Source organism: Roseibium algae, from assembly GCF_037783265.1.
GTDB lineage: Bacteria > Pseudomonadota > Alphaproteobacteria > Rhizobiales > Stappiaceae > Roseibium > Roseibium algae.
On the sequence record NZ_JBAKIA010000014.1, the window covers coordinates 114,032 to 158,230 of the forward strand.

38 protein-coding genes (1 of these 38 running past the window's edge) are annotated in these 44,199 nt (G+C 53.8%); 13 read left to right on the forward strand and 25 right to left on the reverse strand.

Features of this window, described 5'->3' with window-relative positions:
* The 11 genes from V6575_RS18030 to nagZ form a co-directional block, all read right to left on the reverse strand.
* Window positions 1-581, reverse strand: the 5' end (the start) of a protein-coding gene (locus V6575_RS18030; protein WP_340276294.1) for a peptidoglycan DD-metalloendopeptidase family protein. 970 nt of this gene lie to the left of the window's left edge; 581 of the gene's 1,551 nt are visible here — the first part of the coding sequence; its start codon is at window positions 579-581; its stop codon lies beyond the left edge, outside the window.
* A gap of 142 nt (window positions 582-723) precedes the next feature.
* Window positions 724-1,419 (reverse strand): protein-L-isoaspartate(D-aspartate) O-methyltransferase, encoded by a 696-nt coding sequence (locus V6575_RS18035; RefSeq protein WP_340276295.1) that lies wholly within the window; start codon window positions 1,417-1,419, stop codon window positions 724-726.
* A 22-nt stretch (window positions 1,420-1,441) separates the two neighbouring features.
* A complete protein-coding gene (gene surE, locus V6575_RS18040) occupies window positions 1,442-2,200 on the reverse strand; it encodes a 5'/3'-nucleotidase SurE (RefSeq protein ID WP_340276297.1) in 759 nt (252 codons plus the stop codon).
* On the reverse strand, window positions 2,200-3,480 hold the full coding sequence (serS, locus tag V6575_RS18045) for a serine--tRNA ligase (protein ID WP_340276299.1): 1,281 nt from the start codon (window positions 3,478-3,480) through the stop codon (window positions 2,200-2,202). The genes surE and serS overlap by 1 nt, the downstream gene beginning before the upstream one ends.
* Before the next feature lie 70 nt (window positions 3,481-3,550).
* Entirely contained in the window at window positions 3,551-4,345 is a 795-nt protein-coding gene (gene tatC, locus V6575_RS18050) for a twin-arginine translocase subunit TatC (RefSeq protein WP_340276300.1), read from the reverse strand.
* A complete protein-coding gene (gene tatB, locus V6575_RS18055) occupies window positions 4,342-4,998 on the reverse strand; it encodes a Sec-independent protein translocase protein TatB (RefSeq protein ID WP_340276301.1) in 657 nt (218 codons plus the stop codon). The genes tatC and tatB overlap by 4 nt, the downstream gene beginning before the upstream one ends.
* A gap of 57 nt (window positions 4,999-5,055) precedes the next feature.
* Window positions 5,056-5,292 (reverse strand): twin-arginine translocase TatA/TatE family subunit, encoded by a 237-nt coding sequence (locus tag V6575_RS18060; RefSeq protein ID WP_340276302.1) that lies wholly within the window; start codon window positions 5,290-5,292, stop codon window positions 5,056-5,058.
* 113 nt (window positions 5,293-5,405) lie between these two features.
* Window positions 5,406-6,539: an ABC transporter ATP-binding protein gene (locus V6575_RS18065; RefSeq protein ID WP_422785604.1), complete on the reverse strand. Its 1,134-nt coding sequence runs from the start codon at window positions 6,537-6,539 to the stop codon at window positions 5,406-5,408.
* Between the two features lie 14 nt (window positions 6,540-6,553).
* On the reverse strand, window positions 6,554-7,267 hold the full coding sequence (scpB, locus tag V6575_RS18070) for an SMC-Scp complex subunit ScpB (RefSeq protein ID WP_422785602.1): 714 nt from the start codon (window positions 7,265-7,267) through the stop codon (window positions 6,554-6,556).
* Window positions 7,254-8,063: a segregation and condensation protein A gene (locus V6575_RS18075; protein WP_340276304.1), complete on the reverse strand. Its 810-nt coding sequence runs from the start codon at window positions 8,061-8,063 to the stop codon at window positions 7,254-7,256. The genes scpB and V6575_RS18075 overlap by 14 nt, the downstream gene beginning before the upstream one ends.
* Before the next feature lie 51 nt (window positions 8,064-8,114).
* A complete protein-coding gene (gene nagZ, locus V6575_RS18080) occupies window positions 8,115-9,134 on the reverse strand; it encodes a beta-N-acetylhexosaminidase (RefSeq protein WP_340276305.1) in 1,020 nt (339 codons plus the stop codon).
* Between the two features lie 183 nt (window positions 9,135-9,317).
* Between nagZ and V6575_RS18085 the strand changes: the two genes are divergently transcribed.
* Entirely contained in the window at window positions 9,318-10,325 is a 1,008-nt protein-coding gene (locus V6575_RS18085; RefSeq protein ID WP_340276307.1) for an alpha/beta hydrolase, read from the forward strand.
* Between the two features lie 59 nt (window positions 10,326-10,384).
* On the opposite strand, the gene V6575_RS18090 is transcribed toward V6575_RS18085, so the two are convergent.
* From V6575_RS18090 to V6575_RS18100, 3 genes are all read right to left on the reverse strand, one after another.
* A complete protein-coding gene (locus tag V6575_RS18090; RefSeq protein WP_340276309.1) occupies window positions 10,385-12,727 on the reverse strand; it encodes an SPOR domain-containing protein in 2,343 nt (780 codons plus the stop codon).
* Between the two features lie 72 nt (window positions 12,728-12,799).
* Window positions 12,800-14,569, reverse strand: coding sequence for an arginine--tRNA ligase (gene argS / locus V6575_RS18095; protein ID WP_340276311.1), 1,770 nt, complete (start codon window positions 14,567-14,569; stop codon window positions 12,800-12,802).
* A 94-nt stretch (window positions 14,570-14,663) separates the two neighbouring features.
* The gene (locus V6575_RS18100) at window positions 14,664-15,881 is read right to left on the reverse strand and encodes a deoxyguanosinetriphosphate triphosphohydrolase (RefSeq protein ID WP_340276313.1); all 1,218 of its coding nucleotides are present in this window, start codon (window positions 15,879-15,881) and stop codon (window positions 14,664-14,666) included.
* A 176-nt stretch (window positions 15,882-16,057) separates the two neighbouring features.
* On the opposite strand from V6575_RS18100, the gene erpA reads away from it, so the two are divergent.
* Together erpA and xth are read left to right on the forward strand one after the other, a co-directional pair.
* Window positions 16,058-16,399, forward strand: coding sequence for an iron-sulfur cluster insertion protein ErpA (gene erpA / locus V6575_RS18105; RefSeq protein ID WP_340276315.1), 342 nt, complete (start codon window positions 16,058-16,060; stop codon window positions 16,397-16,399).
* Between the two features lie 164 nt (window positions 16,400-16,563).
* Window positions 16,564-17,346 (forward strand): exodeoxyribonuclease III, encoded by a 783-nt coding sequence (gene xth, locus V6575_RS18110; RefSeq protein WP_340276317.1) that lies wholly within the window; start codon window positions 16,564-16,566, stop codon window positions 17,344-17,346.
* 481 nt (window positions 17,347-17,827) lie between these two features.
* On the opposite strand, the gene V6575_RS18115 is transcribed toward xth, so the two are convergent.
* Window positions 17,828-18,679: a tetratricopeptide repeat protein gene (locus V6575_RS18115; RefSeq protein ID WP_340276319.1), complete on the reverse strand. Its 852-nt coding sequence runs from the start codon at window positions 18,677-18,679 to the stop codon at window positions 17,828-17,830.
* Window positions 18,680-19,385: 706 nt separating this feature from the next.
* On the opposite strand from V6575_RS18115, the gene parE reads away from it, so the two are divergent.
* The 4 genes from parE (at window position 19,386) to V6575_RS18135 (ending at window position 25,410) form a co-directional block, all read left to right on the forward strand.
* Window positions 19,386-21,455 (forward strand): DNA topoisomerase IV subunit B, encoded by a 2,070-nt coding sequence (parE, locus tag V6575_RS18120; RefSeq protein ID WP_340276321.1) that lies wholly within the window; start codon window positions 19,386-19,388, stop codon window positions 21,453-21,455.
* A gap of 122 nt (window positions 21,456-21,577) precedes the next feature.
* Window positions 21,578-22,384, forward strand: coding sequence for a sulfotransferase family 2 domain-containing protein (locus tag V6575_RS18125; RefSeq protein ID WP_340276322.1), 807 nt, complete (start codon window positions 21,578-21,580; stop codon window positions 22,382-22,384).
* 276 nt (window positions 22,385-22,660) lie between these two features.
* Entirely contained in the window at window positions 22,661-24,217 is a 1,557-nt protein-coding gene (locus V6575_RS18130) for a DEAD/DEAH box helicase (protein WP_340276323.1), read from the forward strand.
* A gap of 122 nt (window positions 24,218-24,339) precedes the next feature.
* Entirely contained in the window at window positions 24,340-25,410 is a 1,071-nt protein-coding gene (locus V6575_RS18135) for a GGDEF domain-containing protein (RefSeq protein ID WP_340276325.1), read from the forward strand.
* A gap of 95 nt (window positions 25,411-25,505) precedes the next feature.
* Here V6575_RS18135 and tenA read toward each other — a convergent pair whose 3' ends face one another.
* The 8 genes from tenA to V6575_RS18175 all read right to left on the reverse strand — a co-directional run bounded on the left by tenA (window position 25,506) and on the right by V6575_RS18175 (window position 33,271).
* On the reverse strand, window positions 25,506-26,165 hold the full coding sequence (gene tenA, locus V6575_RS18140; RefSeq protein ID WP_340276328.1) for a thiaminase II: 660 nt from the start codon (window positions 26,163-26,165) through the stop codon (window positions 25,506-25,508).
* Between the two features lie 5 nt (window positions 26,166-26,170).
* Entirely contained in the window at window positions 26,171-26,557 is a 387-nt protein-coding gene (gene sufA / locus V6575_RS18145) for a Fe-S cluster assembly scaffold SufA (protein ID WP_340276330.1), read from the reverse strand.
* Between the two features lie 91 nt (window positions 26,558-26,648).
* The gene (locus V6575_RS18150) at window positions 26,649-27,044 is read right to left on the reverse strand and encodes an SUF system Fe-S cluster assembly protein (protein WP_340276332.1); all 396 of its coding nucleotides are present in this window, start codon (window positions 27,042-27,044) and stop codon (window positions 26,649-26,651) included.
* Between the two features lie 13 nt (window positions 27,045-27,057).
* A complete protein-coding gene (locus V6575_RS18155) occupies window positions 27,058-28,314 on the reverse strand; it encodes a cysteine desulfurase (protein ID WP_340276334.1) in 1,257 nt (418 codons plus the stop codon).
* An 18-nt stretch (window positions 28,315-28,332) separates the two neighbouring features.
* A complete protein-coding gene (locus tag V6575_RS18160) occupies window positions 28,333-29,652 on the reverse strand; it encodes a SufB/SufD family protein (RefSeq protein WP_340276336.1) in 1,320 nt (439 codons plus the stop codon).
* Between the two features lie 17 nt (window positions 29,653-29,669).
* Window positions 29,670-30,425 carry a Fe-S cluster assembly ATPase SufC gene (sufC, locus tag V6575_RS18165; protein ID WP_340276337.1) on the reverse strand — a complete coding sequence of 252 codons (756 nt, stop codon included), beginning with the start codon at window positions 30,423-30,425 and terminating at the stop codon, window positions 29,670-29,672.
* A 78-nt stretch (window positions 30,426-30,503) separates the two neighbouring features.
* Window positions 30,504-31,976 carry a Fe-S cluster assembly protein SufB gene (gene sufB / locus V6575_RS18170; RefSeq protein ID WP_340276339.1) on the reverse strand — a complete coding sequence of 491 codons (1,473 nt, stop codon included), beginning with the start codon at window positions 31,974-31,976 and terminating at the stop codon, window positions 30,504-30,506.
* A 125-nt stretch (window positions 31,977-32,101) separates the two neighbouring features.
* Window positions 32,102-33,271: a cysteine desulfurase family protein gene (locus V6575_RS18175; RefSeq protein WP_340276340.1), complete on the reverse strand. Its 1,170-nt coding sequence runs from the start codon at window positions 33,269-33,271 to the stop codon at window positions 32,102-32,104.
* Window positions 33,272-33,573: 302 nt separating this feature from the next.
* Here V6575_RS18175 and V6575_RS18180 point away from each other — a divergent pair, with 302 nt between their 5' ends.
* The 3 genes from V6575_RS18180 (at window position 33,574) to V6575_RS18190 (ending at window position 35,781) form a co-directional block, all read left to right on the forward strand.
* Entirely contained in the window at window positions 33,574-34,251 is a 678-nt protein-coding gene (locus tag V6575_RS18180) for an alpha/beta hydrolase (protein WP_340276342.1), read from the forward strand.
* 100 nt (window positions 34,252-34,351) lie between these two features.
* Complete coding sequence (locus V6575_RS18185; protein WP_340276343.1) at window positions 34,352-34,834, forward strand: GNAT family N-acetyltransferase; 483 nt, start codon at window positions 34,352-34,354, stop codon at window positions 34,832-34,834.
* Window positions 34,835-34,971: 137 nt separating this feature from the next.
* Window positions 34,972-35,781, forward strand: a complete 810-nt coding sequence (locus V6575_RS18190) for a hypothetical protein (protein ID WP_340276345.1) — start codon at window positions 34,972-34,974, stop codon at window positions 35,779-35,781.
* Between the two features lie 122 nt (window positions 35,782-35,903).
* Here the strand turns inward: V6575_RS18190 and V6575_RS18195 are convergent, their stop codons facing one another.
* Together V6575_RS18195 and V6575_RS18200 are read right to left on the reverse strand one after the other, a co-directional pair.
* On the reverse strand, window positions 35,904-36,290 hold the full coding sequence (locus V6575_RS18195) for an NADH:ubiquinone oxidoreductase subunit NDUFA12 (RefSeq protein ID WP_340276347.1): 387 nt from the start codon (window positions 36,288-36,290) through the stop codon (window positions 35,904-35,906).
* A gap of 222 nt (window positions 36,291-36,512) precedes the next feature.
* The gene (locus V6575_RS18200) at window positions 36,513-37,220 is read right to left on the reverse strand and encodes a response regulator (RefSeq protein WP_340276349.1); all 708 of its coding nucleotides are present in this window, start codon (window positions 37,218-37,220) and stop codon (window positions 36,513-36,515) included.
* Window positions 37,221-37,867: 647 nt separating this feature from the next.
* On the opposite strand from V6575_RS18200, the gene V6575_RS18205 reads away from it, so the two are divergent.
* The 3 genes from V6575_RS18205 (at window position 37,868) to V6575_RS18215 (ending at window position 44,103) form a co-directional block, all read left to right on the forward strand.
* Window positions 37,868-41,539: a vitamin B12-dependent ribonucleotide reductase gene (locus tag V6575_RS18205; RefSeq protein ID WP_340276352.1), complete on the forward strand. Its 3,672-nt coding sequence runs from the start codon at window positions 37,868-37,870 to the stop codon at window positions 41,537-41,539.
* A 462-nt stretch (window positions 41,540-42,001) separates the two neighbouring features.
* The gene (locus V6575_RS18210; protein ID WP_340276353.1) at window positions 42,002-43,819 is read left to right on the forward strand and encodes an SIR2 family protein; all 1,818 of its coding nucleotides are present in this window, start codon (window positions 42,002-42,004) and stop codon (window positions 43,817-43,819) included.
* On the forward strand, window positions 43,819-44,103 hold the full coding sequence (locus tag V6575_RS18215; protein ID WP_340276354.1) for a hypothetical protein: 285 nt from the start codon (window positions 43,819-43,821) through the stop codon (window positions 44,101-44,103). Before V6575_RS18210 ends, V6575_RS18215 begins: the two co-directional genes overlap by 1 nt.
* Window positions 44,104-44,199 lie beyond the last annotated feature (96 nt).

Here is a 44,199-nt window from a genome sequence, read left to right on the forward strand (position 1 = left end):
ACCGTATCACCAGAGCGCACTGGAATGCGGGTACCACCGGTCGAAGACCAACCGCGCCAGCTGTTCGCACCAGCTGCTGAAACCGAAGGCGAGGAGATTGAAGGCGCCGTAATTCGCGGAGCTTGCACAGTCGGGGGCTGATAGACTGGAGCTTGAACCTTCGGAGCGACATACACCGGGGCCTTCACTTTTGGAGCAACATAGGTCGGCGCCGTGTAAGTGGGAGCAGTGTAAGTAGGTGCCGTGTATTGGGGAGCTGTGTAGGTCGGAGCACTGACAGATGGCGCAGACACACGGACAGGCACAGTGTTCGGCTGTGTAATTGATCCGGTTACAATCGGCTGAGACGATGCGGGTGGCAAGCCAGCAGTTGTTCCGCCGGTGCCATTTACAATATCCTGGAAGCTTGGCTGTGCAGCCCCATTCGAAAGAATGGCCCGCTGATTCTCAGTACTGCCAGTATAAACCGACCCCGACCCAAGACGTTCTGTACCAAGACTGCACCCAGCAAGGGATACTGCCGTCAGCGAAACAAGAGCAACCTGCGAAATTAGGTCACTGCGGAGAATACGCGTCCGCATGATCATCACCCTACTCAAACCAATACTACAGTTTTTATTATGGTTAAGAGTAGAACCCAGTAAGGTTTACAAACACCTAAGAGGGTGAACTTATTTGCACAACAATGCGTATTAACCGTTGATCAAGGCGCTGGTTTCAAAGTTAAAGCCGTTCGGAGCGGCCTTTAGTCAGACTAACCATACGGACGATTTCCAGCACTTGCTGCTCATCTTTATCATCGCCACGAATGATCCGAACAAGCCTTTGCGGCGCGGACGGCTCTCCGACTGGCGCAATTAAAATGCCGCGGGGGCCCAATTGGGACAAAAGGGCTTCAGGTATTTCTGTAACAGCACCGGTCAGAACAATCCTGTGAAACGGCGCATTTTGCTTCAGCCCCTCCAATCCGTCCCCTTTATGGATCCGGACATTCGACAGCTTCAATGCAGCAATTCTCTGACGCGCAAGGCTGGCGAGAGTGGAGTAACGGTCGATACTGTCAACTTCAGCACCCAGATGGGCCAACACGGCAGCCTGATAGCCGGAGCCTGTCCCCACTTCCAGAATGCGCTGGCCCGCCTCAATTTGAAGAGATTGCACGATACGCGCCACAAAAGAAGGTGCCAACACGGCTTGCCCGCATTCAATGGGAATCGAGGAATCCTCATAGGCCAAACCATGATGGGCCGCCGACAGGAACAAACGCCTCGGAACCCGCTCAATCGCGGACAATACAGCCCTGTCGCCAATCCCCAAACCACGCAGTGTGAGCACAAGCTTTGCCCGCGCCCGCGCCTCATCCGAATCAACTGATAACGGATCCGAAGGGAGGTTCAGCGATGTCAGATTACTCATCATTCAGCACCTCCCAGCGCCAGCCTCAAGCGAGTTCGCTTGCCAACGTCTCAACCATGTCATGGGCTGTCAGATCAATGCGAAGCGGCGTCACCGAAATAAAACCATCAGCCACCGCGTGTAGATCACTGTTTTCCAGCATCGAATTGCCACGATCCTGAAAGCCAAGCCAGTAATAAGGATAGCCGCGACCATCCTTACGCTCGTCCATGGTCAAACCAGACTGTTCATGATGGCCCTGAATGGTGACTTTCGTGCCTTTGACATCTTCAGCTGAACACGCCGGGAAGTTGACATTCAGCAGTGAATGGCGCGGCATGTCGAAGCTGATCAGCTTGCGGAACAGCTCAGGCGCATGGGCCTCTGCCGTTGCATAATTCGGCTCGCTGCCAACATCCCAGTCATAAGCTTGGGACACTGCGATGGAACGAATTCCAAGGATCGATCCTTCCATAGCCCCGGCGACGGTGCCCGAATAGGTCACATCCTCAGCCAAATTCTGGCCCCGGTTGATGCCCGACAGGATCAGGTCCGGCATTTCCGGCACAACCTTGCGAACGCCCATAATCACGCAGTCGGTCGGAGTGCCCTTGACTGCGAAATGCCGATCCGAGATCTGCCGCAGGCGCAAAGGTTCGCTCAACGTTAGCGAATGCGCCACGCCGCTCTGATCAGTCTCCGGTGCAATCACCCAAACATCATCGGACAAGGTCCGTGCAATGCGCTCCAGCGAGGCCAGACCAGCGGAGTGAATTCCATCGTCATTTGTGATCAAGATACGCATCAGCCGATTTTCTCCAAACCATTCATGTAAGGACGAAGCACATCCGGCACCGTGATGGATCCGTCTGCATTCTGGTAGTTCTCCAAAACCGCAATCAGGGCGCGGCCAGCGGCAACACCCGAGCCGTTCAACGTGTGAACATGGCTGAGCTGCTTGGAGTCCTCCGGGCGGTAGCGTGCATTCATGCGCCGAGCCTGGAAATCCCCGCAGACTGAACAGGATGAAATCTCGCGGAACATGTCCTGACCGGGCAACCACACTTCAATGTCGTAGGTCTTGCGAGCGCCAAAGCCCATATCACCAGTGCACAAAGTCATGACCCGGTAATGCAGGCCAAGCTCTTGCAGAACCTTTTCAGCACAGCCCAGCATCCGCTCGAGTTCAGCGACAGAATCATCCGGCTTGGTGACAGACACCAACTCGCATTTCATGAACTGGTGCTGACGCAGCATGCCCCTCGTATCACGACCGGCAGAGCCTGCCTCAGAGCGGAAACAATAAGTCAGAGCGGAAACACGAAGCGGCAAAGCATCTTCGCTCAGAATCTCGCCCGCAACCATGTTGGTCAGCGGCACCTCAGCCGTTGGGATCAGGTAGTGATCACCACTTGTTTTGAAGAGATCCTCCTCAAACTTCGGCAATTGCCCGGTGCCATAAAGTGCTGTGTTGTGTACCAAAAGCGGGGGAGACACCTCCATATAGCCGTGCTCTTGGGTGTGAAGGTCGATCATGAACTGACCAATGGCCCGCTCAAGACGTGCAATCTGACCTTTCAGCAGGACAAAACGGGAGCCCGATAGCTTTGCAGCCGTCTCGAAATCAAGGCTTGATTCGGCGCATTCCAGCTCGAAATGCTCTTTTGGCGGATGATTAAACGTAAAGACCGGCTTTTCGCCGACGACGCGCAGCTCAACATTGTCCGCCTCATCCTTGCCCTCAGGCACATCCTCAAAGGGCAGATTCGGAATGACCGCCATTGCAGTTTCCAGGTCGGCAGTCAGCTCTCGCTCTTTTTCTTCGCCGGACTGAATGAAGGATTTGATTTCAGCGACTTCATCAATCAGCGCCTGCGCCTTTTCATGGTCACCGGAGGCTTTGGCCTTGCCTATGTCTTTTGATGCAGCATTGCGCCGTTCCTGAGCTTCCTGAAGCTTAGTTACATGTGACCGGCGCGCGTCATCCAGCGCAATCAGTTTGTCTGCGGACGCTACATAACCACGGCGTGCGAGCCCCTTGTCAAAGGCTACGCCGTTATCCCTGATCCATTTGATATCGAACATCTTGCTTCCCGGGCAACACTTGAAACGGAAGCAAATCAAGCGGCACAGGATGCAAACCAAAAAGCAGAGATCAAGCCTCCTCGGCTTCCTCCGCTTCCTTTTGTGCAGCCCGCTTGCGCTCAATAAGCCGTACGGAAATGATGGAGACTTCGTAGAGAAGCAGCGTCGGCAGCGCAAGACCGATCTGAGAAATCGGATCCGGCGGCGTCAAGATTGCTGCTGCTGCAAACGCAGCAACAATGGCGTATTTGCGTTTTTCACGCAGTCCTTGCGACGTGACAATTCCCGTGCGGCCGAGCAAAGTCAGTACAACAGGAAGCTGGAAAACCAGCCCAAAAGCAAAAATCAGCACCATGATCAGGCCGAGATATTCGCTGACCTTTGCCAAATGTTGAATCGCAACCTGCCCCTGATGGGCCGTTTGCTCCTGCGACAGGAAAAAACCCATCGCCATCGGCATCACCAGGAAATAAACGAGGCAGGCCCCCGTCGCAAAAAGGATCGGCGTCGCCACTAAAAACGGCAGAAACGCGCCTTTTTCTTCTTTGTAGAGACCGGGAGCCACGAACATATAGATCTGACTGGCAACAACAGGAAACGCCAGAAACATTGCTCCGAACAGAGCAAGCTTCAACTGGGTAAAGAACCATTCCTGCGGCGCGGTAAAGATCATCTGAACAGAATCAGGATCCGGTGCAGCGCGCAGATAAGGCACGGTCAGAATGTTGTAAATATCAGTGGCAAAGTAAAAGCAGACGATGAACATCAAGATGATCGCGATCACCGACTTCATGAGCCGTTGACGCAGTTCAATCAAATGTTCGATCAGGGGCGCCTTGGACGCATCAATATCTTCGTCGCTCATGCTTTTGAATCTTCCGGTGCCGATGGGGTCGCTTTCGCGGACTTGTTCCCAGTCGATGCATTTGCAACAGGAGCGCTCACATCGGACTTGGCAGGCTTCTTAGGCGATGCGGCGGCGGTCGTGGGCTGCTTGACCGATTTTGCAGCTGGCTTTTTGGCAACCGCCTTCTTTGCAGCAGGTTTCTTAGTCGCTGGCTTCTTTGCCGCAGGTTCCTTAGGAACTGATTTCTCTAGCGGCACAGGGTCTGACGCCACAGGGTCCGGGGCTTTTGAAGCTGATACTTTAGGATCTGATGCCTTTGTATCAGTCTCCGCAGCATCAGATCCTGTTTTATCGGAGGCCATCGAATCTGATGTGGTCGATACTGGTTTGGCCGGTTTCGGCTTGTCATCCTCAATGGACTTTTTGAGATCTGCTAGAGGATTGAAATTGCCAGCTTCCTCGACTTGTTTTTTCATGTCCGAGACCCCGGCCTGCTTTTCAGCTTCCCGGATCGCATCGTTGAAGGTGGACTGAAATTCGCGCGACATGCGCCGAACCTTGCCAATGGTCTGGCCAAGGGTGCGCAGCATGCGTGGAAGATCTTTCGGACCCACAACGATGATCGCCACACAGGCGATCACCATGATTTCGGTCCATCCGATATCGAACATCTAGGGTCCAGACCCGATCATTGCGTTAAAGAAGCAGATCAAAATAGGCAGCTTTGATCAGCTGGCCTTGGTTTTGTCTTCGGCTTTTTCAGCAGCAACAGTGTCTGCCGCCTGATGATCGATCGTTTTTGCAGCTTCAGGATCGCTGGCAACGGTATCGTCTTCCGCCATGCCTTTTTTGAAGCTTTTGATCCCTTTGGCTACATCGCCCATAAGGTCGGAGATCTTGCCACGCCCAAATAGCAAAATAACAATCACCGCAATGATCAAGATCTGCCAAACACTAATGCCCATACGCCAAACTCCTGGTTCACAAAGCTTTACAGCTTAGCGCCACTATTACAAAAAACGATCAACACCCGCAATAAGATCCAGCATACGACCATCTGCGAATATCAAATCTGTCCTCAATGTGTGCCTTTTGCCTCGAAGATCAAGACATCCTGCGGATCTGTTGCAAGACCTACATCCATTCCGACCTCAAAGCCACTGCCGGCACGCACCCTTGACTGCAACGACTGGTCGTAACCTTCAACATTAATCGTCAACAGATCGACCTCACCGACGAATCGCTTGGCAGCAATGCGGCCTGTCACTTGCGTACTGCCCGCCACTTTCGGCAAGATGCCATGGGGCCTAATACAAACATCCACCCGTGTTCCAACGGGCCCACCATGTGCATCAATATGCCCAATCGGGGTTTCAACCCCCTGCTCTGTTGCTACGCCCCTCATTTCATTGACTTCAGAGAAGAACTTGGCAGCAAAGACGTCCTGCGGTGCGCTGTAAAGCTCATTTGAGGTTCCGTGCTGAACCAGACGTCCATGCCGCATCAGGCCGATCTTGTCGCCCATGCGCATCGCCTCTTCAGGATCGTGGGTCACCATGATGCAGGTCGCACGTGTTTCACGCAAAATGGTGAGGGTTTCCTCGCGCACACTGTCGCGCAGGCGCTTGTCCAAGCCCGAAAACGGTTCATCCATCAACAAAACGCCCGGGCGCGGCGCAATCGCTCTGGCAAGTGCCACGCGCTGCTGCTCTCCGCCGGACAGCGCATGAGGATAATCCTCCGCGTAGCCTTTCAGCCCGACGCGTTCAAGAGACGCCATACCCTCCTTAAAGGCCTCGTTGCGCGGCATTTCCTTTAGTCCGAACATCACATTGTCCAAGATGCTCATATGTGGAAACAGCGCATAATCCTGAAACATCAGCCCAACACCGCGCTTTTCTGGCGGCACAAACACACCCGGCCCTGATACGACCCGGCCATTGATCAAAATGCGGCCGGCCTCTTGTTGCTCAACTCCGGCGGCAATGCGCATCAATGTTGTCTTGCCGCAGCCCGAATGGCCCAGCAAACACAGCACTTCTCCAGGGGCAACGCCAAGCGAAAGGTCAACAACAGACGCATTGCCATCATAACTGTGGCTAATGTTCTCAAACACCAGACCGGCTGCAATGGTCGCACCTGCTGTGCCGCGAGCCCCCCAGCGCAGGTCAGTGCCATTTCTGCTGGCCTTGTTTGCTTTTTGCACGTCCATGTCAGTCATATTTCTCAAGGATCCAGATCTATGTCTTCATCGTCATCAAAAAGAGACCCATCTTCCAAAGGATCCTCATCCTCATCAAGATCTGCCGTATCATCTGGCGTTGGAACCAGAAAGGACGCAGGGATTGCGCTATCCAAAAGTCCGGCCCCTTTGAGTTCCTCAAGTCCGGGCAGATCCTTGATCGCTTCCAGCCCAAAATGGGCCAGGAACAACTCGGTCGTGCCATAAGTCACCGGTCGGCCAGGCGTCCTGCGACGTCCACGCATCCGGATCCAGGATGTCTCCAACAGAACATCCAACGTTCCTTTGGATGTCGAAACGCCTCGGATTTCTTCGATTTCAGCGCGTGTTACCGGTTGGTGATAGGCAATGATTGCAAGGGTTTCAAGCGCAGCGCGCGAGAGTTTCCGCTCGTCAGAGCGATTACGATGCATCAGATATGACAGATCTTCTGCAGTTCTGAACGCCCATTTACCCGCGACAAGCACAAGATTGACGCCGCGTGCGCCGTAGGTTGACTTAAGATCTGCCAGGATCTTCGGTATATCGCAGCCTTGCGGCAGACGCTCACATAATTCTTCTTCAGACAAGGGCTCTGCGGAGGCAAATAACAGCGCCTCGACCATACGCAGTCCTTCCCTGTCAATCACAGCGAAGCCCTCCACCTCCCCTTCATCACCAGCAAGATCCAGCTGCAAGTCGCCTTCAGCGTCCATCATTGTCTCCAGGTTCACGGGCCCTGATATAGAGCGGCGCGAAAGGTTCACTCTGGCGAATATCCACTTGACCTTCACGGACCATCTCAAGGCTCGCCGAGAACGTGCTGGCAATAATGGTCGCCCGATCAGCGTCGTCGTAGAGATAATCCTCAAGGTAAGCGTTGATCGGGGCCCATTCACCGATCCGCCCAACAAGCTTTATCAACAGTGTACGTGCTTCCTGCAGCGACCAGACAGTCCGCCTGAGGACACGCACCGACGTCACTGACTGGCGCTGACGCTGGGTCGCATAAGCAGACAAAAGCTCATAGATCGTCGCCGACCAGATGCTCTTGCGCTCAACGGATGTGGTTTCCGGCATGCCGCGCGCAAAGAAATCCCTGCCAAGGCGACTGCGGGCCATCAGCTTGGCCGAAACTTCGCGCATGGCCTCAAGCCGCTGCAACCGGAACGCCAGCGCTGCGGCGAGTTCTTCGCCCGTCGGTTCGTCTTCGTCTTTTTGCTCTGGCAATAACAAGCGGGACTTCAAATAAGCCAGCCAGGCGGCCATCACCAGATAGTCTGCCGCCAGCTCAAGGCGCATACGCCGGGCTTCATTGACAAATTTCAGATACTGCTCGACCAACGCGAGAATGGAAATTCCGGACAAGTCCACTTTCTGGCTGCGAGCAAGTGTCAGCAGCAGATCAAGCGGACCCTCAAAACCATCGACGTCCACCACAAGTTCAGGGTCTGAAGACGCGCGATCACTCTCCATTGCCGAACTCAGCAGGTCCTGATCGTCTCGGCTCGCCATTGGCTTGTTGTTGTCCCCCACCTCACGTTTGCTGATCTTTGCGCTCGTAGATCAGACGCTTGCTTCACCGATCAACATCTGAAACTCGGCCCTTGCCGCATCGACATCGAAATCCTCATCCGGTACCCGCAAAGCTGCCAGTGCTTTCGCACACCTGAGCTCGGCCAGCCCCGAAAGCACCGGTGCAACGTCGGCAACCGCTTCCATCTGATCCATTTCCCCGTTGCAATGAAGCACAAGATCGCAACCAGCGCCAAAGGTTGCAGAACACCTTTCCCGCATATCCCCACCAAGTGCTTTCATGGAGATGTCATCACTCATCAGGCAACCATCAAAGCCCATCTTGCCACGAATAACAGCCTCGATAATTTCCCGGCTTTGTGTTGCCGGTGCTGTCGGATCGATCTGCGAGAACAATATATGCGCCGTCATAGCCAGCGGATAAGTTGCCAAAGCCTTGAAAGGCATAAAATCCACGGAATCCAGATCAGCGCGTTCAGCAGTCACTTTCGGCAGCTCCAGATGACTGTCAACGACGGCACGGCCGTGACCAGGCAGATGTTTCAGGACCGGCAACACCCCGCCAGCCAGCAGACCTTTGCAGGTTTCGCGGCCAAGTTCAGCCACGGTCTTTGCATCCGTGCCGTAAGCGCGGTCGCCAATGGCATCAACGGTTTCCGCAAAGGCGACATCCAGCAAAGGCAGGCAATCCACATTGATACCCAGATTATAGAGATCATGGGCAATCAAACGCGCGCCAATCCGCGCAGCATTAAGGCCTCGAGCAGGATCAGCCCGAAACAAATCTCCAAACACCTTCTGAGGCGGATATTTGGGCCAATGGGGCGGGCGCAAACGCTGCACTCTGCCGCCCTCCTGATCAATCAGCACCGGCGCATTGCTGCGTCCTACAGCCTCGAGGAAAGACTGCACAAGCTCGCTAATCTGCTCAGGTGTCTCGCAATTGCGGCGAAACAGAATGAGCCCCCAGGGATCTTCCGAGGAGAAGAAATCGATTTCGGCTGGCGTCAGACTGAGCCCGGCACAACCGCTGATAAAAGCCTTGGTCATGACAAGGCCTTAGCTTTGCTGTCATGGCGGGTCAAGCTTCACCAGTGATCCGCGATCAAAACAGAGTGCCGGAACCTCATATCAATACGGAGCAAAGGTCTTGCACAGGGATTGAAACCGGCACCATATAGGAACTGAAAATACCCTTTCCTTTCCATAGCGTCCCCTGTTAGCGGAGTTCCCATGCGCGCCCATTCCGATATTCCAGCTGGCACACTGCACCGCTTGCCCGTGGCCTCAAAAATCCTCCAGAACAACATGCTGGGCGATACTGCCACACGTGAAATCGTGGTCTATATCCCCAATGGGCACACCGGAAAAGATCTGCCGCTGCTGGTCGACCTGGTCGGTTTCACCTCTGGTGGACCAGCCCATGTGAATTGGAAAAACTTCGGCGAGAATGTGCCTGAGCGGCTCGACAGATTGATCCATGAAGGCACATTGCGCCCTGTCGCCGTCGCATTTCCAGATTGTTTTACCAAACTGGGCGGCAATCAGTACATCGACAGCGCCGCCATGGGGCCCTGGGCGACGTTTTTGACAACAGAGATGTTGGATGCCGTCGAAAGTCGCTTTGACTGTGGTGGCGCTGGAAAACGGGCCTGCTTTGGCAAGTCATCCGGCGGCTATGGTTCCCTGGTTCATGCCATGCTCCATGCAGATGTCTGGTCGGCTGCAGCTTGTCACTCGGGCGACATGGCGTTTGAGCTTTGTTACCTGCCGGAAATGCCAAGCGCACTCAGGGCCATTAAGCGCAAGGGCTCAATTGGAGCCTTTATCGATGATTTTCACGCCGGACCGAAATACCCAGGCTCTTCCATGCATGATCTGATGACCTTCGCCATGGCCGCCACCTATGACCCTGACCCAAGCGCGCCTTATGGCGTTCGACTGCCCGTCGATCTTCAGACCTGTGAATTAGATGAGGCGCTTTGGGCAAATTGGCTGGCTTGGGACCCTGTGGTCATGGCGGACAAGCACACAGACGCGCTCAAGTCTCTCAAGGGCCTATGGATCGATTGCGGGACCATTGACCAATATAATCTGGTCTATGGTGCTCGCAGGATGACCCGAAAGCTCAACGAAGCTGGTGTTGATCATGTCTATGAAGAATTTGAGGACACCCATTCATCCGTCGATTACCGAATGGACAAGAGCCTGCCATTCCTTGCTAATGCCCTATTGAGCTAACAAAAAAAACCGACGAGATCCTCGTCGGCCTTTTTGATATCATAGACAATCTCGTGCCGTTAATTCCTGCGTACGAAGCAGTCGCCGCCAGCGCCCTGAAGGCTTTCGCACAGGTTCAAGGCGTCTGCTCGTGAGCCCATCGGAATACGTGCCCGATAGAAAGTACCACGATCTGGAAGGACCGCTGAAACGATCACTGCATTGCGGTTGCCCAAAACAGATGGGAACTTCCGCTGCAAGGTTGAGTAGGTTTCCCGCGCAGCACTTTCAGAGCGTTGCGACGTTACCTGAACAACGTAAGTCCCTGCCGCTATGGATCCACCAGCGGTCGAGACAACAGCAGGTGCTGCCTGCTGAACGGCTGCCGGGGCAATCTGAGATGCAGAGTTGTTCAGATCCAACGGACCGCTGGACGTTCCAGATTGTGTCACACGAGCCGTTCTGGTTGGAACCGCAGGCTTTTTCCTCGGAAGCACAGACGGGACAATACCTGCAGGGCTCGTCTGATCGACTGTTCCCACTGCTGTGGTCGCCGCGGAGACAATCGCAGGCGTAGAAAGCGACGGTGTCGTAGCTGGGGCTTCCACCTGCACAGGCGGAGCCGGGGTCGCAGTCACAGGCGTTGTCGAGACTGTTCTTGGCGTGTTCGGCAAAGGAGCTGACGGCTGTTGATCATCGACAATTGTTCCATCAGGCCGGACGACCAATGTGCGAACTTTCTTTGGAGCACCTGGAACCAACGGATCAGAGCTGACAACACCCTCAGGTGCAGGCGGCAACTGTGCCGGTTGTGTTTTTTCCGGAAGAACAAGACGCTCACGCGAATTATCCTGAACATTTCCAACCCGGTCGTAGATCAACTTGGAACTTTGATCATCCTGCTTTGGTTCTGCATCCGGATAGATCTTCAAAGGACCAGCCAGCCCTGCGATCACCGGCGGCGGTCCATCTGGTATCCGAATTGACGATCCATCTGAAAACAAGAATGCAACACCACCTAGAACGGCAACGGCAAGCACAGCAGCCGCCGCATAAAGTCCTTTGCGTGATGAAGCAGGCGCATGCGGTGCAGCGGCCTTCTCGGCCCGAGTATGCGGAGGCAAAACTCCAGCGTTTCCAAGGGTTGGATCCCCCTCATGCATCGCCTTTGCAACTGCATCCAGATCATAACCTTCCGGCGGTGGCGGTGGCAATTCATCATCGGAAACCACCGGAACAGCAGAAGCGGCTGCTGGCCAGGCCATATCATCGATGTCATTCGCCGTTTCAGCAACACTTTGAACGCCAGGCTTCGTATCCAGTTCAGCAAAAAGCGTGTCGAACTGATTTGCCGAAGATCCGGCGGCAGCAGAATTTATCGGATCGACGGTTGCCATCGACCCGAGTTCTGCAAACAGATCATCTTCAGGGCTTGGTTCTGGAGCTGTCTCAGAACGGGTCGAAACCGCGTGATCACGCTCGTAACCTTGAGCCTCGCGTGAAGAAGCACCTGTATCAACGGCATAGTCAGCCGTCTGAAGGGTGCTACGATAATCTTCGCGAGGGGCATAGGTTTCAACAGGTGCTTCCTCAACATAGCCCTGAGGCGCAACACTCAAAGAATCGTCTTTAGCTTGCTCGTATCCAGTCTGGCCAAGCGGTTCATAGCCTGAATTTTCATAACCAGAGCTTTCAGCTCTGGAATCTTGGAAAGCAGGCTCTGCATTCTCAGTGTATTGATAGCCAAGAACTTCTTGTGGCAGCGCTTCGTGTGATTCAGCCCGATAGGGAGCCTCATCAACCGCAGCCCCCACGGCTTCGATTGCGGCAATCTCAGGCACCGCTGCCGGTGCTGCATCGAACGTCTGGCGAAATGCGCCGATCAGCTCGTCTTCCAATTCGGCAGTCAGGCTTGTTTCAAGATCAAGGGACAAACCATGTTCGAGCTTGCTCTCTGGAATCTCAAGACCAAGATCCAGCAACGCATCTTCCGAATTCACTTGCGGATCTGTCTCCGGAAAAGCCGTCGTCGGAATTTCGGACTGCAAATCATCAATATGTAAATCCTGAGGCGCAAAGTCTCCAGTCTGAACCGAAGTCTCTTCAGAAACTGCGACTGGTTGTTCAGCAAAATGAGGCTCAGAGCCTTGGGACACAGGATAGGAAACAGGCGCAACTGTCGAAGCGTGATCTGAAGAAACAACAGGCTCTATGCGCACCTGTGGCGCTTTCGCAGCCGATACACCTGTAGAAGCCTCGTGGCTAATGTCTTCTAGACCTGCAAAATAGTCCGTACTTCCAACGCGATCGCTACTCACATCGTCCCCTGGCTGCCTATTGCGGTTCACAATGCGAGCCAGTTCAACCAACGGGTCTTCTACCGGCGGCGCATCGGAGGTCGGATAATTATCGTCTTTTGCCATGGGCGTGGTGCAATCCGGCCAAATCATCTGTGCTTGCCGGTTCACGATCCAGCAAACAACCTTGTTACAACGTCAGCGCATTTCCTCTGGTGCATCAACACCGAGAACCCCAAGCCCTGAAGCAAGTATCAAAGACACTGCACGCACCAAGGCAAGACGCGCCACGGTTAAATTGGTATTATCAGTGTTAATAAACCGTAATTGCGGCAATTCCTTGCCCCGATTCCAATGCCCATGCAAGGAACTCGCGAGCTCATAAAGGTAGAACGCAACCCTATGTGGTTCGTGTGTTTCTGCGGCTGCATCAACAATCTTGGGCCACTCGGCCATCTTCGAAATCAATTCCAGTTCTCCACTGTCATCTAGCAAAGAAAAGTCTGCATCAGCGAAAGTAGAATCAGTCAGATCAAGATCTGGCGCTTCTGAAGCAGCCTGACGCAACACAGAACGACAGCGAGCATGGCCATACTGAACGTAGAAAACCGGGTTGTCTTTTGACTGCTCGGTCACCTTCTGGAAGTCAAAATCAAGCGGCGCATCATTCTTACGATACAGCATCATGAAACGCACAGGGTCACGTCCCACTTCGTTGACCACATCCCGCAAGGTGATGAAGTCGCCGGACCTCTTGGACATCTTGACCGGTTCACCAGCCCGGAACAGTTTGACCAACTGACAAAGGCGTACGATGACGTCTGCCTTTCCGCCAGAAATCGCATTACCAACAGCTTGCAAACGCTTCACATAGCCGCCGTGATCTGCCCCCAAAACAAAGATCATCTCTTCGAAGCCACGCAGATATTTATCGCGCATGTAGGCAACATCTGCAGCGAAGTAAGTATACGAGCCATCTGATTTTTTTAAAGCACGATCTGTGTCATCGCCATAATCTTTCGCCCGAAACAACGTCTGTTCGCGATCTTCCCAATCATCAGGCAGTTGCCCTTTTGGCGGCGGCAGTGTGCCTTCATAAATCAGGCCGTCGCCGCGCAGAACATCCAGCATCTCATCAATCTTTGATGGCGCATTTCCGTCTTGCGCATGAAGCGTTTTTTCCGAGAAAAACACATCGTGCTTGACGTTCAGCAGCAGCAAATCTTGGCGGATCAGATCCATCATCGCCTCGACAGCATCTGCCTTGACGATTGGCAGCCATTCGACCTCTGCCATCGTGATCAGGGCATTGCCATGGATCTCGGCAAGACGCTCACCAACAGGCTTCAGATAATCGCCCGGATAAAGGCCCGCAGGAATTGCACCAATATCCTCGCCAAGCGCTTCACGATACCGAAGGAAGGCACTCTTGGCCAAGGTATCGATCTGAGAGCCGGCATCATTGATGTAATACTCACGCACCACATCATAGCCGGCATAGGCCAGCAGATTGGCCAGTGCATCGCCGACAACAGCACCGCGGGTGTGACCAACATGCATGGGGCCGGTCGGGTTTGCTGAAACATACTCAACATTGACTTTTTTTCCGCCGCCCATCGTGGAACAGCCAAATTTCAGCCCCTTGCCGACGATGGAAGCCAGCACACGGTGCCAGGCGGCAGGCGCAAGTCTCAGATTAATGAACCCAGGCCCCGCCACTGATACTTCGCGCACATCAGCATCTTGCCCCAGAGCTTCGGCAAGCTTTTCGGCAAGATCGCGTGGCTTCATGCCAACTTGTTTGTTGAGCACCATGGCCGCATTGGTCGCCAGATCACCATGTGAGGGATCGCGGGGCGATTCCACGGTGATACGAGACAGGTCCAGCGCGTGACCATTTACAGCTTCCAGACCCAGGCTGGAGACTGCCGCTTTGACGCGTTCAGCAAATTCGGCGAAAATATTCATAACCATCCAACCGGCAGGAACTTACAAGACCAACGGCCCCGCGCGCTGCAGGCGTTGCCGCCCGGCGCTGCAAGGGCCGAATTCAATATGCGGCCTAACCCAATTCCGGGGTATCGTCAAACAGCCTGCGATGTTCTTCAATTGCGAAACGATCCGTCATGCCCGCAATGTAATCACAGGCACGGCGCGCAACCTGCTCTTCAGTTAGTCCTTCAAGTCCATCACACCACGGCGCCGGCATTTCATGAGGTTTGGCATTAAACCTCTGGAAAAGCTCATGAACCACCCGCGCAACCTGTCTGCGAACCGCCAAGACATCTTCGTGCCGATAGACTTTCGCGAACAGAAAGCGTTTCACTTCCTTTTCCGCAACCGCCATTTCAGGCGAGAAGTCGACAACACAATGGCCTGCATTGCGAACATCGGTCGATGACTTTGGATCAAGCGCCTTAAGCCTCTTGAAAGCCTCACTGATTACATCTTCGACCATCCGCGTGATCGAGCGGCGAACGATTTCGTGAATTCTGCGGCTTTCTTCAAGGCCGGGGTACTTTTGATCCACCTCTTGCAGAATGGCTGAGAGAAACGGCACTTCCATCATCTCATCAATGGCAAAAAGCCCAGCTCTGAGGCCATCATCAAGGTCATGTGCATCATAAGCGATATCATCAGCAATCGCTGCGGCCTGAGCCTCGGCGCTTGGCCATGTATCGAGCCGAAGGTCCTGCTTTTCCGCATAGTCCCGGACAGCAAATGGCAGCACACTGTCAGTGAATTTTCCAAGTGGCACGCCATTTGCCGATAGCAACGGCCCATTGTGTTTGACCAGTCCTTCCAGAGTTTCCCATGCCAGATTCAGGCCATCGAACTCGGCATAGCGCTGCTCAAGAGAGGTGACGACCCTGAGCGACTGTGCATTGTGGTCAAATCCGTTGAAACTGGCCATGCATTCATGCAGGACGTCTTCACCTTCATGACCAAATGGCGTGTGCCCCAGATCATGGGCCAGCGCCAGGCATTCGGCCAGATCTTCATCCAGCTTCAACGCCCGTGCCAGAGACCGCGCGATTTGCGACACTTCAATGGTGTGGGTCAGCCGGGTGCGAAAATGATCGCCTTCGTGATAAACGAAAACCTGTGTCTTGTGCTTCAGGCGCCGAAACGCCGAAGAGTGAATGATGCGATCCCGGTCGCGCTGAAACGGCGTGCGTGTCTGGCTATCCGGCTCCGGATATAGCCGACCAAGGCTTTTGAAAGGATCCTGTGCGAACACTGCACGCGCTTGTCCGCCATATCCCAGATCAGCTTTCATTTTATTCTGCCTTATTCACTTTCACGCAGCCAAAACGCGGCCCAATTTCACCAATCAACCGCGTCAAACATTGACGCAGGCCCTCACAGACCATACCTATCGTTGTAAGACGATATGTCGATCCAGGTCCAAAGGACTTTAAGATCAGACATGGCAACTGAGCTAACGGCGGCAACATGACTGAAACACTTGAACATCCCGTAACAGTCAGCGATCGTGCTGCCAAGCGGATCGCCAAGATTATCGCAAATGAACCAGCGGGCACAGCTTTGCGCGTTAGCGTTGAAGGCGGCGGCTGTTCCGGGCTTCAATATAAATACGATCTGGTCACCGAGCAGGGTGATGATGATCTTGTTCTTGAGAAAAACGGTATTTCTGTGCTGATTGATTCGATCTCCTTGCAATATATGGGTGGATCCGAAATCGATTTCGTGGATGACATCATTGGCCAGGCCTTTCAGATCACCAATCCGAACGCAGTTGCAGGCTGCGGTTGCGGTACCAGCTTCACGATCTAAGCACGCCCCCTGATCACGAAACCACGCAGCTAAGCCGATTAGCCGTGATGATTGCGACCTGTTTTCATTGGATTTACGGCCAGATCTAAAGCTGCGAGCAGGACAGGCGCGTCTTCCGAATGCTAAGCTTGCGCAAATCTCATTGACAAGCTGGACGCAGTCTCATGAAAATCGCCACCTGGAACATCAACGGTGTCAAAGCGCGTATCGATACGGTTCGCGAGTGGCTTGGAGAATCCCAGCCAGACATCGCCTGTTTTCAGGAAATCAAATCAGTCGATGAGAATTTCCCGCGTCAAGCCATCGAGGATCTTGGCTACAATCTGGAAACTCATGGACAGAAGGGCTTCAACGGAGTGGCTCTCCTGTCCAAGCGCCCCCTTGAGGACGTTCAACGCGGCATTCCAGGCGACGACAGCGACGAACAGGCCCGCTACATTGAGGCAAGCGTTTCGACCGACGCAGGCGCGTTGAGGTTTGGCTGTCTGTATTTGCCCAACGGCAACCCCCTCGGAACCGAGAAATTTCCATATAAAATCAGTTGGATGGACCGTCTGATCGAACACACCAAAATGCGGTTGGCTGAAGAAACACCCTTTATTCTGCTCGGCGATTACAACGTCATTCCGGATCCAATCGATGCCGCTCGTCCGGAAGTCTGGAGCGAAGACGCGTTATTCCAGCCGATCAGTCGGCAGAATTTCCGAGCCCTGATCAACCTGGGCATGACCGAAACCGTCCGCGCCTGCACAGAGGCCCCTGAGACCTATACGTTCTGGGATTATCAGGCCGGTGCCTGGCAGAAGAATAACGGGATCCGGATTGACCATATTTTGCTGTCACCGCAAGCAACCGACAAACTCAATGGCTGCGGCATCGACAAACACGTCAGAGGTTGGGACAAGCCGTCCGATCATGTGCCTGTCTGGGTCGATCTGGCAGCCTGATTAACAGGCAAGTCCACAGCTAGACCAGCCAGATTAGGACGATATTTTCCTAATCAAATGTTCCATGTTATGATGAATTGCAGAGCATGGATCACCGTGATGGGAATAACCAAAACCGGACGCCGCCTTTTTTCAGCAACTGTTCTTGGATGCAGTCTCTCTCTTGGTGCCTCCACCGTACTGGGCATTGAACCGTCTCTAGAGACTAAGATCCAAAACCTTGCCACCGCTCGCACGCAATTCCAACCTAAAGTCAACTGCACCTGTCTTTACAAAGGCCACAGGTATGAACTTGGAGAAATTGTCTGCCTGAAGCAGCCGGGCGGTCTGATGCTCGCAGAGTGCGGCATGATGCAGAACAACACCTCTTGGAAATTCACCGACAGCCCCTGCCCGTCTGCCCAGATAACGCCTCGGACAATGTGGTCGACAAAAACCTGATCAGCTGGCGGGATAACCTGGGATCAGCGCAACAGGACTGCTATTGCGCGATTTGTGGGGCTGAGGCTGTGGTTGTTGTCGTCTCAATCAGATCCGGCCGGTTTTGCGCCATCCAGGTGTCTGCCATGGCCCCTGCGGAACGGCGTATGGATTCACTTGCATGGGCGAAATACTGCTCATGAAGATCTCGGATCCAGCCAGCATTCGGATCGCTTTTGCTCTGCTCTAACGCAACGCTCATCCACATCAGCCCGCGCGCCTTGCGGCTTTCAGAACGTCCAGTGTTGAAAAGCGTCTCTCCAAGCCGTGCCTGAGCCCCGACATGGCCCTTGATCGCAGCCAGATTATACCAGCGTACCGCCATACGACCGCTGCTGGGCTGGTAAATCCGGCCTAATTCATACTGAGCTTCCGGATCACCAAAGAAAGACGCTGCATGGGTAAAGATCTGGGTTGCCCGAGCCATATTCTGCGGCACCATGTCCGTAATGCCCTTACGATAATAATTACCAAGAGCAACAAAGGCACTGGCCACAAAAGGCGCATCTGGACTGTCGGACCGGTCATTACCATGTTGCCGGACGACTTGGCTGTAATATTGAAAAGCTTTCTGGTCATCTTCGGGAACGCCATCGCCGCTGGCGTACATTTTTCCAAGTTTCCAGGCCGCCATAGGCTGGCCCTTCTCAGCAGCGTATTGCAATGAGGTCAGAGCCCCGACCTTGTCACCGGAATAATATTGGCGGGCGCCATGACGCAGGGCTTCTGTCGGGCTCACATCACTGGGCCCTATGGTCTGGTTCTGCGTAGGCGTCCCATCGAACGCGAGCGCTCCTGAGGAAATGCTCGCGACCAAACCGGACACCAAAATGAACTTCCGCACTGCGGACATGATACAATACTCTTTCGGCCTATTTGTCTTCCTCACCACTGGGTGAGAATAGTAGAGGCCTATTTCGACCAGACTACGGCGTTTCTTGAAGTGATTGCGGCAAGACAAAGGTAACATTTGGAAATAATCTCTCCCTTTCACCAACCCAAGACAGATTGGCTCATGAGTTCAAATCCATACTGCTGCTCTGTTCTTCAACGTCATCCCTCACGTGTCACCAGTCAAACCGCCATCAAGCGCCTGACCACTTTTGAATGAATGTGAAACATGGCCGAACCACGGCAGCAATGCCTTCCTCCTTGTCCGGGCACGACTCCTTTCTCGACTGTTGCCAGAAGGTCACAAATTAGCCGATAACCATCGTCAATACGGCTGAAGCGAACAACGCAAAACTGCAGTAGAGGTCGACCTCACCGGTTTTTTGAAGCTGTTTGATCTTGTGCAAATTCTCTCTCCCGCACTTGTGTGCCGCTTTCATCAGCAAAATTTCCCTTAGGCTCTCCATGAAGCCTCAAACACGTTGAAATTCTCTTTCCGAAATATAAAACAGTCCCTAGCCTGTTAAAATCGGGGGCATTTTGCGCGAACGCTTTGCTGTTCCTTCTTTGTTCTGAGACAATGGAATTTGATTCGGCTATAGAGCCTCGACAGGCCCAAGCGCCGATGACGGGATACGGCCTACGAAGAGCCAGATGGACCAGACAGCATGAGCGCGAAAAACGATCTGTTTGCAGGAAACGCAGCCGCAGCCAACGCGGAAGAAGCCCCAGCTGTGCATCCTGCGCCGACAAAAGCAGTCCCAAAACCAGCTGCTGTTCCAGATCTCTCGCCCAAAGATGCAATCGACAGCGACTATTCCGCCGCTGACATTGAGGTTCTTGAGGGCCTTGAGCCAGTCCGCAGGCGTCCGGGCATGTATATCGGCGGAACAGATGAAAAAGCTCTGCATCACCTCTTCGCTGAAGTCATTGATAACTCAATGGATGAAGCCGTGGCTGGCCACGCGACCTGGATTGATGTTGCGCTTGGTGCTGACGGCTATTTGACGGTGACTGATAATGGCCGCGGCATTCCCGTCGACCCACATCCGAAATTCAAGGACAAGTCCGCTCTCGAAGTGATCATGACCACGCTGCACGCGGGCGGAAAATTCGACAGTAAGGTCTATGAGACATCAGGTGGCCTCCATGGCGTTGGCATCTCTGTTGTGAACGCCCTGTCCGACGATCTCGTTGTCGAGGTCGCCCGGTCTCGAAAACTCTACCGCCAGACATTCCAGCGCGGCCATGCTCAAGGCCCTATCGAACTGGTCGGAGACACTCAAAATCGCAGGGGAACCCTGATCCGTTTTCGGCCAGATGCAGACATCTTTGGCAAGGGCACCAAATTCAGGCCCAGCCGTCTGCTCAAAATGGCGCGTTCCAAAGCCTATCTGTTCGGAGGCGTTGAAATCCGCTGGCACTGTGATCCTGAGCTGATTGATGCGAAGGATGAAACGCCAGCAGAAGCTGTCTTCCACTTTCCAGGTGGTTTGAAGGATTTCCTTGAAGAACGGCTGGAAAAAGAACGCCGGGTCGTTGACGATATTTTCGCCGGGCGCACCACCAAGACCGGCGGACACGGCTCTGTGGAATGGGCCGTCAGCTGGTTTGCTGGCGATGGTTTCATCAATTCTTACTGTAATACGGTCCCCACCCCGGAAGGCGGAACTCACGAAGCAGGCCTTCGCTACGCCTTGATGCGGGGCCTGAAGGCTTACGGTGAGCTGACAAACAACAAGAAAGCTTCGGTCATCACCGGCGATGACGTTTTAACGTCCGCTGGCGGTATGCTGTCTGTGTTTATTCGCGAACCGGAATTTGTCGGGCAGACAAAGGACAAATTGTCGTCCAGCGAAGCGACCAGGATTGCCGAAACAGCCGTGCGCGATGCATTTGACCACTGGCTGACAGCTTCACCCAATCAGTCAAACAAACTGCTGGAATGGGTGATTGAACGGGCAGACGAACGCTTGCGCCGCCGCCAGGAGAAAGACGTCGCCCGTAAGACCGCTGTGCGCAAACTGCGTTTGCCCGGCAAATTGGCAGATTGCTCTGCAAACCAGTCAGAAGGCACCGAACTGTTCATCGTTGAGGGAGACTCCGCCGGAGGATCAGCCAAACAGGCCCGTAACAGGAAGAACCAGGCAATCCTTCCCCTCCGCGGCAAGATCCTCAACGTTGCCAATGCTGGACGTGACAAACTGGTTGCAAACCAACAGCTGGCCGACCTTTCACAGGCACTGGGCTGTGGGTCACGCGCTCAATACCGCGACGAGGATCTGCGGTATGAGAAAGTCGTGATCATGACCGATGCGGATGTTGATGGCGCTCACATTGCGTCTCTGTTGATCACCTTCTTCTACCGCGAAATGCCCAACCTCATCCAGAATGGTCACCTTTACCTAGCTGTCCCGCCACTTTATCGGATCAGCCAAGGTGGCAAAACGCTCTATGCGCGTGATGATGCTCACAAGGATGAGCTGATGAGCACCGTTTTCAAGGGCAGAACAAAGGTGGAAATTGGCCGCTTCAAAGGCTTGGGTGAGATGATGCCAGCACAGCTCAAAGAAACCACAATGGATCCGTCAAAGCGGACCATGCTGAAAGTCGGTATCATTGAAGATACACAAGAACTCACCAACAAAACGGTCGAGCAATTGATGGGCAACAAGCCCGAGGCGCGATTCCGTTTCATTCAGGAGAATGCGGAGTTCGCAGAAGATCTAGATATCTGACCCGCGATTTCCGTCCTTTCCGTCTTAATTCCGATGCCCCTGCTTCTGGCTTAATATTTTATGAATTTGACCCAATTGTCAGCATCAGTTACCGATAGAAGTAATTACATCGGGAGACTTCCATGCTGAAGGCCCTATACTCGGTCTATGATCGACGCAGACGCCCCCTTCGTGACCATCATTACATGGTCTTCGCAAGTATCGGCATTGCTTATGCGCGTGTACCGGGTGACTCGTTTAAAGCCATCTCAAAGCTCATCTGCAGATTAGCGGGGACATCTTCCGTCGATCTCGGAAATACAACAGAACCGCTGAATTCAGATGCTTGGAACAGCGACATGGAACTGCTGACGGCCCGCGAGCTGAAACGCAGGCATCCGGATTTTATCGTTTTCACAGTGGTGCAGCCTCCCGAAGAGCGCGTTGCATCAGCCTATAACACGATCATCCAGAGCCAAGACCCGCTTCCGGCTTATTTCGAGGCAAACCAGTTCAGCAAGTCCATGAGTTTGGAGTCTTTCACCTCACGTATTGCCGGGTTGAGTGACACCGTAGCGGACAACTTGTTGCGAAGTCAGGCTTCGATCCTCAGCTATAGATCCAACATCGTACCCGGCATGGTTGTTGAGCTTTCAGAACTGAGACGGTCTCCTGAACATCTCTTGAACTATCTCAGGGAGCACACCGGCAAAGACCACATGAGTAGAAAACAGACCCACAAAGAACTCAATCTGGATAACATTAAATTTGATGTGCCTGGGCCGGATCAGCACCATCTGCAAACACTCGCCAGCCTCCCCATGCAGGATTTGCTGAGGCAACGCTATCAAATGGATTACAGACTGTTCTTTTCTGCTCAGCCAAGCGTCGAGAGCCTTGTCATTAACCGACAAAAAGACGGACACCAAAGCGACAGAATTGGCAATTGAATCAACTTCTCTGTCATAGCAACAAAAGAAACGTGAGTGCGTAGCCTCATCTCCCCTAACGGCACATTTTCCGTGAAAAATGCCGATTTGCCGAATAACGTGCCGTCTATTAACTGAAATACGTTTCTTACCTGCGGCAAGTGGTCATTTATCTACTTTTCGAGCCCGTGAACGTTGACTCGTGCCCTAACAAATGTAGGGTGTGCCACGTTATGCGCTGGAGTTTCCGCGCAAACTTTTCATCCGTCCAATAACTTACACGGGCTAAACCGCTCTATGTCATTTAATACACTCGGCCTTAGCGAGAAGGTTCTCGCTGCAGTGGATGCAGCTGGATATACAGAGCCTACCGCAATTCAAGCAGGTGCCATTCCTCACGTTCTGGAGCGCCGGGATGTGCTGGGCATCGCTCAGACCGGTACAGGGAAGACAGCCAGCTTTACCCTGCCGATGTTGACTCTGCTGGAAAAGGGCCGCGCCCGTGCACGGATGCCACGAACCTTGATCCTTGAGCCAACACGTGAATTGGCGGCACAGGTTCAAGAAAATTTTGAAACATATGGCAAGAACCACAAGTTGAATGTTGCGCTTCTTATCGGTGGCGTTTCTTTTGGTGAGCAGGACAAGATTATCGACCGAGGCGCTGATGTACTCATCGCGACTCCTGGCCGTCTCCTGGATCATGTTGAACGTGGAAAATTGATGCTACAGGGCGTCGAAATTCTCGTGATCGATGAAGCAGACCGCATGCTCGATATGGGTTTCATTCCCGATATCGAGCGCATCTGTAAGCTGATCCCGTTCACTCGCCAGACACTGTTCTTTTCCGCGACAATGCCGCCGGAAATCCAGCGGCTGACCGAAGCATTCCTGCAGAACCCTGCCAAGGTAGAAGTCGCTCGAACATCATCAACATCAATCAACGTCACACAGCAGCTGAAGGCTTCTGAAGGTAAGGACTTCGACAAACGCGCAGCTTTGCGCGAGCTTCTCGAAGGCGCTGAAGATCTGAAGAACGCCATCGTATTCTGCAACCGGAAGCGCGACATCACTACTTTGTTCCGGTCTCTGGAACGCCACGGCTACAATGTCGGGGCGTTGCATGGAGACATGGACCAGCGCACACGAACAATGATGCTGGACAATTTCCGCAAGGGAAATGTAACTCTTCTTGTTGCAAGTGACGTTGCAGCGCGTGGTCTCGACATTCCAGATGTCAGCCATGTTTACAACTACGATGTGCCAAGCCATGCGGAAGACTATGTTCACCGGATCGGACGAACTGGTCGCGCAGGACGCAGCGGCGTTGCCAGTACGATTGTGACCGCCGGCGACCAGAAATATCTGGCAGCTATCGAAAGTCTGATCGAAAGAAGCATCGACTGGATTGGGGAGCCTGTTGATTTCGAGGCGGCAGCCCAGGAACGCAAAGGTCGCAGGCGCAACAGCAAGGCACCAAAAGCCGACGCGAGTCGCAGCAAAGCCAAAGCTGAGGCGAACACCAGCACCGTTACATCTGAACCCGATGCACCAGTTGTCGAGCAGGACAATAAGGAACCAAAGCCCGTCAAGAAACGGTCTTCCAGACGCTCTGCTCCACGGGTGGAAACTGCGACAGAGCAGCCTGAAGCAACGCCAGTTGTTGCCGAAGAGGCACCGGCTCCAAAACCGCGCCGCAGACCTGCAAAAGTCGAGAAGACTGAAACAACTTCGACACCTAAACAACAGCCGGCTCGACGCGGAAAGTCAGATAAGAGCGAACCTGCATTTGGCGTAGGTGGGCATATTCCAGCTTTCTTGTTACGCGATCCACGAACTAAAAAAGCATCTTAAGAAACTTAGGGGCAGTAATTGCATTACGCTTAACCTGACCTTAAAGCTTATTGTAGGATTTTACACTGTAAGCGGTTCGCTATTATGGGGTGGCGGACCTTGCTTTAAGTGCAGGTTTTAAGATGCAGGATGACGACAATCATCAGCGGACTATTTTTTATGGTGAGTCCGCACTATCATATATTAAAAGAAATACACTCCCGGCTTACCCACGCTCTTATGAGCTTTGGTATACTTACTCCGCCGGATACAATCATGGTCTGAATAGGGCCATAAACAGTGTGATCAAGGAAAAGGGTAGTGTTTCCACTGAGGAAATGCAGTCCATATATGGGAAATATCTTGCTCCAACACGCTTGGGAGACCGCATCAATGATGTCGGCTCCAAAGTCGGTGAAGAAGTGCAATCCATCGTGGATACGCTTAAGATGAGCGCTGATGCGACTTCTGATTACGGATCGTCATTGGAACGAGCCGGTGCCAAGTTGGGCTCCCTGAGAGACCCAAAAAAACTGCAGCTTTTCGTCGAAAACATGGCGCAGGAAACCAGAACTGCCGTCTCTTCTAACAAGGAGTTGGAAACGCAATTACGCGAATCCAAGCGCCAAATCGAAATTCTTCAGGACAGCTTGGAAGCCATTCGCTACGAATCGCTGACCGACGAATTAACGACGCTTAACAACCGCAAGCATTTTGATCATTCTTTGGAACAAGCTATTGGCCAAGCTAAAGAAAGTGGATCTTCTTTTGCCTTGCTCCTGACAGATATCGATCACTTCAAGAAATTCAATGACACGTTTGGACATCAAACCGGCGACCAGGTCCTCCGCCTCGTTGCTCTGGCAGTCAAACATAACGTATCGAACCGTGACACTGCCTGTCGCTATGGTGGTGAGGAGTTTGCAATCATATTGCCGCAATCTCAACTCGCACAGGCTGCAAAGATATCTGAGAAGATCCGCGTCGCTGTGATGTCAAAGGAATTGGTCAAACGCTCGACCGGTGAGAACCTGGGGCGTATTACCGTTTCCATCGGAATATCCACTTTTAAACCCGATGACACGGCTCACAGCTTGATTGCACGGGCAGATGAAGCCCTCTATGCGGCAAAACATGGAGGACGGAACATGATCATGAGTGAGGAAGACCTAAAGAACACGGACGATAGAATCGACAGCTCAGAAGTCGCCTAAATCAGATTTTGCAAGTCAATTTATTCTATAAAAAATCAGACGCTGAGCACATCACTCAAGAGAATTATTTTAATGCCATCGGGTGCAAGAACACTTTAGTCTTCAAGACCCATCTGCCAGAAATCCGCCTCAAGACGGCTGGCCTGATTGAAGATGACGGACAACGCTGAAAAGCGCGCCTCGGTCATATAAATCTGAGATGTCTTATCCATCCAGCGTATAAAATCGACAGCAACGTCTTGGTACGGCTCACTGGCGTATTCGTCCAACCAGCGGCGATAAGTTGCGGCGGCAGGACCTTTGGGCGTGGCAGAAGCGTTATCGCGCGCTATTTCACCATAGCCGATAATACAAGGTGCAAGAGCCACCTGAAGATCCAGTAAATCACCACGCAGTCCGGTCTCTAAAACAAAACGCGTGTAGGCCATGGTCTGACTGGCTTCGGGCGTCGTCTCAAGTTGCTCGCGCGATACCCCCCAGCTGGCGCAAAGCTCAACATGAAGATCCATCTCCATATCCATGATCGCTTTAAGCCCCTCCAGCGCCTGTCGCATATCTGACAGCCCGGGGGACTTATAGACAGCAAGCGCATAGGCACGGGAGAAATGGATCAGGAATAGATAGTCCTGTTTCAAGTAGGTCCTGAACGCTTTTTCAGGCAAATCACCAGTAGCAAGCCCCTTGACGAACGCATGCTGCGTATAGGACTTCCATGCGTCCAGATTATCGTCGCGAAGACGCTCAAAGAGAGACATTCAATCTAAGCCTGAGGCGAGAGCGTAGACGGATCAACGGCTGCCTGAAGCGAAACGGATTCGCCGCAACCGCAGGCAGAGACCTCATTGGGATTTTTGAAAAGAAACCCGGATCGGAATTTCGTCACTTCGAAATCCATTTCCGTTCCCAGGAGGAAAAGAACGGCAGACGGATCGACAAAGATCTTAGCGCCCTTCTCATCAATCATGTCATCACCCGGCTTCTGATCAGCGACCAGATCCATGGTGTATTCCATACCGGCGCAGCCACCCTTTTTGATACCGACCCGGAGTCCAAGCACAGGCTTGTCTGCATTGTCCACCAAGTCGCGAACGCGCTCTGCGGCAGCGTCGGTCAGTGTCATCACCTGAAATTTACGTGGTGCAGCCATGATATCCTCGGGTACGAGATCTACATCCTGTTTTATATATAGGATGGATCGTGTCTGGTAAAAAGCCCCTGACCAAAGTCAGACACTCGCCTCAGTACCAGTTGAGAGCAACTTTCGCCTCATCGGACATGCGTTCAGGGCTCCAGGGCGGGTCAAAAACCATATCAACATTGACCAGACCGATGCCTGCGACCGATTCAACGGCGTTCTGAACCCAGCCTGGCATTTCGCCGGCGACCGGACAGCCAGGTGCCGTAAGGGTCATATCGATGTTGATGGACCGGTCATCCTCAATGTCGACCTTGTAGATCAGACCAAGCTCATAAATGTCGCAAGGAAGCTCCGGATCGAAGACGGTCTTGAGCGCGCCAACAATATCCGTTGTCAGTCGCTCCAGCTCTTCTGCCGGAATGGTCGTGCCACCGGCCACATCGGCGCGCAGCTCTTCACCAGCTTCATTGTGGTCAATTGTGGTGCTGTTTTCCATAATCTTACTGTCCTCAGGCGAAGAATGCCTGTGCCTTGATCAGGGCCTCATACAGCGCATCGACTTCCGCGCGTGTATTGTATAGGCCAAAGCTTGCCCGACATGTAGAGGTCACACCGTACTTTGCCAATAGCGGCTGCGCACAATGTGTCCCTGCCCGCACCGCCACACCCGATCTATCGATGATTGTCGAGACATCATGGGCATGAGCCCCTTCGATCTCAAACGAGATGATAGCCCCCTTGCCCGGCGCAGATCCAAAGATTCGCAGCGAATTGATTTCTGACAAGCGCTGTTGGGCATAGGCTGCCAAATCTGCCTCATGAGCGGCAATCCGCTCACGGCCAATGCTGTCCATATAATCTAGCGCTGCGCCCAGACCGATGGCCTGAACAATCGGTGGTGTGCCAGCCTCGAACCTGTGCGGCGGGTCATTGTAGGTCACCAGATCCTCAGTCACATCAAGGATCATTTCGCCGCCGCCATTGAACGGGCGCATCTCCTTGAGCTTATCCATCTTTGCCCAGAGAACACCTATGCCAGACGGGCCATAGACCTTATGCCCGGTGAAGACGTAATAATCGCAGCCCAGATCCTGCACATCGACCGGTAAATGCACCGCAGCCTGACTGCCGTCCACAAGCACCGAAATGCCGCGCTCATGCGCAATGGCGCAGACTTCCTTGATCGGCACCACTGTGCCCAGCACATTAGACATATGCGTTATCGCGACCAGCTTGGTGCGGTCGCTCAAGCTATCTCGGAACGCATCCAGATCGAATGAGCCATCCTCGCGGACATAGACCCATTTCAGCTTGGCCCCATGGCGTTCCCGGTGGAAATGCCAGGGCACGATGTTGGAGTGGTGCTCCATGATCGACAGGACAATCTCGTCGTCTTCGCCGAAATACTTACCGCCCAGGCCATAGGAAACGAGATTGATCGCTTCTGTGGTCGAGCTTGTGAAGACCACCTCGTCCACTGAAGGGGCGTTCAAAAAGCGGCGCACCGTTTCGCGCGCAGCTTCATACTTGTCCGTGGCCGTGTTCGACAAATAGTGGAGACCGCGATGCACATTGGCATATTCATGCGAATAGGCGTTTGACACCGCATCAATCACCGCCTGAGGTTTTTGAGCTGAAGCACCATTGTCCAAGTAGACCAGGGGTTTGCCATAGACTTCCCGCGCAAGGATCGGAAAGTCCTTGCGGATAGCCTCAACATCATAGGGCGTATCAAGGGTGGGCATATCAGCCTGTACTGCCGTCATGCGGTCTCTCCTATTGCCTTAAGCTGCCAACCACATACGAACGCGGTTTTCCAACACGTCCGTGACGTCTTCCTCGTCGAATTCCTCAATGGCTTCCGACAAGAAGGCAAGAACCAGCAAAGTACGGGCTTCTGCTTCCGGAATTCCGCGCGCGCGCAGATAGAACAGAAGATCTTCATCCAAGTCGCCGCAAGTCGCACCGTGGGCGCATAGAACGTCATCTGCGAAGATTTCCAGCTCTGGCTTATTCGCCATCTCTGCGCCGTCACCCAGCAGCAGAGCCTGGGTCATCATTTCGCCGTCAGTCTTCTGCGCATGTGGAGCAACATTGATCCGGCCCTGATAAACGCCACGAGCGTCATCATCCAGAACGGCCTTGAAGAACTCACGGCTGTTACAATGCGGCACGGCGTGATCAACGATCAGCGTCTGATCGCCAAGATCCCTGCCCCGCGCCATAGTGACACCATATAGCTTCGCATCAGAATTCTCTCCAACAAAGGAGACGAACTGCTGGTTGCGCGTAAACGAAGGTCCCGCGATGAACGACAGCGTCTTGAACAGAGCATCACCGCCAACGCGCGCAAGCGTCGTGAACAGCTTTGCGCCTGCAGCTGCGCCTGTCACCAAACGTGTGGTGGCCAGAGTAGCTTCATCGGCAATGTCGTAATCGAAGACGACATTGGTTTCGCCCGCGCCCGTGTCGCCAGCAAAGGTTTCAAGCACACGAAGCTTGGCCCCCTTGGCCACAACGATCCGGTTTCGGCTGACCTGGGCACCAGTGCCAACGGCAACCTGAACCAGTTCAACCGACTTGGAGACCTCAGCGCCTTCCTTGACAGAGACCACAACACCGCCCTGAACAAACGCAGTGTTGAGCGCAATGACGCCATCCTGGTTGGTGATCTTCGGGGCTGTCAGCATGGTGGAGCCGTTTTCGCCCGCCAGTGCGTCATTGAAGTCGGAAACAACGACGCCTTCAGCCGCCAGTTCAGCGACATCGCTCAGGTCCGCCAGAAATCGGCCATTGGCGACAACAATCCGGTAGCGGTCCAGTTCGCCATAACTGTCAAAGCCATCAAGAACAGTTTTTGCGTCAGCGGCAGTCGTCGCCTCGGCCAGCGGAGCTGCTGTCTTCATATAAGCGCGCAGGTCAGAGTACTTATACTCTTCAACCCGGCGGTGCGGCAGGCCATCGGCCTTGAGTTGCGCGGCGGCTGCATCACGCAGCGCGGTCACGGCAACAGACCCTGCAAGCCCTGCATCACGTGCGCTGGCAAAGCGGCTGATCAGATCAGCTTCGGCCTGCGTGTGAGTGATCGGAGTTGGTGCGTTCATAAAACTCTCTCCGGGGCTCAGGCTGCTGCGCCGACATAGTCAGCATAGCCATTCTTTTCCAAGTCCAGAGCCAGTTCCTTGCCGCCAGTCTTGACGATCTTGCCCTTGGACAGAACATGGACGACGTCTGGAATGATATGATCAAGCAGGCGCTGGTAATGGGTGATGACGATCATTGCGCGCTCAGGCGAGCGCAGCTTGTTGACACCTTCAGACACGACGCGAAGCGCATCGATATCAAGACCGGAATCTGTTTCATCCAGCACGCAAAGGCTTGGCTCAAGCAAAGACATCTGCAAGATTTCAGCGCGCTTTTTCTCGCCGCCAGAGAAGCCGACATTGAGCGGACGCTTCAGCATATCCATGGTAACGTTCAGATCAGCAGCTCTGGCCTTCACACGCTTCATGAAGTCAGGGATCGTCAGTGCGTCTTCACCGCGTGCCTTGCGCTGCGCATTCATCGCTGTCTTCAGGAATTCCATGGTGGCAACGCCCGGGATTTCGATCGGGTACTGGAACGCGAGGAAAACGCCCGCTGCTGCCCGCTCGTCCGGCCCCATGTCCAGAAGATTTTCACCGTGGAACAGGATCTCGCCTTCGGTCACTTCATAGTCGGACTTGCCAGCCAGAATATAGGACAGCGTAGACTTGCCGGAACCGTTCGGGCCCATCACGGCATGAACTTCGCCAGCGTTTACTTTCAGGTCAACGCCGCGCAGGATCTCTGTGCCATCTTCGGCGATGCGGGCGTGCAGGTTTTTGATCTCAAGCATTGAGATGGTCCTCGTATCATATTTGGGCTGCAGCGTGGCAACCAAGGTCATTCAAATTCAGATTTGCGGGCGTTGGCTTTAGCCAACCGAGCCTTCGAGGCTGATCGAAATCAGCTTCTGGGCTTCCACCGCGAATTCCATCGGCAACTGCTGGATCACGTCCTTGACGAAGCCATTGACGATCAACGCAACCGCCTCTTCATCGGACATCCCGCGCTGCTGGCAATAGAACATCTGGTCGTCAGAGATTTTTGAGGTGGTCGCCTCATGTTCAAAAACAGCCGTCGCATTCTTGCTCTCGATATAGGGCACCGTATGTGCCCCGCAATCCTGACCGATCAGAAGTGAATCGCACTGTGTAAAGTTCCTCGCATGGGAAGCTTTCTTATGAGCTGAGACCAGTCCACGATAAGTGTTCGAAGAACGTCCGGCAGAAATCCCCTTGGAGATGATGCGGCTCGACGTATTCTTGCCCAGATGGATCATCTTGGTGCCACTGTCGATCTGCTGATAGCCATTGGAAACGGCAATCGAGTAAAATTCGCCAGTGGAATTGTCGCCGCGAAGAATGCAGGACGGATACTTCCAGGTGACTGCAGATCCGGTCTCAACCTGGGTCCAGGAAATCTTGGAGTTATTCCCCCGGCAATCGCCGCGCTTGGTAACAAAGTTGTAGATGCCACCCTTACCTTGAGAATCGCCTGGAAACCAGTTCTGAACGGTGGAGTATTTGATCTCCGCATCCTCCAGAGCCACAAGCTCAACCACTGCGGCATGCAGCTGGTTCTCATCACGCTGGGGCGCTGTACAGCCCTCAAGGTAAGACACATAGGAGCCTTTTTCGGCAATGATCAACGTCCGCTCGAACTGGCCCGTGTTCATCTCGTTGATGCGGAAGTAGGTCGACAGCTCCATCGGGCAACGAACGCCTTCCGGAATGTAGACGAAGGACCCATCGGAGAAGACAGCCGAGTTCAGTGTCGCATAATAATTGTCGGTCACCGGAACCACGGAACCGAGGTACTTTCTGACCAGCTCCGGATGCTCACGCATGGCTTCCGAGATCGAACAGAAGATCACACCAGCTGCAGCCAGTTCCTTCTTGAAGGTCGTGACAACGGACACACTGTCGAAAACAGCATCAACAGCGATGCGGTTCTTTGGCTCAACACCGGCTAGAATTTCCTGCTCACGCAGCGGGATTCCGAGTTTCTCATATGTCGCCAGCAGCTCAGGATCGACCTCATCAAGGCTTTTCGGGCCTTCAACGGACTTTGGCGAGGCCCAATAATACAGCGCATCAAAATCGATCTTCGGATAGTCAACACGCGCCCAATCCGGCTCTTCCATCGTGTTGAACCGGCGCAGTGCATCAAGACGCCATTCGGTCATCCACTCCGGCTCGTTTTTCTTGGCCGACAGGAAGCGAACTGTCTCTTCTGACAGGCCTTTCGCGCCAACTTCAGATTCGATATCAGTCACAAAGCCGTATTTATACTGGTCAACATCGATGGCCTTAACCTGATCGATTGTCTCCTGCACAGCTGGCATGTCATTCACTCCATGTTCGGGACCCGGTGGTCCCGCTGTTGGTCGTCTTGTTGATCCGCCTGCCATGATCCTTGTCGGAAGGCAGTGCGAACGGGTTCAGGTCTCGTCCGAAGACGAGAAATTCTCTATGCTGCCCGAGTTCGAGCCTCAGGGTTCAACCGATCCACGATCATCGGCCAGATGTTCAGAAAGCGGGCGATATCCTCTTCGCTCGAGTTCCAACCAAGGCTCACCCGCAAGGCGCAGCGGGCTATATGTTCGTCCACGCCCATGGCGCTGAGCACATGAGACACCGACACTTTGCCGGATGAGCATGCCGATCCAGATGAAAGAGATACGTTCTCCAGATCAAAAGCGATCAATGCTGTTTCAGCAGGAATGCCACCGACCGCAAAACATGATGTATTGGACAGACGCGGCGCATCTGAACCAAATACTTTCATTGACGGGCATATAAGACTGACACCGGCTTCAAGCTGGTCCCTCAAGGCTGCAAGTTGCCCGGCATCCTTCAAATCGTCATTTGCGAGCGCTGCTGCAACCCCAAATCCGCATATACCGGCAACATTTTCAGTGCCTGCCCGACGCCAATTCTCTTGTCCGCCACCATTCATCAGCGGAGCCGGAACGCGGGCCGTTGAACCGGCGACAACAGCGCCCATGCCCTGCGGACCGCCAAACTTATGGGCGGACAGGCTGAGAGCATCGGCCTGCCAGGCTTCCATATCAATCGGCATGCGGCCAGCAGCCTGAACCGCATCGACGTGAAAAAAACCGCCAGCGACCTTGGTCAACCGTCCAATATCTTCAAGCGGCTGGATTACGCCGGTCTCATTATTCGCCGCCATGACGGATACGAGAGCGGGGCCATCTTCTGCTAACAAGCGCTCAAGCTCATCCAAGCGGATCACGCCATTGCCATCGACCGGCAAAACACTCTGCATGGAAGCCGGGAATCGCCCACCCGCAGCAACAGCTGGATGCTCAGTCGCACCGCGTAGCAATCTTTCGAGATAAACCGGCGCACCCTTATCCTGCCATTGGGGCGTCAAGGCAGTCATATTGGCTTCAGTGCCGCCAGATACAAACGTTACCGACCGAGAGCGCGCACCGCACAGAAGAGCGACAGACTCACGAGCTTCTTCCACCCGCCCCCGTGCCCGGCGGCCATCGCCATGCACAGATGACGCATTGCCGACGGCCATCATGACCTCGACCATGCGATCCCGAACCACAGGGCGCAAAGGTGCACCCGCGTTATAGTCGAGATAAACATGTGGCCGATTGCCAGTCATAAACACTTCAATGTCCCGTAAAACGTCGAAAAATGCAGTTTTCCGCTCAAGCCGTCACGGAAAACTTGAAATTTTCCGAATGGATGACGTAAACGTGCGTCAACATGAAAATCGAATGCTCTTTCCAGACCGAGTTTCGGCGATGGTTAGGACAAACCCGACTTTCGAACAATTCTAAACAAGGTTTTAGAAACTCGGAACATATGAGTCAAGTTTGGACTTAGGAGTTTCACGTATCTAATTCCGATTTCAGGTGCCATCGCTTCCAGATGTCACCTGGACAATAAAGGACATAACGCTTCATGCCTGAGGTGATCTTTAACGGTCCCGCCGGCCGGCTGGAAGGCCGGTTCCATCCCGCAAAGAAGCGGAATGCGCCCATCGCCCTGATTCTTCATCTGCATCCGCAGTTCGGCGGCACGATGAACAACCAGATCGTGTATCAGCACTATTACATGTTCGCACAGCGTGGATTTGCAGTGCTGCGGTTTAATTTCCGCGGTGTTGGCCGGTCCCAGGGCACGTTCGATCATGGCCAGGGAGAATTGTCCGATGCAGCGGCAGCTCTCGATTGGGTCCAGACGATCCACCCGGATGCCCGTGCCTGCTGGATTTCCGGGTTCTCATTCGGTGCCTGGATTGGCATGCAGCTCTTGATGCGCCGCCCGGAAGTCGAGGGCTTCATTTCGGTGGCTCCACCGGCCAACCTTCATGACTTCTCGTTCCTGGCGCCTTGCCCCTCATCGGGCCTGATCATCCACGGTGAAAACGACAAGGTCGTGCCGCAAAAAGATGTTCAAACGCTGGTCGACAAACTGAAGACCCAAAAAGGCATCGTCATCGATCATCAAACGATTCCAGGCGCGAACCATTTCTTTGAGAACGACATTGACGATCTTATGGATCGTTGCGGCAATTACCTGGATCGCCGCCTCGGCATCATTCCTCCGCAGGACTATTTGCCGCTTCCTGAAAGCTGATAACGACTTGCGCCTAATATCTGCTAAAAGCCCGCCCTCATCGGCGGGTTTTTTTATAGGCTGGTCTGCAAATGATATAATCGAATCGAGCAAGGGACCAATGAGCGAGCGTCAAGACACCCTCCAAATTCGCCCTGCCTCTGCGGCGGACTATGAAGAGCTGCGCAACCTGTTTTTCCATTTGATCCCTGATGACCTGCCGCTGGACGATCAGATTGGCCGAGAAAAACTAAAGGCCATGCTGGCACACCCCGGCCTCACGACTCTGATTGGCTCCCTGGGGAATGATGCAGTGTCAACCTGCACTCTGGTCGTCATGCCAAATTTCACAAGAGCCGGCGCACCCTATGCCTTGATTGAAAACGTCGTCACTCATGGGGATCATCGCGGCAAGGGTTTCGGCCAAACTTTGCTTCAGGCCGCCTTTGAGCTGGCGTGGAAGCAAGACTGCTACAAAATCATGCTAATGACCGGAGCCGCCAACACTGGCGCGCAGAAATTTTATCGCAAGGTTGGTTTTAAGAGTACAAAGACCGGTTTTGAGCTGCGCGCTCCGGGCTACCCGAGCCGGAAGATCACCTAACTAAAAGCATAGACAGAAATACCAGGATCAAACGCTTAGATACACACGCAATTAATGCAACTTTACCCTGCATTAACCATAAGTGGTCGAATGATACCTATAGAGGTTTTCGTTTTAATCCAAGGTATTGACCAGCTATGTCCCATTTCATGAAATATGCTTTTTCCCTTGCGTTGCCAGCCATTTGCACCTCCTCCACAGCATTTGCAGCAGACCAACTCCCATCTCAACCCTATGTTTCTGAAGACGTTTTCTCCACCGCAACGCTGAGAGGGTCCATCGGACTGCGTTACTGGTACAGTCAGGCATCTTCTGACGTCCACGGAGCCAATGCACGGGTCGAAACGGACAACGTCACTGGCCATTCAGTAGAGCTTGTTGCCAATCTCGAGGACATAACCGCCAACACCTATTTCAAGGGATATGTTGGTTTCGGTCGCAATACTGATGGGTCGCAATCATATTCTGGGACGGAGTCAACTGCCTGGAACACAAAGAACCTAGGGTATCTGACACTCGACGGTGGCTGGGAAATCATGAAATTCGCGGGAAATTCGGGCCGACTCAGGACGTTTATAGGCTATCAGTTTCTCACTGACGAACTCTCCGCCGAATATGGTGGTACATCGTTCAAAATCTCAAATACATGGCATGCCCTTCGTCTCGGACTATCTGCAGATGGGACACTGAACGACCGATTCAGCTGGTCTGTAGATGCCGCTGCTGTGCCATGGTCCTACAATGAGAGTGACGACGGCTTCATCGACATCGAGAGCATTTACACCTATGGCTTCGAAACCGATGCAATGATGAACGTTGCTTTGACCTCGAATTGGAATGTTGGCGTGGGTGGTCGTTATTGGTGGATGCACTCAGAATACGAGCTGGATCAAAGCCAGACGTACCAGCGCTATGGTCTGCTGCTAGAGAGCAAATACACTTTCTAAAGGGCATTTCTGCCGAAATATCTGAGCCAAGGCTTTTAGCAACGTGCTCAAGATCTCTCAAGATGCAAAAATAAAAAAGGCCCGTAAAACGGGCCTTTAAATCATTTTATTAAAGTAAAATATTACTTCCCAGGCGACCAGGCCTGATAGTCACCACTCACCTCGGGGCGTTTTTCCGGGGTCAGGATCGAACCATCCGGACGGTATGCCAGTGAGGTTCCCGTGTGGTTGGCTTCATGTGGCTTCTGCCAGCCCTTGGCATAATAGGTTTCATCTACCGGCGCCGTATCAACGCGGTGATGCATCCAGCCGTGCCAGCCAGAAGGGATCTTCGAGGCATCGGAAACGCCATTGTAGATCACCCAGCGCTTTTTGCCTGCGCGTTCACGATAGTACTTGTTGCCAAATTCATCTTCGCCGACAAATTCGCCCTTACGCCAAGTGAAAAAACGGGTCCCCATGGTCCGACCGTTCCACCAGGTAAAGATTTCCAGCAGGAAATTTTTCATCGCCCTGACGCGTCCTTGTGATTTTCTGCGCGCTCGGCGCAAAAGGCATTGAGAGCCCGGAGCCCTGAAAGGGAAGTTTCAGAAGCGGCAGGCCAATTTGCGCGACTATGCCTCCAAGGAGGCTTTCTGTCCAGCCCGCCTGTTTACCCGTTGCACAACAGAATATCAGGACAAGAAACCTCAGAAAGTCCATAAGATCGCAAGAACGCCAATTATGCCTCGTTATCGAACAGCTGCATATCTCGAAGATCGGCCTGACGGACGAGAACTTGAATTGGCTGGCTTGATTTTGTGTTTCGGTATCGAAACTTGAGCAAATTCACCTGTGTCTGCATCTTCAAGAGGTACACCGTTGAACTCTTTGTCGACTGCGCACTGCACCTTCGCAATGCGCCGGATCGCTTGCTCGTGATAAGTTCTGGCATTTTCAAGGTTTTGAAGTTTCTCAGCCTGTTCATCCATGGATTCCCGAATGCCAAGAATGTTGTAAAACCCGCTGTTCTCGAGAACCATTGGTCGATCATCATTCATCAGCCATTGCAGGCGCTTGAGCAACATTGACGGAGCAACCGGCTTGACCAGGAGATGATGAGCGCCTGCGCGCAGAGCCTTGTCGACAAGGGGCCGCGTTCCATGCGCGGTTATAAAGAGTACCGGGACATAGCAAAGCGGCTCCATATGACGATGGCGGATCATGCGCAACAATTGATAGCCAGAAGTTGGAGCCATACGCCAATCGGTCAAAATGACGTTGGGCGGCTCGGCCAACATGGATTGAAGCGCCTCATCAACCGAATCAAACACACGAACCCTTGCAACCTTGAAGCTGAGCAAAATCGAACGAATAATTGTCTGCATGGGTTTGCTGTCCTCAACAATGACAGCGTCGAGATCCTCCAGCCCACGGCCATATGCTGCGTGATATTTCATGATCCTTGGACACCCCTGCTAAATCCCTAGCCTTAGGATGACCGCTTGCGTTTAAATCGCACTGAAGTCGATGTCCGGAATTTTCTTAAAATTTTCATAGAATCAGTGACTATTTGGATTGAGATCCAATTTGTGTCCCCAATACCCCACACAAGACTTTTTAGCGGCTTTAGCGGCCCTCCCCGCTATCCACAGACCGACACAATATTTAGCGCTTGCCTACTATTTAAACACTACAACTTGTCACTCGCTCCTTGACGTTAACAAGTCATTTACATTATTTTCGGATCATATTGGTGCGTATCTGGGATCAGCATGTCATGTGGTTCCAAATTTCCCAGTTTCCGGTACTTGCGTAACCTTCTGAAGCGGCCACTTCGGTCATTCGGAGCGATTAATTTTGCGCGTCTGGAGTATGGATGAATTTCCAGACAAACCTGTTGATGATGACTATATTTAGTAGACTAACTCAGGGAAAGCACTAAATAAGGTATTAATATCGAAATTCAGGCAATCCAATACGACGACACTGAATTACCAAACTGAATGGATAATAGCGTTCGGGTAGTGAAGTCCCAGCGCAAGATGATGCGGACGAACGATACAGGACCAACAGGCCTGGTCTTGACGATACAAGGGGACATAGAATGCGGATAGAGCGGCGCTACACCAAAGAGGGACAATCACCCTACGCCGAAGTTGAATTTCGAAATGCGACCAGCGAGATCCGCAACCCGGATGGCTCCATTGTATTCCGGCTCGCCGACATTCAGGTCCCTGCCCAGTTTTCCCAGGTTGCGTCCGACATTCTGGCGCAGAAATATTTCCGCAAGGCAGGTGTGCCTGCCAAGTTGAAGGCCGTCGAGGAGAACGCGGTTCCATCGTGGCTGTGGCGTCATGAAGCCGACGAAAAGGCTCTGTCCAAAGTTCCAGAAGCTGACCGCTACACATCCGAAATGGACGGTCGCCAGGTGTTTGACCGCCTCGCCGGAACATGGACATATTGGGGCTGGAAGGGCGGCTACTTCGACGGTGAAGCCGACGCGCAAGCATTCTACGACGAACTCCGCTTCATGCTTGCGACCCAGAAAGTTGCACCGAACTCCCCACAGTGGTTCAACACTGGTCTGCATTGGGCCTATGGTATTGATGGCCCGAGTCAGGGCCACTTCTATGTTGATTTCCAGACTGGCGAACTAACAAAATCCGCTACCGCCTATGAACATCCGCAGCCCCATGCCTGCTTCATTCAGTCCGTTGGTGATGATCTCGTCAATGAAGGCGGCATCATGGACCTTTGGGTCCGCGAAGCCCGTCTGTTCAAATATGGTTCCGGAACCGGCTCCAACTTCTCTCGCGTCCGTGGTGCTGGCGAAAAGCTGTCCGGCGGCGGCAAATCATCTGGCCTGATGAGCTTCCTGAAGATCGGCGACAGGGCAGCTGGCGCGATCAAATCCGGCGGCACCACCCGCCGCGCAGCCAAGATGGTCGTGGTTGATGTTGATCATCCCGACATCGAGGAATACATCAACTGGAAGGTCAAGGAAGAACAGAAAGTGGCGGCCCTCGTCACCGGCTCCAAGATCTGCCAGAAGCACCTTGGCGCTGTCATGAAGGCCTGCGTCAACTGTGAGGCTGACAACGGCGACTGTTTCGATCCGTCCAAAAACCCGGCCTTGAAGCGCGAAATCCGCGCCGCCAAGAAAATGATGGTGCCGGACAATTATATCCAGCGCGTCATTCAATTCGCCCGCCAGGGTTTCACCAAAATCGAGTTCCCGGTTTACAATACCGATTGGGATTCAGAAGCTTATCTGACGGTTTCCGGCCAGAACTCCAACAACTCCGTGCGCGTGACCGACGGCTTTCTGTCCGCGGTTGTCGAAGACAGCACATGGGATCTTGTTGGCCGCCGCACGGACGAAGTGGCCAAGACCCTGAAAGCCCGCGAGCTTTGGGAACAGATCGGCTATGCTGCCTGGGCCTCCGCCGATCCTGGAATTCAGTATCACACCACCATCAATGACTGGCACACCTGCCCGGCCTCTGGTGAAATCCGCGCGTCCAACCCGTGTTCGGAATATATGTTCCTGGACGATACCGCCTGTAACCTCGCATCCCTTAACCTGATGCAGTTCCGCCACGAAGATCGCTCGGTCGATGTCGAGAACTACGAGCACGCAGTCCGTCTTTGGACCATCGTTCTGGAAGTTTCCGTTTTGATGGCACAGTTCCCGTCCAAGGAAATTGCCGAACGATCCTACCAGTACCGCACACTCGGCCTTGGCTATGCCAACATCGGTGGCCTGCTGATGACTTCCGGCATTCCCTATGACAGTGACGAAGGTCGTGCCATCTGTGGCGCGCTCAGCGCGATCATGACCGGTGTGTCTTATGCAACATCGGCTGAAATGGCTGGTGAGCTGGGCCCATTCCCAGGTTACAAAGACAATGCCGATCACATGCTACGTGTCATGCGCAACCACCGCCGCGCAGCTTACGGCAAAGACACGGGCTATGAGGGCCTGAACACAGCGCCCGTTGCGCTGGATCATGCCTCCTGCCCGGACAAGGAACTGATCAAGCGCGCCAAACTCGCTTGGGACAAGGCTTTGAAGCTTGGCGAGAAGAATGGCTACCGCAACGCCCAATCCACCGTGATTGCCCCAACAGGCACCATTGGCCTGGTGATGGATTGCGACACCACTGGCATCGAACCGGATTTTGCCCTGGTGAAGTTCAAGAAACTGGCCGGTGGCGGCTACTTCAAGATCATCAACCGGGCTGTGCCTGAAGCCCTTCGCAAGCTCGGCTACACCGAAAGCGAACTGGCCGAGATCGAAGCCTATGCAGTGGGCCACGGCTCCATTGATCAAGCTCCGGCAATCAACACGTCTGCGCTGAAAGCCAAGGGCTTCAGTGACGAGAGCCTGGCAAAGCTCAAGGACGGTATGGCCTCGGCCTTTGACATCAAGTTCGTCTTCAACCGCTGGACACTCGGCGATGAGCAGATGACGGCGCTGGGCGTTTCCGCCGAGCAGATGGAAGATCACGAGTTCGAACTTCTGCCGTTCCTCGGCTTCAAGAAGGCCGACATTGAGGCAGCAAACACCCATGTTTGCGGCGCGATGACCCTGGAAGGTGCGCCTTTCCTCAAGGAAGAACATTACCCAATCTTCGATTGCGCCAATCCATGCGGCCGGATCGGCAAGCGGTATCTGTCCGTGGAAAGCCACATCCGCATGATGGCAGCTGCTCAACCGTTTATCTCCGGCGCGATTTCCAAGACCATCAACATGCCCAATGATGCAACCGTCGAAGATTGCACCGAAGCCTACATGTTGTCCTGGAAGCTTGCCCTGAAGGCCAATGCACTCTACCGCGATGGTTCCAAGCTGTCGCAACCGCTCAACTCCCAGCTTCTGGCTGATGAGGACGACGAAGATGACGCAATGGACAGCCTCGCTGCCAAGCCAATTGCAGCGCGCGCCGAAGTTGTCGCAGAACGCATTGTCGAGCGCATCGTCGAGCGGATTGTCCGCGAGCAGGAAAAACTGCCGACACGGCGCAAGGGCTACACCCAGAAAGCCAAGATCGGTGGTCACACCATCTTCCTGCGCACAGGTGAATATGATGATGGCCGTCTTGGCGAGATCTTCCTCGACATGAACAAGGAAGGCTCAGCCCTTCGCGCCTTCATCAACAACTTCGCCATCTCCGTGTCGCTCGGTCTTCAATATGGTGTGCCGCTCGAAGAATATGTCGACGCGTTCACCTTCACCAAGTTCGAGCCAGCTGGCATGGTTCAGGGCAATGATGCCATCAAGAATGCTACGTCGATCCTCGACTATGTGTTCCGTGAGCTGGCCGTCTCTTACCTTGGCCGCCATGACCTGGCTCATGTGGCCCCGCCCACATTCGGCAATGGGTCGGGCACCGACGATGAACGCAATAAAGAGCATCAAGGTGTTGTCTCTCATGGTCTTATTCGCGGCCAGACCGAACATTTCCGCCTGATCTCCGGCACGGAACCGGCTGGATCCATGACACAGGCGGTTGCCGCTGAACTGGCCTCCTCCCCTGTGGCCCAGACATCAGCTGTGGCAACGGCTTTTGCCCGCGGCTCCGAAGCAGCCGTCTCTGTCGAGATCAGCCCGGCTCCAGCTCCTGCCAAAGCAACAGCTGCTCAGCAGATCGCCCAGGCGCGGATGAAGGGATATGAAGGCGAAAGCTGCGCCGAATGCGGCAACTTCACCATGGTCCGCAACGGCACCTGCCTTAAATGCGACACCTGCGGCAGCACAAGCGGCTGTAGCTGATACGAAAAAAGCTGTTGTGGTGAGAGGACCAAAGTTTTGTTCATAGTACCCAATGTTTTGTACCAACCCGAGGAAAATCCTTGGGTTGGTGCGGAATGGAAGATGGGTGAAATGGGAAAACTGCGGTACCACGCGACGCTGGCTAAGGGGACAACCTGATGCTTGTCCCGAGTCGCATAGGATGGCCAATTTAGGTCAATAAGCGGCTCAAACGGTCCTGAAACACGGAACCCGCCCATCGGAGACGATCGGGCGGGTTTTCTTTATCCAATGAATTCGACCGGTTCCGATGTCCGCTCCGAAGATGGTTCCTGTGTGAAACGGCCAGATTGACTTTACAGAGCTTTGCAACCCCCAATACTATTCTTTTCCTGCGTCGGTTGAAGGAACATTATCATCAACCCAGTCCCGACAATAACCGCCTCTCAATTCGCAACCGCCTTCGATCTTAGGCCAAACCTTGTGGCATGGTTCCTTGGAGCGGGTGCATCGGCGGCCTCTGGCATTCCAACCGGCTATGCTATGATCCGGGATTTCAAGGCACAGATCTTTTGCCGCGAGACGAACCTGTCGAAGCGGGAGATCGATACGGCCGATCCTATCTGGATCGACAGGATTGACAGTTTCTTCCGACAAACGTCACTCCTGCCTCCTGAAGGGGATCCCACGGAATATGCTGCGGCCTTCGAAGCGGTATACCCGCAGCCCCGGCATCGACGGCAATATATAGCCGACGCGATCTCCAAGGGTACGCCCTGTTTCGGGCACAAGGTGCTGGGAAGCTTGATGGCGGCCGGCAAGGTAGATTGCGTTTTCACGACGAACTTCGATCCGCTGATTGAAGAGGCAGCACTTTCCGCAAACGCAATCCTGCCTGTCGTCGATCAGAAACGTCCGACAGTGGCAGCGATCGACTCCGCCGATCGGGCAATGCGCTGCCTCAATGAATCGGACTGGCCGATGATCGCCAAGCTTCACGGCGATTATCAGTCGATCTCGATCAAGAATACGGGATCGGAGCTGGAGGAGCAGGACATCCGAATGCGCCATGTCTTGGTGGAAGCCGGCAAGCGTTTCGGAATGGTCTTTGTCGGCTATAGCGGTCGCGACGCCTCGATCATGGAAGCGTTGACCGCTGTCCTCGATGCACCTTCGCCTTTCCCTAATGGACTTTACTGGCTTACCTCGTCGGCCTCCCGCTTGCTGCCCTCTGTATCCGAATTCCTGAAACGGGCCCAGCTCGCCGGCGTTGACGTGGCTGTCGTTGAATGTGCAACATTCGACGAGCTGAGCGCCGACATCACCAAAACGAACGACCTGCCCCAACCGCTCTATGATCAGGTGATGGCCGGGCGCCCTGCACCACGCTTGGTACCGGTCCAGCTACCTACTGCCGAGGCTCGCGCGTTCCCTATCCTGCGCTATTCCTCTCTTCAGATCGAAGTAATTCCAGGCGCTGCCCGGCGGATAAAACTCGCGCAGAGCACAACCTCTCCCGTTGTACGGGAGCTATTGAAGGAGAAAGGAGTCAAGGCGACAGCCGCGGTGCTTGGACGGGAGATCGCCGTGTTTGGCAGGGATCGGGAGATTGTCGATGCGCTTGCACCGTTCGGTGCGACACCCAATGGTGAGATCGAACTGAATCCGGCCAAAGACGGTTGGGCAAAGGGTCTTATCTATGACGCGTTGGTCAGAGGCCTCGCGCGGCGACTTCCGCTCATTCCGCGCTTTAAACGCGCTGGACATTCTGTAGTCATTGCCTCGCCGCGTGATGGGGATGATGCGGAAAGGTCACGCAGGGACGTGCAGGTGCTTTCAAAACTGAGGAGTGCTTACAATAGCGACCTTTCCGGCACCGTGCCCGGCCTCGGGCTTCCCTTTCAGGAAGGACTGCTCCTAAAGCTTGACCTGATTGACGGACGGTGGTGGTGCGGTTTCGAACCCTACACCTTTGTGCATATCCCACGTCCAGAAGTCACAAAGGATAGCGACCCGGAGCATACGAGAGGCGCCAACGGGGATCCGATGGCTGCTCGTTCCTACCGAGCTGGCGATCCGGCTGGCGACTGGCGCCGAGAACGTTGGGCCCAACGTTACAATCGAAACTGGGCCAGAATCATCGCGGCCTGGGCACACCTTCTAACCGACACCGAGGGCGGGACAATGCGGGCATTTGGACTAAAAGAAGGCACCGGAATTGATGCTGTATTTAAAGTCTCCCCGGTCACCGGCTGGAGCCGCCCAGGCCATCATCATGTCTATTTCGACAGGACCACGTAATGAACAGTCCGGCACTTTTGACAAAACTTCCTCCGTTCACACTGCTGGACGAACCGGACCTGTCCTTCTCGCCCGTCGACGCGACGCAAGTCGACATCCATCCGCTTCGGGGGCTTGCGAATTTCGGCCCCTATTCGAAAGGGTCGTTCGGCGGCTATACCTCGCGCATTAGGATCGCAACCGTAGGCCCGGGAAGCGCCTTCAAACGGCGCGGTGAGTTGATGCTGTCTCTGCGCAGTGCGCACCGCCCTTCTGATCAGCCCCACTTGAGTGGTCCACTTTGAAAGTTAGTGCATGATTGGCCTTTGGTCCATCGGGATGATGGCCTCTGGCGCAGGTGGGCGGTAGCCCAATGCACTATGGGGTCGCTTGGTGTTGTA

Bases quoted from the DNA above. Each gene is read 5' to 3' on its own strand.
- V6575_RS18035 (WP_340276295.1), bottom strand. From the start codon at position 1,419: ATGATGAGTAATCTGACATCGCTGAACCTCCCTTCGGATCCGTTATCA.
- surE (WP_340276297.1), bottom strand. From the start codon at position 2,200: ATGCGTATCTTGATCACAAATGACGATGGAATTCACTCCGCTGGTCTG.
- serS (WP_340276299.1), bottom strand. From the start codon at position 3,480: ATGTTCGATATCAAATGGATCAGGGATAACGGCGTAGCCTTTGACAAG.
- tatC (WP_340276300.1), bottom strand. From the start codon at position 4,345: ATGAGCGACGAAGATATTGATGCGTCCAAGGCGCCCCTGATCGAACAT.
- tatB (WP_340276301.1), bottom strand. From the start codon at position 4,998: ATGTTCGATATCGGATGGACCGAAATCATGGTGATCGCCTGTGTGGCG.
- V6575_RS18060 (WP_340276302.1), bottom strand. From the start codon at position 5,292: ATGGGCATTAGTGTTTGGCAGATCTTGATCATTGCGGTGATTGTTATT.
- V6575_RS18065 (WP_422785604.1), bottom strand. From the start codon at position 6,539: ATGGACGTGCAAAAAGCAAACAAGGCCAGCAGAAATGGCACTGACCTG.
- scpB (WP_422785602.1), bottom strand. From the start codon at position 7,267: ATGATGGACGCTGAAGGCGACTTGCAGCTGGATCTTGCTGGTGATGAA.
- V6575_RS18075 (WP_340276304.1), bottom strand. From the start codon at position 8,063: ATGGCGAGCCGAGACGATCAGGACCTGCTGAGTTCGGCAATGGAGAGT.
- nagZ (WP_340276305.1), bottom strand. From the start codon at position 9,134: ATGACCAAGGCTTTTATCAGCGGTTGTGCCGGGCTCAGTCTGACGCCA.
- V6575_RS18085 (WP_340276307.1), top strand. From the start codon at position 9,318: ATGCGCGCCCATTCCGATATTCCAGCTGGCACACTGCACCGCTTGCCC.
- V6575_RS18090 (WP_340276309.1), bottom strand. From the start codon at position 12,727: ATGGCAAAAGACGATAATTATCCGACCTCCGATGCGCCGCCGGTAGAA.
- argS (WP_340276311.1), bottom strand. From the start codon at position 14,569: ATGAATATTTTCGCCGAATTTGCTGAACGCGTCAAAGCGGCAGTCTCC.
- V6575_RS18100 (WP_340276313.1), bottom strand. From the start codon at position 15,881: ATGAAAGCTGATCTGGGATATGGCGGACAAGCGCGTGCAGTGTTCGCA.
- erpA (WP_340276315.1), top strand. From the start codon at position 16,058: ATGACTGAAACACTTGAACATCCCGTAACAGTCAGCGATCGTGCTGCC.
- xth (WP_340276317.1), top strand. From the start codon at position 16,564: ATGAAAATCGCCACCTGGAACATCAACGGTGTCAAAGCGCGTATCGAT.
- V6575_RS18115 (WP_340276319.1), bottom strand. From the start codon at position 18,679: ATGTCCGCAGTGCGGAAGTTCATTTTGGTGTCCGGTTTGGTCGCGAGC.
- parE (WP_340276321.1), top strand. From the start codon at position 19,386: ATGAGCGCGAAAAACGATCTGTTTGCAGGAAACGCAGCCGCAGCCAAC.
- V6575_RS18125 (WP_340276322.1), top strand. From the start codon at position 21,578: ATGCTGAAGGCCCTATACTCGGTCTATGATCGACGCAGACGCCCCCTT.
- V6575_RS18130 (WP_340276323.1), top strand. From the start codon at position 22,661: ATGTCATTTAATACACTCGGCCTTAGCGAGAAGGTTCTCGCTGCAGTG.
- V6575_RS18135 (WP_340276325.1), top strand. From the start codon at position 24,340: ATGCAGGATGACGACAATCATCAGCGGACTATTTTTTATGGTGAGTCC.
- tenA (WP_340276328.1), bottom strand. From the start codon at position 26,165: ATGTCTCTCTTTGAGCGTCTTCGCGACGATAATCTGGACGCATGGAAG.
- sufA (WP_340276330.1), bottom strand. From the start codon at position 26,557: ATGGCTGCACCACGTAAATTTCAGGTGATGACACTGACCGACGCTGCC.
- V6575_RS18150 (WP_340276332.1), bottom strand. From the start codon at position 27,044: ATGGAAAACAGCACCACAATTGACCACAATGAAGCTGGTGAAGAGCTG.
- V6575_RS18155 (WP_340276334.1), bottom strand. From the start codon at position 28,314: ATGACGGCAGTACAGGCTGATATGCCCACCCTTGATACGCCCTATGAT.
- V6575_RS18160 (WP_340276336.1), bottom strand. From the start codon at position 29,652: ATGAACGCACCAACTCCGATCACTCACACGCAGGCCGAAGCTGATCTG.
- sufC (WP_340276337.1), bottom strand. From the start codon at position 30,425: ATGCTTGAGATCAAAAACCTGCACGCCCGCATCGCCGAAGATGGCACA.
- sufB (WP_340276339.1), bottom strand. From the start codon at position 31,976: ATGCCAGCTGTGCAGGAGACAATCGATCAGGTTAAGGCCATCGATGTT.
- V6575_RS18175 (WP_340276340.1), bottom strand. From the start codon at position 33,271: ATGACTGGCAATCGGCCACATGTTTATCTCGACTATAACGCGGGTGCA.
- V6575_RS18180 (WP_340276342.1), top strand. From the start codon at position 33,574: ATGCCTGAGGTGATCTTTAACGGTCCCGCCGGCCGGCTGGAAGGCCGG.
- V6575_RS18185 (WP_340276343.1), top strand. From the start codon at position 34,352: ATGAGCGAGCGTCAAGACACCCTCCAAATTCGCCCTGCCTCTGCGGCG.
- V6575_RS18190 (WP_340276345.1), top strand. From the start codon at position 34,972: ATGTCCCATTTCATGAAATATGCTTTTTCCCTTGCGTTGCCAGCCATT.
- V6575_RS18195 (WP_340276347.1), bottom strand. From the start codon at position 36,290: ATGAAAAATTTCCTGCTGGAAATCTTTACCTGGTGGAACGGTCGGACC.
- V6575_RS18200 (WP_340276349.1), bottom strand. From the start codon at position 37,220: ATGAAATATCACGCAGCATATGGCCGTGGGCTGGAGGATCTCGACGCT.
- V6575_RS18205 (WP_340276352.1), top strand. From the start codon at position 37,868: ATGCGGATAGAGCGGCGCTACACCAAAGAGGGACAATCACCCTACGCC.
- V6575_RS18215 (WP_340276354.1), top strand. From the start codon at position 43,819: ATGAACAGTCCGGCACTTTTGACAAAACTTCCTCCGTTCACACTGCTG.